The organism is Oceanobacter sp. 1_MG-2023, from assembly GCF_030689025.1.
Lineage (GTDB): Bacteria > Pseudomonadota > Gammaproteobacteria > Pseudomonadales > Oceanobacteraceae > Oceanobacter.
This window is the reverse complement of record NZ_JAUYWA010000023.1, coordinates 1-54,914: the sequence shown is the minus strand read 5'-3', so window position 1 is coordinate 54,914 and position 54,914 is coordinate 1. Positions and strand designations below refer to the sequence as shown.

The 54,914-nt window shown below is 56.2% G+C and carries 66 protein-coding genes (1 of these 66 running past the window's edge); 41 read left to right on the top strand and 25 right to left on the bottom strand.

The annotated features are described in order from the left end of the window. Positions 1–105, bottom strand: partial view of a peptidylprolyl isomerase gene (locus tag Q8W22_RS13740; RefSeq protein WP_303434374.1) — the beginning only. Its footprint begins 174 nt before the window's first position; only the first 105 of its 279 coding nucleotides appear in the window; its start codon is at positions 103–105; its stop codon lies beyond the left edge, outside the window. 179 nt (positions 106–284) lie between these two features. On the opposite strand from Q8W22_RS13740, the gene Q8W22_RS13735 reads away from it, so the two are divergent. Continuing rightward, on the top strand, positions 285–602 hold the full coding sequence (locus Q8W22_RS13735; RefSeq protein WP_305413118.1) for a DUF3301 domain-containing protein: 318 nt from the start codon (positions 285–287) through the stop codon (positions 600–602). A 36-nt stretch (positions 603–638) separates the two neighbouring features. On the opposite strand, the gene Q8W22_RS13730 is transcribed toward Q8W22_RS13735, so the two are convergent. Together Q8W22_RS13730 and Q8W22_RS13725 are read right to left on the bottom strand one after the other, a co-directional pair. After that, positions 639–1,364 (bottom strand): GMP synthase, encoded by a 726-nt coding sequence (locus Q8W22_RS13730; protein WP_305452722.1) that lies wholly within the window; start codon positions 1,362–1,364, stop codon positions 639–641. Continuing rightward, entirely contained in the window at positions 1,361–1,615 is a 255-nt protein-coding gene (locus Q8W22_RS13725) for a DUF3820 family protein (protein WP_303434380.1), read from the bottom strand. The genes Q8W22_RS13730 and Q8W22_RS13725 overlap by 4 nt, the downstream gene beginning before the upstream one ends. 380 nt (positions 1,616–1,995) lie before the next feature. Between Q8W22_RS13725 and Q8W22_RS13720 the strand changes: the two genes are divergently transcribed. Beyond that, positions 1,996–4,653 (top strand): bifunctional diguanylate cyclase/phosphodiesterase, encoded by a 2,658-nt coding sequence (locus Q8W22_RS13720; protein ID WP_305452720.1) that lies wholly within the window; start codon positions 1,996–1,998, stop codon positions 4,651–4,653. Between the two features lie 31 nt (positions 4,654–4,684). On the opposite strand, the gene Q8W22_RS13715 is transcribed toward Q8W22_RS13720, so the two are convergent. Continuing rightward, the gene (locus tag Q8W22_RS13715; protein ID WP_305452719.1) at positions 4,685–4,966 is read right to left on the bottom strand and encodes a pyrimidine/purine nucleoside phosphorylase; all 282 of its coding nucleotides are present in this window, start codon (positions 4,964–4,966) and stop codon (positions 4,685–4,687) included. A 288-nt stretch (positions 4,967–5,254) separates the two neighbouring features. Here Q8W22_RS13715 and Q8W22_RS13710 point away from each other — a divergent pair, with 288 nt between their 5' ends. Next, a complete protein-coding gene (locus tag Q8W22_RS13710; protein ID WP_303434385.1) occupies positions 5,255–7,102 on the top strand; it encodes a DEAD/DEAH box helicase in 1,848 nt (615 codons plus the stop codon). A gap of 118 nt (positions 7,103–7,220) precedes the next feature. Here the strand turns inward: Q8W22_RS13710 and Q8W22_RS13705 are convergent, their stop codons facing one another. Further along, the gene (locus tag Q8W22_RS13705) at positions 7,221–8,627 is read right to left on the bottom strand and encodes an SLC13 family permease (RefSeq protein ID WP_303434387.1); all 1,407 of its coding nucleotides are present in this window, start codon (positions 8,625–8,627) and stop codon (positions 7,221–7,223) included. Positions 8,628–8,754: 127 nt separating this feature from the next. On the opposite strand from Q8W22_RS13705, the gene Q8W22_RS13700 reads away from it, so the two are divergent. Together Q8W22_RS13700 and Q8W22_RS13695 are read left to right on the top strand one after the other, a co-directional pair. Continuing rightward, positions 8,755–9,612: a helix-turn-helix domain-containing protein gene (locus tag Q8W22_RS13700; RefSeq protein ID WP_305452716.1), complete on the top strand. Its 858-nt coding sequence runs from the start codon at positions 8,755–8,757 to the stop codon at positions 9,610–9,612. Positions 9,613–9,812: 200 nt separating this feature from the next. Then, positions 9,813–10,823 carry an adenosine deaminase gene (locus Q8W22_RS13695; protein WP_303434389.1) on the top strand — a complete coding sequence of 337 codons (1,011 nt, stop codon included), beginning with the start codon at positions 9,813–9,815 and terminating at the stop codon, positions 10,821–10,823. Between the two features lie 24 nt (positions 10,824–10,847). Here Q8W22_RS13695 and Q8W22_RS13690 read toward each other — a convergent pair whose 3' ends face one another. Both Q8W22_RS13690 and Q8W22_RS13685 read right to left on the bottom strand, forming a co-directional pair. Then, the gene (locus Q8W22_RS13690; protein WP_303434390.1) at positions 10,848–11,327 is read right to left on the bottom strand and encodes a NifB/NifX family molybdenum-iron cluster-binding protein; all 480 of its coding nucleotides are present in this window, start codon (positions 11,325–11,327) and stop codon (positions 10,848–10,850) included. Between the two features lie 219 nt (positions 11,328–11,546). Beyond that, a complete protein-coding gene (locus Q8W22_RS13685; protein ID WP_303434391.1) occupies positions 11,547–12,110 on the bottom strand; it encodes a flavodoxin in 564 nt (187 codons plus the stop codon). A gap of 459 nt (positions 12,111–12,569) precedes the next feature. Between Q8W22_RS13685 and Q8W22_RS13680 the strand changes: the two genes are divergently transcribed. Next, entirely contained in the window at positions 12,570–12,971 is a 402-nt protein-coding gene (locus Q8W22_RS13680) for a GFA family protein (RefSeq protein ID WP_303434392.1), read from the top strand. 59 nt (positions 12,972–13,030) lie between these two features. Here the strand turns inward: Q8W22_RS13680 and rimO are convergent, their stop codons facing one another. Continuing rightward, on the bottom strand, positions 13,031–14,410 hold the full coding sequence (gene rimO, locus Q8W22_RS13675; protein ID WP_305452713.1) for a 30S ribosomal protein S12 methylthiotransferase RimO: 1,380 nt from the start codon (positions 14,408–14,410) through the stop codon (positions 13,031–13,033). On the opposite strand from rimO, the gene Q8W22_RS13670 reads away from it, so the two are divergent. Further along, the gene (locus tag Q8W22_RS13670; protein ID WP_305452712.1) at positions 14,409–16,088 is read left to right on the top strand and encodes a recombinase family protein; all 1,680 of its coding nucleotides are present in this window, start codon (positions 14,409–14,411) and stop codon (positions 16,086–16,088) included. The two genes, rimO and Q8W22_RS13670, sit on opposite strands and share 2 nt — an antisense overlap. A 529-nt stretch (positions 16,089–16,617) precedes the next feature. Here Q8W22_RS13670 and Q8W22_RS13665 read toward each other — a convergent pair. From Q8W22_RS13665 to Q8W22_RS13585, 17 genes are all read right to left on the bottom strand, one after another. Continuing rightward, positions 16,618–16,959 carry a hypothetical protein gene (locus Q8W22_RS13665; protein WP_305452711.1) on the bottom strand — a complete coding sequence of 114 codons (342 nt, stop codon included), beginning with the start codon at positions 16,957–16,959 and terminating at the stop codon, positions 16,618–16,620. A gap of 49 nt (positions 16,960–17,008) precedes the next feature. Then, positions 17,009–17,230 carry a hypothetical protein gene (locus Q8W22_RS13660; protein WP_305452709.1) on the bottom strand — a complete coding sequence of 74 codons (222 nt, stop codon included), beginning with the start codon at positions 17,228–17,230 and terminating at the stop codon, positions 17,009–17,011. Then, on the bottom strand, positions 17,227–17,751 hold the full coding sequence (locus tag Q8W22_RS13655; RefSeq protein WP_305452708.1) for a hypothetical protein: 525 nt from the start codon (positions 17,749–17,751) through the stop codon (positions 17,227–17,229). The genes Q8W22_RS13660 and Q8W22_RS13655 overlap by 4 nt, the downstream gene beginning before the upstream one ends. Further along, positions 17,744–18,655: a DNA cytosine methyltransferase gene (locus Q8W22_RS13650; RefSeq protein ID WP_305452707.1), complete on the bottom strand. Its 912-nt coding sequence runs from the start codon at positions 18,653–18,655 to the stop codon at positions 17,744–17,746. The genes Q8W22_RS13655 and Q8W22_RS13650 overlap by 8 nt, the downstream gene beginning before the upstream one ends. Further along, entirely contained in the window at positions 18,652–19,281 is a 630-nt protein-coding gene (locus tag Q8W22_RS13645; protein ID WP_305452705.1) for a hypothetical protein, read from the bottom strand. Before Q8W22_RS13645 ends, Q8W22_RS13650 begins: the two co-directional genes overlap by 4 nt. Positions 19,282–19,365: 84 nt before the next feature. Beyond that, positions 19,366–20,190: a hypothetical protein gene (locus Q8W22_RS13640; protein WP_305452703.1), complete on the bottom strand. Its 825-nt coding sequence runs from the start codon at positions 20,188–20,190 to the stop codon at positions 19,366–19,368. An 88-nt stretch (positions 20,191–20,278) separates the two neighbouring features. Then, positions 20,279–20,818 carry a Lar family restriction alleviation protein gene (locus Q8W22_RS13635; protein WP_305452702.1) on the bottom strand — a complete coding sequence of 180 codons (540 nt, stop codon included), beginning with the start codon at positions 20,816–20,818 and terminating at the stop codon, positions 20,279–20,281. After that, on the bottom strand, positions 20,815–21,246 hold the full coding sequence (locus tag Q8W22_RS13630; RefSeq protein ID WP_305452701.1) for a hypothetical protein: 432 nt from the start codon (positions 21,244–21,246) through the stop codon (positions 20,815–20,817). Before Q8W22_RS13630 ends, Q8W22_RS13635 begins: the two co-directional genes overlap by 4 nt. Further along, entirely contained in the window at positions 21,243–21,386 is a 144-nt protein-coding gene (locus Q8W22_RS13625; RefSeq protein WP_305452699.1) for a hypothetical protein, read from the bottom strand. The genes Q8W22_RS13630 and Q8W22_RS13625 overlap by 4 nt, the downstream gene beginning before the upstream one ends. Next, positions 21,383–21,598, bottom strand: a complete 216-nt coding sequence (locus Q8W22_RS13620; protein ID WP_305452698.1) for a hypothetical protein — start codon at positions 21,596–21,598, stop codon at positions 21,383–21,385. Before Q8W22_RS13620 ends, Q8W22_RS13625 begins: the two co-directional genes overlap by 4 nt. A gap of 78 nt (positions 21,599–21,676) precedes the next feature. After that, a complete protein-coding gene (locus Q8W22_RS13615) occupies positions 21,677–22,519 on the bottom strand; it encodes a YfdQ family protein (RefSeq protein ID WP_305452696.1) in 843 nt (280 codons plus the stop codon). A gap of 34 nt (positions 22,520–22,553) precedes the next feature. Next, positions 22,554–22,919, bottom strand: a complete 366-nt coding sequence (locus tag Q8W22_RS13610; RefSeq protein ID WP_305452695.1) for a hypothetical protein — start codon at positions 22,917–22,919, stop codon at positions 22,554–22,556. A gap of 309 nt (positions 22,920–23,228) precedes the next feature. Beyond that, entirely contained in the window at positions 23,229–23,498 is a 270-nt protein-coding gene (locus tag Q8W22_RS13605) for a hypothetical protein (RefSeq protein ID WP_305452694.1), read from the bottom strand. After that, positions 23,495–23,788: a hypothetical protein gene (locus Q8W22_RS13600; RefSeq protein WP_305452693.1), complete on the bottom strand. Its 294-nt coding sequence runs from the start codon at positions 23,786–23,788 to the stop codon at positions 23,495–23,497. Before Q8W22_RS13600 ends, Q8W22_RS13605 begins: the two co-directional genes overlap by 4 nt. Beyond that, positions 23,785–23,994, bottom strand: coding sequence for a hypothetical protein (locus tag Q8W22_RS13595; protein WP_305452692.1), 210 nt, complete (start codon positions 23,992–23,994; stop codon positions 23,785–23,787). The genes Q8W22_RS13600 and Q8W22_RS13595 overlap by 4 nt, the downstream gene beginning before the upstream one ends. A 241-nt stretch (positions 23,995–24,235) precedes the next feature. Beyond that, on the bottom strand, positions 24,236–24,544 hold the full coding sequence (locus Q8W22_RS13590; RefSeq protein ID WP_305452691.1) for a hypothetical protein: 309 nt from the start codon (positions 24,542–24,544) through the stop codon (positions 24,236–24,238). A gap of 19 nt (positions 24,545–24,563) precedes the next feature. After that, positions 24,564–25,316, bottom strand: a complete 753-nt coding sequence (locus Q8W22_RS13585; RefSeq protein ID WP_305452689.1) for a LexA family transcriptional regulator — start codon at positions 25,314–25,316, stop codon at positions 24,564–24,566. On the opposite strand from Q8W22_RS13585, the gene Q8W22_RS13580 reads away from it, so the two are divergent. From Q8W22_RS13580 to Q8W22_RS13420, 34 genes are all read left to right on the top strand, one after another. Further along, positions 25,305–25,526, top strand: a complete 222-nt coding sequence (locus Q8W22_RS13580; protein WP_305452688.1) for a helix-turn-helix transcriptional regulator — start codon at positions 25,305–25,307, stop codon at positions 25,524–25,526. The two genes, Q8W22_RS13585 and Q8W22_RS13580, sit on opposite strands and share 12 nt — an antisense overlap. A 39-nt stretch (positions 25,527–25,565) precedes the next feature. Next, complete coding sequence (locus Q8W22_RS13575; protein WP_305452687.1) at positions 25,566–26,024, top strand: phage regulatory CII family protein; 459 nt, start codon at positions 25,566–25,568, stop codon at positions 26,022–26,024. Next, positions 26,017–27,081: a PriCT-2 domain-containing protein gene (locus Q8W22_RS13570; RefSeq protein WP_305452686.1), complete on the top strand. Its 1,065-nt coding sequence runs from the start codon at positions 26,017–26,019 to the stop codon at positions 27,079–27,081. The genes Q8W22_RS13575 and Q8W22_RS13570 overlap by 8 nt, the downstream gene beginning before the upstream one ends. Further along, entirely contained in the window at positions 27,081–28,757 is a 1,677-nt protein-coding gene (locus Q8W22_RS13565; RefSeq protein ID WP_305452685.1) for a DUF5906 domain-containing protein, read from the top strand. Before Q8W22_RS13570 ends, Q8W22_RS13565 begins: the two co-directional genes overlap by 1 nt. A 305-nt stretch (positions 28,758–29,062) precedes the next feature. After that, the gene (locus Q8W22_RS13560; RefSeq protein ID WP_305452683.1) at positions 29,063–29,419 is read left to right on the top strand and encodes a hypothetical protein; all 357 of its coding nucleotides are present in this window, start codon (positions 29,063–29,065) and stop codon (positions 29,417–29,419) included. A 306-nt stretch (positions 29,420–29,725) separates the two neighbouring features. Further along, complete coding sequence (locus Q8W22_RS13555) at positions 29,726–30,052, top strand: M15 family metallopeptidase (RefSeq protein ID WP_305452682.1); 327 nt, start codon at positions 29,726–29,728, stop codon at positions 30,050–30,052. Beyond that, the gene (locus Q8W22_RS13550; RefSeq protein ID WP_305452681.1) at positions 30,052–30,423 is read left to right on the top strand and encodes a hypothetical protein; all 372 of its coding nucleotides are present in this window, start codon (positions 30,052–30,054) and stop codon (positions 30,421–30,423) included. The genes Q8W22_RS13555 and Q8W22_RS13550 overlap by 1 nt, the downstream gene beginning before the upstream one ends. Then, complete coding sequence (locus Q8W22_RS13545) at positions 30,423–30,671, top strand: HP1 family phage holin (protein WP_305452679.1); 249 nt, start codon at positions 30,423–30,425, stop codon at positions 30,669–30,671. Before Q8W22_RS13550 ends, Q8W22_RS13545 begins: the two co-directional genes overlap by 1 nt. Continuing rightward, positions 30,661–31,035: an HNH endonuclease gene (locus Q8W22_RS16720; protein ID WP_370694179.1), complete on the top strand. Its 375-nt coding sequence runs from the start codon at positions 30,661–30,663 to the stop codon at positions 31,033–31,035. The genes Q8W22_RS13545 and Q8W22_RS16720 overlap by 11 nt, the downstream gene beginning before the upstream one ends. Positions 31,036–31,171: 136 nt before the next feature. Then, positions 31,172–31,639, top strand: a complete 468-nt coding sequence (locus Q8W22_RS13540; RefSeq protein WP_305452678.1) for a P27 family phage terminase small subunit — start codon at positions 31,172–31,174, stop codon at positions 31,637–31,639. 107 nt (positions 31,640–31,746) lie between these two features. Beyond that, positions 31,747–33,372 carry a terminase large subunit gene (locus Q8W22_RS13535; protein WP_305452677.1) on the top strand — a complete coding sequence of 542 codons (1,626 nt, stop codon included), beginning with the start codon at positions 31,747–31,749 and terminating at the stop codon, positions 33,370–33,372. Next, the gene (locus Q8W22_RS13530) at positions 33,369–33,539 is read left to right on the top strand and encodes a hypothetical protein (RefSeq protein ID WP_305452676.1); all 171 of its coding nucleotides are present in this window, start codon (positions 33,369–33,371) and stop codon (positions 33,537–33,539) included. The genes Q8W22_RS13535 and Q8W22_RS13530 overlap by 4 nt, the downstream gene beginning before the upstream one ends. Next, a complete protein-coding gene (locus Q8W22_RS13525) occupies positions 33,536–34,822 on the top strand; it encodes a phage portal protein (protein WP_305452675.1) in 1,287 nt (428 codons plus the stop codon). The genes Q8W22_RS13530 and Q8W22_RS13525 overlap by 4 nt, the downstream gene beginning before the upstream one ends. After that, on the top strand, positions 34,812–35,720 hold the full coding sequence (locus tag Q8W22_RS13520; RefSeq protein ID WP_305452674.1) for a S49 family peptidase: 909 nt from the start codon (positions 34,812–34,814) through the stop codon (positions 35,718–35,720). Before Q8W22_RS13525 ends, Q8W22_RS13520 begins: the two co-directional genes overlap by 11 nt. A gap of 82 nt (positions 35,721–35,802) precedes the next feature. Beyond that, positions 35,803–37,089: a phage major capsid protein gene (locus Q8W22_RS13515; RefSeq protein ID WP_305452672.1), complete on the top strand. Its 1,287-nt coding sequence runs from the start codon at positions 35,803–35,805 to the stop codon at positions 37,087–37,089. Positions 37,090–37,147: 58 nt separating this feature from the next. Continuing rightward, a complete protein-coding gene (locus Q8W22_RS13510) occupies positions 37,148–37,576 on the top strand; it encodes a hypothetical protein (RefSeq protein WP_305452671.1) in 429 nt (142 codons plus the stop codon). Between the two features lie 11 nt (positions 37,577–37,587). After that, entirely contained in the window at positions 37,588–38,157 is a 570-nt protein-coding gene (locus Q8W22_RS13505) for a phage head-tail connector protein (protein ID WP_305452670.1), read from the top strand. After that, positions 38,157–38,717: a hypothetical protein gene (locus Q8W22_RS13500; RefSeq protein ID WP_305452668.1), complete on the top strand. Its 561-nt coding sequence runs from the start codon at positions 38,157–38,159 to the stop codon at positions 38,715–38,717. The genes Q8W22_RS13505 and Q8W22_RS13500 overlap by 1 nt, the downstream gene beginning before the upstream one ends. A 4-nt stretch (positions 38,718–38,721) precedes the next feature. Continuing rightward, positions 38,722–39,006 (top strand): hypothetical protein, encoded by a 285-nt coding sequence (locus Q8W22_RS13495; RefSeq protein WP_305452667.1) that lies wholly within the window; start codon positions 38,722–38,724, stop codon positions 39,004–39,006. Then, positions 39,006–39,719, top strand: a complete 714-nt coding sequence (locus Q8W22_RS13490) for a hypothetical protein (protein ID WP_305452666.1) — start codon at positions 39,006–39,008, stop codon at positions 39,717–39,719. The genes Q8W22_RS13495 and Q8W22_RS13490 overlap by 1 nt, the downstream gene beginning before the upstream one ends. After that, positions 39,716–40,159: a hypothetical protein gene (locus tag Q8W22_RS13485; RefSeq protein ID WP_305452665.1), complete on the top strand. Its 444-nt coding sequence runs from the start codon at positions 39,716–39,718 to the stop codon at positions 40,157–40,159. Before Q8W22_RS13490 ends, Q8W22_RS13485 begins: the two co-directional genes overlap by 4 nt. 26 nt (positions 40,160–40,185) lie before the next feature. Further along, positions 40,186–40,770 (top strand): hypothetical protein, encoded by a 585-nt coding sequence (locus tag Q8W22_RS13480; protein WP_305452664.1) that lies wholly within the window; start codon positions 40,186–40,188, stop codon positions 40,768–40,770. 4 nt (positions 40,771–40,774) lie between these two features. Beyond that, positions 40,775–41,209: a hypothetical protein gene (locus Q8W22_RS13475; protein WP_305452663.1), complete on the top strand. Its 435-nt coding sequence runs from the start codon at positions 40,775–40,777 to the stop codon at positions 41,207–41,209. A gap of 25 nt (positions 41,210–41,234) precedes the next feature. Next, entirely contained in the window at positions 41,235–41,984 is a 750-nt protein-coding gene (locus Q8W22_RS13470; RefSeq protein ID WP_305452662.1) for a hypothetical protein, read from the top strand. 81 nt (positions 41,985–42,065) lie between these two features. After that, complete coding sequence (locus tag Q8W22_RS13465) at positions 42,066–45,371, top strand: tape measure protein (protein ID WP_305452661.1); 3,306 nt, start codon at positions 42,066–42,068, stop codon at positions 45,369–45,371. Beyond that, positions 45,368–45,754, top strand: coding sequence for a hypothetical protein (locus tag Q8W22_RS13460; protein WP_305452660.1), 387 nt, complete (start codon positions 45,368–45,370; stop codon positions 45,752–45,754). Before Q8W22_RS13465 ends, Q8W22_RS13460 begins: the two co-directional genes overlap by 4 nt. Continuing rightward, positions 45,754–49,287, top strand: a complete 3,534-nt coding sequence (locus Q8W22_RS13455) for a hypothetical protein (protein ID WP_305452659.1) — start codon at positions 45,754–45,756, stop codon at positions 49,285–49,287. Before Q8W22_RS13460 ends, Q8W22_RS13455 begins: the two co-directional genes overlap by 1 nt. Further along, positions 49,287–50,261, top strand: coding sequence for a hypothetical protein (locus Q8W22_RS13450; protein ID WP_305452658.1), 975 nt, complete (start codon positions 49,287–49,289; stop codon positions 50,259–50,261). The genes Q8W22_RS13455 and Q8W22_RS13450 overlap by 1 nt, the downstream gene beginning before the upstream one ends. After that, entirely contained in the window at positions 50,258–50,992 is a 735-nt protein-coding gene (locus Q8W22_RS13445) for a hypothetical protein (RefSeq protein WP_305452657.1), read from the top strand. Before Q8W22_RS13450 ends, Q8W22_RS13445 begins: the two co-directional genes overlap by 4 nt. After that, positions 50,989–52,755, top strand: coding sequence for a hypothetical protein (locus Q8W22_RS13440; protein ID WP_305452656.1), 1,767 nt, complete (start codon positions 50,989–50,991; stop codon positions 52,753–52,755). The genes Q8W22_RS13445 and Q8W22_RS13440 overlap by 4 nt, the downstream gene beginning before the upstream one ends. Then, entirely contained in the window at positions 52,752–52,979 is a 228-nt protein-coding gene (locus Q8W22_RS13435) for a hypothetical protein (RefSeq protein WP_305452655.1), read from the top strand. Before Q8W22_RS13440 ends, Q8W22_RS13435 begins: the two co-directional genes overlap by 4 nt. A gap of 60 nt (positions 52,980–53,039) precedes the next feature. Further along, on the top strand, positions 53,040–53,237 hold the full coding sequence (locus tag Q8W22_RS13430; protein WP_305452654.1) for a hypothetical protein: 198 nt from the start codon (positions 53,040–53,042) through the stop codon (positions 53,235–53,237). A gap of 357 nt (positions 53,238–53,594) precedes the next feature. After that, positions 53,595–54,149 carry a PspA/IM30 family protein gene (locus tag Q8W22_RS13425; RefSeq protein WP_305413134.1) on the top strand — a complete coding sequence of 185 codons (555 nt, stop codon included), beginning with the start codon at positions 53,595–53,597 and terminating at the stop codon, positions 54,147–54,149. 39 nt (positions 54,150–54,188) lie between these two features. Continuing rightward, positions 54,189–54,875 (top strand): DUF3524 domain-containing protein, encoded by a 687-nt coding sequence (locus tag Q8W22_RS13420; protein WP_305452653.1) that lies wholly within the window; start codon positions 54,189–54,191, stop codon positions 54,873–54,875. Positions 54,876–54,914: the final 39 nt, after the last annotated feature.

Here is a 54,914-nt window from a genome sequence, read left to right as displayed (position 1 = left end):
TTGCGCCAGGCGTGAGAAGTCAGCGCCTTTATCCAGTTGGGCCTTGAGTTTGTCGGCTTCTTCGCGGGTTTTTACCAGAATATGGCGGGCGCAGGCGCGAGGCATGGGTAACTCCAAAAATAACAGGACGATGACAGGGTGGTGTTGGCAGCCGCATAGAATAGCAGAAATCAGCTCGGACGGTGGGGATGGCTGGGATTTGAATACGATTGAATCGCTGGCACTTGCCGGGCACACTGGCGGCCGGTGGTAGGTACGACCTGAAACAAACGAGGTGTCTGACGGTGGGAATAACTCTGGATGGGCTGGTGGTTCTGCTTTTGCTGGCAATGATCTGGTGGGGCTGGGCGGTGCAGCAAAAAGTACGCTTGCTGGCGCATAAACATGTCCGCCAGCGTTGCAAGGCCGACGGCGTGCAGTGGCTGGATGATACCCTGGTGCTGGAGAGTATGAAGCCTGTTGTCGATCGCAATCGCTTGCTGGTTTGGCAGCGCTGTTATGGTTTTGAATTCAGTTCAACCGGGGAGCACCGCTACACCGGTAAGGTGCATATGCGAGGCCTGACGTTGCAATCGATCGAGATGACGGCTTACCGAACCTGACGGGTTGACTGGTGTTGATAAGCCGGATAGCCCGGGTCAGGGACGGGTTGTTTGGTTGGTTAGAAAATCCAGCATCCATTGACCAACCAGGCGAGTGTCGGTGGGCTGTGTCAGCGTGGCCATGCCTGATTGAAAGCGGGATTCGCCGATGCACCGCTGGCGGCGGGGTAACAGGCGGCGTGTGTACTCTGCGGTAAATTCCGGGTGCCCTTGAAAAGCCAGTACCCGGTTGTCGATATAGAAGGCTGCGTTCGGGCAGAAGTGACAGCAGGCCAGTCGGGTGGCGCGAGCTGGCAGTTGTTCAACCTGATCACGGTGGCTGTAGATCAGCCGGAACTGTTCTGCCGAGTGGCAACTCCATTCCGGTTGCGTCATGACTTGGCTGCTACGAACACCAATCCCCCAGCCACGGTCGCTGCGGGCCGCAATGCCTCCAAGAGTATGAGCCAATAGCTGGTGGCCAAAACAGATGCCGATCAGGGGCTTGTGTGCGGCATACGCCTGCTGCACCCAGAGTGTCAGGGGAGTCAGCCAGTCAACCTCATCGTAGACGCCGGTTTTGGAACCGGTAATCAGAAAGGCGTCACACTCATCCAGCGTTGCGGGCAATTCTCCCCGGGTAACGCGGTAATAACGGAATTCCCAGTCTTGTGCGCTGTCGATAGCGCGAAAAAACCGTTCGAACATACGCCCGTAGGAATGGTAGTCGGCTACCAGGTCGGGGTACAGCTCATCCGTTTCGAGCAGGCCAAGCCGTATCAATGTCGTATTTCCTGTTGCGTGTTGGGTGTGGGCTGGACCGACTGCCGCAAAGGGGTCAGTAAGTCTTCCAGGCCGTTGATCCGGATTTCCAGTGCCAAAGCCATCAATCTGCCCAGTTCACCGTCGGGTAAGCCTTTGTTAACGAACCAGAGTAAATATTCTTCCGGTAAGTCCATCAGGACCCGGCCCTGATATTTGCCAAATGGCATGGTATTGGAAATCAGCCGAATCAGATCGGTTTTGTCGAACATGGTGCATCTTCTCGCTAGGTGGCGGGCGATCTTGTTATGTGGGCGCTGTGTCAGGCCGTATAAACAGTGCCTGGTGGCGTGGCTGTTATGTCGCTGTTACATAAATTAGCAAAGATAGCAGGGGTCTGGTAACCGTAATTGGCTGGTCGAGGCTGTTTTTTGATAGAACTCTTTATGCTGTTTAAGTAGGCGCATGTGGTTAATTTTGTTATATAACTGAATGCTGATCAGTCGTACAGTATATATTTTCAGTGGCTGAAAGACTGTTCTGTCAGGCGAACAGGTGAGTTCCTGATGGTCAGTGTACTGGCAATCAAATCACCAGATAGTATTTTTATGGATGGCAGCTCGCTCACTGAATTGCCAGCAGGAGAATAACAGTGGTCAGATCTTTATCCGAATCCGCTCCAGCCGATTTGAACAAGGCGGGGGAGGAATACACCCGCCAGCGTCATCGTAATCGTCGTTTGTGCCAGACTGCCGAGCGTTGCGCCCGTGCGTTTGTTGCCAGCAAGGGAGACACGGTTCAGGGTGATCTGGAAAGCATGTTGTTTCTGGTGGCCGATGCCATTGAGGCTGCGGATGCCCTGTTGCTGGTGTTAATGCCGGGCGGTGGCCAGAATGGCCGTATCGAGGCGGTGGCAAGCCAGCAAGGTCCAGAGCCGGTACGTGAGCGGCTGGCCGGGTTTTCGCTGGATGCCCTGATGTCGTTAGCCACAGAGCTGCCGGATATCTATCACTGTCAGGAGGTGCTGGCAGGTCAGCCGATGTCAGACTGGCAATACCTGTTGGGCGGCAAGCCGGGTCTGGTGTTGCCACTGATTAATCAGGGCAAGCTCAAAGCCGTGATGGCATTTGCGTTCGAGCTGGATGACCTGGTGCTGTCGAGGGAAGGCCGGTCGGCCTTGTTGACGCTGGCACATATGGCGGTGGTTTTTACGGATGTCGGGGTGCTGGATGCGGCGCTGCAATGCCAGTTGCAGCGAGTGGCAGAAAAAGAGCAGTTGTCCGGCACCGGGAGTTGGGATTTTTACCCGGCGACCAAGCTGTTGCGGGTCTCGCCGCAGCTCAAACAGATTTTTGGATTACAGGAAAACGATGCCATTCATTTACCGTATCTGGCGCGCTGTCTGCACCCGGACGACCGGCAACGGGTTCTGGATCAGATTACCTCCAGCCTGGCTTTGGGGGAGGGTTACCAATTGGAATGCCGGCTGCTGCTGCCGGATGGTCGTCAGCGTCGTGTGCTGGTGCGATCCAATGTAGAGCGTCAGGTCAACGGTGAATTATGGCGTCATGGATTGATTCAGGAGGTTGGCTTGACTCGCCAGCTGGAGAATCAGTTGCCGCTGTATCACCATGTGATCGAACAAATGACCGAAGGGGTGATGGTGCTGTCCAGTGTCGGGCTGGTCGAATTTGTGAATCCGGCATTTTGTCGCATGACCGGCTACAGCGCCGAAACACTGGCCGGGCAGCACGTGAAAAACCATCATGTATCCCGCCATCCTCCCGCTTTTTATCGTCATGTCCTGATCCGCAGCTGTCGCTCTGGTAGCTGGGTTGGTGAGGTTCGTAGCCAGCATGTGTCGGGTGATCCGGTGACTTATCAGGTGCGGGTGACAGCCATACGTCAGGAGGGAGCATCGGTGCGTTATCTGGCGGTGTTGCTGCAAGGGGTTGTGACCGACCCGGCACCGGCGATGCCAGCGATCCGGCAGGGAAGTTGTGATGCACTCACCGGTCTGCCTGATCGTAATCTGGCGTTGCAACGGATCGATGCGGCGATCGCAGTACTGATCGGGCAGCACCCGCAGAGTCTTCAGGTTGGTGTTGTGGTCATCAATATCGACGACTTCAAGCCGGTGAACGACAGCCTTGGCCATGGGTACGGTGATAAATTACTGAAAGCGTTTGGCCAGCGTTTGGTACGTTGTGGCCTGGAACACGGCAATCTGGCCCGGCTGGGCAGTGATGAGTTTTGTGTACTGATCCCGAACCTGTCTTGTGCCGATGATGCCACGGACGTGATTCAGCGTATCCGTCAGTTGAAGCAGCAATGCTACGACCTGGATGCCGGCTTTGAAGTTTATGTCAGTGTTTGCCTGGGGGTAGCCTTGTACCCACAACACGGCGACACCGCCTTGCAGCTATTGAACAATGCCGATACCGCCTTGCATGCTGCCAAGCGCAGTGGGCGTGATTCGGTGTGTTATTACCATAATGATATGACGCTGAGGGCTGCTGCCCGGCTGGAGCGGATCAACCAGTTGCGGGTGGCGTTGCAGGATGGCCAGGCGTTGCGACTGTTTTATCAACCCCAGGTGAACGCCACAACAGGGGCTCTGGTGGGGCTGGAGGCGCTGATTCGCTGGCAACACCCGCAAGACGGCCTGTTGTTACCCGACCGGTTTTTGAGTCATGCCCATGATGCCGGGCTGATGCTGGAGGTTGACCGCTTTAGCCTGCAACAGGCCGCGCTGCAGATCTGGCAATGGCGGGATCAGGGACTGGCGGTGGTACCGGTGGCGGTTAATGTGTCGCAGCAAAGTTTTGTGGCGGGTAATTTGCTGGAGCACCTGCAATCCCTGGTTAAGCGATTTGACTTACAAGCCGGTGACATCGAAATAGAATTGACGGAAGAAGCCTTGTTGGAGCCAACGCCACAGGTGTTGGCGTTGATTGCAGCCATCAACAGGTTGGGTATTGGCCTGGTGATTGATGATTTTGGCACCGGCTATTCATCGCTGGGTTACTTGCACCGGTTTCCCTTGCAGAAACTGAAGATCGATCGCAGTCTGGTCGCCGGGGTAGACAACGCTGGGGATAATCGGGTGATTGCCCGAACGATTGTTAGAATGGCACAAGAACTGAGTTTTGGGCTGGTGGCGGAAGGGGTTGAAAATGTCTATCAGGCGGATTTCCTGAGTCGCTCCGGCTGTGTGGTGCATCAGGGGTTCTGGTATGACCAGGCGCTGGATCCTGAAAGTATCGAAAGGATGTTGGTTGCGTTACCAACCGGGCCGCCATCTGAATAAATCGAACGGGCGACCCGGCAGGCCGACAGTGTTACTCGTAGGTGCAGAAGTAAGCGGTGTCGACCGCGATACGAACCTGGAATTTCTGGTTGGCCGCAATCGCAAAGGATTCACCCTGGGCAAAAGTCTGCCATTCTGATTCACTTGGCAACAGGGTTTCGATGGCGCCGGAAACGACAGTCATGACTTCGTTCTGGCTGGTGCCAAATTCGTATTCGCCCGGCAGCATGACGCCAACGGTGGCTGGCAGGGTGCTTGTTTGCAAGCCAATTGAGGCGACCTTGCCATCAAAATACTGGTTCACTTTCAGCATCAGGTTTACTCCGCAAATAAATGAGCCGGGAGTATAGCGAGTTGCCGCCGAAAGCAGAATAGCGTGTAAATCTTGTTACACAGGCAAGAAAGAGCAGGAAATTATTTTTTCTATCCTGTATAGTCCGCCACCCTTTCGACAAACAAACATGTCGGGCCAGGCCGAATGCAGATAGTTGATACCAGAGACCACCATCACTACCGATTGGTGCAGGAATCAGCTCACAGTTCAGACATTGTTCTGAAAGACACGGCCAACGCCCTGCCTCTGTACTGCTATAGGTAATATATGACCGATACGACACCCGCTGGTTTCGCCAGCCTGGGCCTGCCTTTTACTATCCTGCGTACCCTGGAAGAACTGGGCTACGAAGCACCATCACCGATTCAAGCCGCTGGTATTCCGCCTTTACTGGCTGGTCAAGACGTACTGGGTATGGCTCAGACCGGTACCGGTAAAACCGCCGCTTTTGCATTGCCATTGCTGGCACGTACCCAAGCCGACCATAAAACACCACAGGTACTGGTGCTGGCACCTACCCGTGAGCTGGCTCAGCAAGTCTCTGAAGCCATCAAGACTTACAGCCGCCATGTTGATGGCGTGAACGTCACCGCTATTTATGGTGGTACCGATTACGGTATGCAGTTGCGTGACCTGAAACGTGGCCCTCAGTGGGTTGTTGGTACGCCGGGTCGTGTAATGGACCACCTGCGTCGTGGCAGTCTGAACCTGGCCGATATCAAGGCTGTGGTACTGGACGAAGCCGATGAAATGCTGCGTATGGGCTTTATCGACGACGTTAACTGGATTCTGGAACACACACCACGCACCCGTCAGGTTGCCTTGTTCTCTGCGACTATGCCGAAAGAGATTCAGCGGGTTGCCGAAACGCACCTGAAAGATCCGGTACAGGTCAAGATCCAGAACAAAACCACCACCAACTCGAATATTTCCCAGCGTTACTGGTTTGTGAATGGCGCCCACAAGAACGATGCCTTGTTGCGCATCGCCGAAGTGGAAGACTTTGATGCCATGATGGTGTTTGTACGCACCAAACAGGCGACTGAAGAAGTGGCTGAATTCATGCAGCAACACGGTTTCCGTTGTGCACCGCTGAACGGCGATATTCCACAGCAATTGCGTGAAAAAGCGGTTGAGAAGCTGAAAGCTGGCCGTCTGGATATGATTGTCGCGACGGATGTTGCCGCACGTGGTCTCGACGTTGAGCGTATTTCTCACGTAATCAACTACGATATTCCGCAAGACACGGAATCTTACGTTCACCGTATTGGCCGTACTGGCCGTGCCGGACGTGAAGGTGCCGCCATTGCTTTTGTTCGTGGTCGTGAAAAACGCATGTTGCGTGATATCGAACGTGCGACCCGTCAGCAAATTGAAGAAATGCAGCTGCCAACCGCAAAAGATGTTAATGCCAAACGTAAGTCACGTTTCCAGGAACGTATTATGGCGGCCATTAACCCAGAGAAAAATACCTTCTATCGTGAAATGGTTGAATCCCTGCAACAGGAACACGAAGTCGACCCATTGGATCTGGCTGCCGCACTGGCAAAACTGACGCAAGGCGACAAGCCGTTATTCCTGGACGAAAACGAAGACCTGCGTGCCCGTCGTGATACCCGCGAGCCGCGTGATCGTAACGACCGCAATGAACGCTCTCCGCGTCAACAGCGCGAACCCCGTAAAGCCGCACCCGATGTTCGTGCCAAGCCATTAAAAGGCAAGCCGGACGTGGATATGCAGCGCTTTTGGGTGGGTGTTGGTTACGACCATGGCCTCAAGCCTGGTAACCTGGTCGGTGCCATCGCCAACGAAGCGGATCTGGAAAGTGCCTTTATTGGTCATATCGAGATCTTCGAACAGTATTCTGTTGTTGATCTGCCCGATGGCATGCCAGAACCGGCCATGGCCGTTTTGCGCAAGGCACGGGTTTGTGGTCAGGCACTGGGGATTCGTCCTTACCGTTCTGAGCTGGCTCTGGCACCGTCTGGTGCAGCGCCGCGTCGTGGTCGTAACGACAATCGTCGTGGTGATGCACCGCGTCGTGACAGCCGTCGTCCGGAAGGTGCTGCCCGTAACAGCCGTCCACCACGCAAGAGCAACAGCAGCCAGGGTTAATCAGCCCTGGGTTGATAGCGCCATATTGACTGCTATTGGCTGATCATAAAAAACCGGATGCCGCGAGGCCTCCGGTTTTTTTGCGTTACGGGGGGGAGTGTGTTGCTGGCAGCAGAGTCTATAACGGTTCAAACATGCCCAGAAAATCCCACCAGAAATAATCCAGCGGTATCAATATCAGCAGACTAGCCAGTGACAGCGGCAGCTGTACCTTGAGAATGCGACCGACCGACTCCCCGGTCATACCAACGGTCAGCAATAATGGCCCCGACTGATAGGGGAACATAATGCTGGAATAGCCCAATACCTGAGTCATCAATACCGTCTCCAGCGCAAAGCCGGACGAATCCGCCAGATGCTGAGCCATCGGTGCCAGCATGGCCGGAGTACCGGCCTGTGTGGTTGGCAGGGTAGACAGAAACGCCGTGGCAGCCAGGGATAAATAGTTACGGAAATGCTCGCCGGGGACCATGGGCATGGCGTATTCCAGTTGTTGCCCAAGCCACTGTCCCAGGCCGCTGCTGTTGATCAGCGCCCCGATGCCAAGTATCCCGGCAATAAATACCAGCATGGTAACGTTCATATTGAATTTCTCGGCATCCACCAGGCCGATGCGAGGCAGCAGCAGAATAATGGCCGCGGCCAACCCAACCCAGGCAGGATTCACACCGTGCCAGCTATCGGTCAGCCAGAAGCCCAGCGCAATGGTGATAATCGCCAGCATATGCCGCTGTGCTCCGGTCAACGGCGCTTGGTCTGACGGGGATGTGCGGGCAGAATGGCCTTGCGCCAAAATCAGATTCGATTCCCGTGCTGGATACGCCCAGAGAATAATCGCGATCAACAGGGCGGATTTGGCCACTCCCAGCACCGGAAAGTGCAACAGCAGAAAATCGGTAAAACCAAACTGGATACCGTACAGCGAATCGGCCGCGCCACTCAGTACCATATTGGGGATATTGGCCGGAAGAATGGAAACGGTCGGGATATGAGAGCCAATAGCCACCGCGATCAGAATGCCGGAGCGCCCAGGGCTGCCGGGCTGAAAGCCAAGCCGACTGGCCAGTGCCATGACAATCGGCAGCATCATGACCAGTCGCCCCATTGAGGACGGCATTAAAAAGCCAAGCAGCAGGCTCATTATAACCAGGCCAATAATCAGTCGTTGATAACTGCCAGCCAGCAAGGTTTGCAGAACACGGGCGAGACGATCCCCCAGGCCGGTATTCTTGATGCCCATTCCGATAACGGTACCAGCAAAAATCAGCCACAGCGCGGTGGAGGCAAAGCCCGAGAACACATCAATCGGAGTGGCCAGATCACACAGAATCACCACCAGAAAAAAAATCAGCGCTGTCAGAAATTCTGGAATCACACTGGTCGACCAGAGCGGAATAATCAGCAGCACCAGCGCCAGAGTCTGATTCTGGGTACTGTCAAGCGAGTCCAGCGGGGAGAGCAGTACAAAGGTTGCCAGCCCTGCCATAACCAGTAAAAACAAATATTTGGGATGTTTGAGTAACACCGGATGTTGCTCCATTTATTGCGTCTATTACATCTGTCGGTACGGATACCGGTACCGAGAGTAGGTGTTGCGAATACAGCGACTATTGTGTCACGCTTTGTTTGTGTAAAAAGACGACAGAACGCCAATGAATATCGAAATTACGCCAGGATTGGCCCATCATCAGCTGGCTGAGTCATCGCCCCCTGATACGCGGTGTCTGGTGGAAGGGTTTGGCCGACAAATGAGCAGCTGCCTCGACCCACAGCGGCCGGTGCTGTATCTGGATGAAGACCTGCCATCCGGCTCGTTACGATTGCCGCATGAACATGTGCGGGGGCAGCTGGCCTGGGCCGCCACCGGCGTCTTGCGGGTTAATACCGACGCCGGTAGCTGGCTGGTACCACCGAGTCATGCGGTCTGGATTACGGGTGGCTTGCGCCATGAAATTCTGGTGGTCAGCCCGGCTTCCATCCGGTATTTGTTTGTCGACCCTTCGGTGTGTGAGCGTTTGCCGGATGTCTGTCAGGTGATGTCGGTGACGCCGCTGTTACGTGAACTGATTCTGAGGCTTCTGACGTTTGACTTGTCGGTACCGGCACAAGGCAAGCCGGCCCGCCTGATTCAGGTGTTGCTGGACGAACTGGCTGGTCTGGAAACGTCACCGTTACACCTGCCTGTTGGCCAGGACAGACGTCTGCTGGCAGTGATGAACATCCTGATCAACAACCCGGCTGACAGTCGTTCATTACCGCAATTGGCCGCCGTTGCCGGGGCCAGTCCCCGTACTCTGGAACGCTTGTTTCGCAGTGAAGCGGGGCTGAGTTTTCGCCAGTGGCGGGCACGCTTGCGACTGATGGAAGCGGTGCAACGACTGGGTAAAGGTGAGAGTAGTGCAGCCATTGCACTGTCGTTGGGTTATGCCAGCAGCAGCGCATTTGTGGCTGCTTTCCGGCGTTATTTTGGGCAGCCGCCCCAACGTTTTACCCATCAGGGCGGTGCCTGAGCATTCTGCCTGTATAACGATGGTGGTGCTGGTCAAAGTGCTGACCGACTGGTCAACAAACTGGACGATCCTGTCTTTCTGACAGATTCCTCGACTGACCGACTGGTTCTGTTACGCCGGGCACGAGACAATAACCGGCTTGATGGTCGCGTCTTTTTAGGCGATTGTTTTTTTGTAATTGAGGCAACCGACAGAGCAACATGACTGATTTCAATCAATGGCTGTGCGCCATGCCAAAAGCAGAACTCCATTTGCACATCGACGGTAGCCTGCAGGCCAGCCGCCTGCTGCAGTTAGCCGCCAAAAACGGAGTGGCGATTCCTTACGACAGCGTGGCGTCGGTCGAGGCTGCTTATAACTTTCAGGATCTGCAAAGCTTTCTGGATTTGTATTACCTCGGCGCTTCGGTTCTGCGTGATGAGGAAGACTTTTACCACCTGATGAAGGACTACCTGGATAAGTGCCGTGAGCAGCATATTGTTCATACCGAGATCATGGTAGAGCCTCAGACCTACCTGCCTTATGGCGTGGCGGTTGAAACCGTATTAAACGGTTTTCGGGCAGCGATTCAGGATGCCAAGGCAGAGTGGGGCCAGTCGGCACTGATGATTCTGAGCCTGCTGCGCCATCTGAGTGAAGAGGAAGGCCTGGCCATGCTGGAAAGCGTAAAGCCGTATCGCGATGATTTTGTCGCCATCGGCCTGGCCAGTGCCGAGCAAGGCAATCCACCGGAAAAATTTGCCCGCCTGTATCAGGCCGCCAAAGATCAAGGCTATCAGCTGATTGCCCATGCCGGAGAAGAAGGGCCGCCGGAATATATCTGGGGAGCGCTGGATATACTGAAAGTGGATCGTGTGGATCATGGTGTGCGCAGTGTGGAAGACGCTGCCCTGGTACAGCGCTTGGTTGACGAGCAGGTGCCGCTGACAGTATGCCCATTATCTAACGTGCGTTTGAGGGTGTTCGACACCATGGCTGACCACAATATTCTGGCCATGCTGGAGCAGGGCCTGTGTGTGACGGTAAATTCGGATGATCCCACGTATTTTGGTGGCTTTATCAATGAAAATTTCACCGCACTGGCCGACGACCTGGGTATGACCAAGGCGCAAGCCGTGCAGCTGGCGGCGAACAGCTTCCGGGCCAGCTTCCTGAGTGAAACCGACAAGCAGGCATTTGAGCAGCAGTTGCAGCAGTACGCCGCTGGCTAATGCAGCAACAAGGCGGGCGGTGGTTTAGCCGTCCCAGCCTTCGTCATCCATATCATCAAAGCGGCTATCGGTTTTGTTCTGGGATTTGTCTTTGATGATCTTGGCCAGCCAGAACTCTGGCGTGCCGTTTAACTGCTGCTGGATATCGGCAATCAGATCTTCCACATCCGGTCCACCACTGACCTTGATCGGGTTGATTCCCAGCGCGATCAGTTGTCGGGAGGCTGACCCGCCAATCGAACCACAGTAAACAACGTCGGCTCCGACCAACCAGGACAGCTTGGGCTTCAATTTGTCTTCGTTACCATCTTTCTTTTCGTAGCCAAAGGATTGGCTGGCCAGCAGTTCGGCCGAGTCCGCGTTTACCGCAAACAGATAAAACGCCTGGGCCGAGCCAAAGTGTTGATCAACCATATCGCCATCCATCGAGGCGAAGGCAACCAGTATGGATTGGGGGTCCGCTGGTACGTCGGCGACACAGGCGACACTTGTCAATTCGTTCATACTCTCTCCGCTGCTGAAGGCTCAATCATACTGGGGCTCTGCTGACAGAAGCTGCAAGCAGCAGGCCATAAGGCGGAGCGGCAGAGGAATATTTATTCTAATAAAATCAAAAGGTTATTATTTAAAGAACGAGCATTGAGACGGTGATGTATGGCAGCGGACAGGTTTTTGTCGGCTTTGCGACAAAAGCCTGTCCGCCAGGCAGCTCACGAAAACGACTCAGGCAAGAGCGGTGTTGTGCTCCAGAGCGGCCTGGAGTTCCGGTTTGATCTGGCTGATCCAGCCTCGCATGCGTTGTTCGGTTTCCAGCCCCTGATTTTTATTGTCGAGGGCGAGGCCGACAAAGCGGTTATCGATGACGGCTCTGGAATGCGAATAAAGGTAGCCATCGGTACTCCAGCTACCAATGATGTTGGCACCCAGGCCCTTGAACAGGCTGTATAACTCAAACATGGCATCGCAATAACGATCGCCGTATTTGACCTGGTTACCCAACCCATAAATCGCGACCGTTTTACCGCTGAAATCGGCCCCTTCCAGTTGTGGCAAAAAATCCAGCCAGCTGCCACTGCGGATATTGGTGGCGGTGCCAGGCAATTGCCCTTCAGCATAAGTCGCTGTGCCGATAATCAGGGCTGGATATTGCAGCAGGTCGTCGAGGCTGGCCCGGTTGATGTTCAACGGCTTGGCCGCGAGTTCATCGCCCAGTAATTTGGCCATTTTTTTCCCGATCAGGCGGGTTGTACCGGTGTCCGTACCAAAAAAGATGCCTACTTGATTCATAGCTGAATGCCTCTGCTGGATGCGTGGATGACATGGCACCTGCAAGATAAAAACCAGAACAAGGATAACCACCGATTGTGCCTGCAGGGCTGGCAGGCTGTGGCCTGGCGCTGTCGCGACCGGCATGCTGGTGAACTCGGAGCAGGCCAGTCATGTACGCTAGCCGACCCGAATATGTATTGAATATAACAATGTCGCAGTTCAGTAACCCGGGCATGTATCCATGGGCACGGGTGGCAGGTGTGCGGGTGGCAGGTGTGCGGATGGCAGGGGCAGGTTGCGTTATTTCAACAAAGGAAGGTTTATAAACAGAAAACGTCTGGTTGTTACTCCAGAGTTCAAACACAAAGTGTATCCTTGCTGAGGGATCAAAGGGGATACCATTACCGAAGCCTGCCCAGCGGCAGGCGTTAACTGTTTTCCCTGCTAACCATAACCATAACCATGGAAGGAGTGCTGATGACGAATTATTCGGGTTCGTGCCTGTGTGGCGCTGTGAGTTTTACCATAACCGGTGAGTTTGATCGTTTTTATTTGTGTCATTGCCAGCACTGCCAAAAAGACACAGGGTCGGCTTATGCGGCCAATCTGTTTTCTTATACCGCTGAATTGGTCTGGCAGTCGGGAGCCGAGGCTGTGACCTCTTTTACGCTTCCCGGCACTCGCCATAACAAGAGTTTTTGTCAGCGTTGTGGTTCCGCATTACCCTGCACTCAGAGCGCAGGTTTGCTTGTTGTTCCAGCAGGGTGTCTGGACACGGACATCACCATGTTACCAACCGCGCATCTCTTTTTATCCAGCAAAGCGACCTGGGAAGAGGGCTTGGAGGAGGTGGCGAAGTTCGATGGGCTGCCCGATTGAACTAACGAGCCGCCGTGAGGGCGCAGCGGCTCGTTGTTATGACGCTGGGAACCAGGCTCTCAGTCATCGATCCGGCTTTGTGGTGCTTCCATAACGGGTGAGCCCCACAAGTCGTATTCATCGGCGTGTTCGATTTCCACGTCGATGATATCGCCGGGTTCGCACTCATGGAATTCGTTCAGGTACACCATGCCGTCGATATTGGGGGCGTCGCCCATGGTGCGGCCAACGGCCCCTTCGTCGTCGATCTCATCAATAATAACCGGCATTCGCTGACCAATCTTGCGGGCCAGCTTGCGGGTGCTGATAACTTGCTGGGTTTGCATAAAACGGTCGAAGCGTTGTTGCTGGATTTCGGGGTCAACGTGGTCGGGCAGGTCGTTGGCTTTGGCACCGTCGACCGGGCTGTATTTGAAGCAACCGACGCGGTCGAGTTCGGCTTCTTCGAGCCAGTCGAGCAGCAGCTGGAAGTCTTCTTCAGTTTCACCGGGAAAACCCACCACAAAGGTGGAGCGGATCACCAGTTCAGGGACAATCGAACGCCATTTTTTGATCCGTTCCAGGGTGTTCTCAGCGTGAGCCGGCCGTTTCATCAGTTTCAGAATACGTGGGCTGGCGTGCTGGAACGGAATATCCAGGTACGGCAGGATTTTGCCTTCGGCCATCAGCGGCAGTACGTCATCAACGCTGGGGTAGGGGTAAACATAGTGCAGGCGTACCCAGGCACCGAGATTGCCGAGTTCGTTACACAGATCGAACAGTCGGGTTTTAACCGGTTTGCCGTTCCAGAAATCGGTGCGGTATTTACGGTCAACGCCATAAGCGGAGGTGTCTTGTGAGATCACCAGGATTTCACGGGTACCGGCTTCGACCAGGCGTTTGGCTTCGTCCAGTACGTCTCCAATCGGGCGGGAGACGTGTTTGCCGCGCATGTCGGGAATAATGCAGAAAGTACAGCTGTGGTTGCAGCCTTCGGATATTTTCAGGTACGAGTAGTGACGCGGGGTCAGCTTGACGCCTTGCGGTGGCAGCAGGTCGGTAAAGGGGTCGTGTTCCTTGCTGACCGGTGGCACCCACTCGTGGACGGCGGTCATGACTTCTTCGTAGGCCTGGGGGCCGGTGATGGCGAGAATATTCGGGTTTTGTTCGCGGATGGTCTCGGCGTCTTTGCCCTTGCCCATACAGCCAGTCACGATCACCTTGCCGTTTTCGGCCATGGCTTCGCGGATGGCTTCCAGTGATTCCTGTTTGGCGTCGTCGATAAAACCGCAGGTATTGACTACCACCACGTCGGCATCGTCGTAGCTGTTGACCACATCGTAGTTATCTATGCGCAGTTGCGTCAGAATGCGTTCGGAGTCGACCAGCGCCTTCGGGCACCCCAAGGATACCAGCCCTATACGCCCTGATGATTTTTTGAGATGATTATTCTCTTTCATGATGATCTCGGTTCGTAAAATGGTGCGAGTATACAGCTACATCCGATTTTCAACACCTGAACAGGCAGACGGTTCAAGCCTGGCGCGTCAGGCCGAATATGCCAGCCAGTATGCGGAAAAAAATGGCTACACTCTCGATCAGTCCCTATCGCTACGAGACGAAGGCCTGTCTGCCTATCATCAGCGACACATCAGCCAAGGCGCGCTCGGGGTTTTTCTCCGGGCTGTTGATGATGGGCTGGTGCCATCAGGATCAATCCTGATCATCGAAGCGCTCGATCGGCTCAGTCGTGCAGAGCCGATCATCGCCCAAGCGCTGCTCAGTCAAATCATCAATGCGGGTATCACTGTCGTCACGGCATCAGATGGCAAAGCCTACAGCCGGGAAAGTTTAAAGGCTAACCCGATGGATCTGGTCTATTCCTTGCTTGTGATGATCCGGGCGCACGAAGAATCCGACACAAAGTCGAAGCGAGTGCTGGCAGCCTTGCGACTCCAGTGCCAAGCCTGGCAGGCCGGTACATACCGGGGCCACATCCGCAACGGCAAGCCACCGACCTGGTTGGTCGAAACTGGATCGGTGGAATGGCCTCTCTATGAGCTGAACACAGCGCGGGCCGAAGCGCTGCGCCATGCGATTGATCTGTATCGGCAGGGATATGGTGGGTCGGCGATAGCGGGTCGACTCAATAAAGCGGGCATCAGCTACACCGGGCGGCCGATCGTAGGCAGTCACCTGTACAAAATAATCCGGCGGCCCGACCTGTACGGTGCGAAGTTGATCGAAGTGGATGGCGAGCAATTCGAGCTGTCTGACTACTATCCGGCTATCATGAGCCGGGATGAATGGGATTCACTCCAGCAAAAGCGTCGAACCCGAAAAAAAGCACCATCCAGCGAAATCCCCGGAATCATTACGGGTATTGGGCTGTGTCGCTGTGGGTATTGCGGCAGCACAATGAATGGCATCAATTTTACCGGCAAGGCCAAGGCTGCTGGTCGAATGCAAGAGGGCTGGCGTCGACTGATCTGCGCTCGTAGCTCAAACACGAACGATTGCCCGGTTGGATCGTCGGTCATGTTGGGGCCGGTCGAGAGGGCAGTCATCAATTATTGCCGGGACCAAATGGATTTGGGCGCATTGCTTGAGCGATCCGATGTGCAGTCAGATCTGCGTACAAAAATGATCCGTCTCGATGAAAAACTGGCAGACGTAACGACCAGCATCGAAAAACTGACCGATGCCCTGCTGGTAACCGATGAGCCGCCCCTGTCGGTCATGCGCAAACTGAGAGAGCTGGAGAAAACCCAGGCCAACCTGGAGCAGGAACGGGCGCAAATCAGCAGCGAACTGACTGGGTTCAGCTCGTCTGCCGGTGCCGATCTGCTCACTGAGTGGCAGGCCCTGTCGGCAGGGCTGGGTGACCAGCTGGACTATGACTCCCGCATGACGCTGCGGGATCTCGTGCAGCGGACGTTTATTGGCATCGATGTCTATATCAAAGGGATCGATGCCATACCCGCGGGGGCCGCTGCCAGAGTTGCTGCGTTACTGATCAAGCGGCTTGCGCCCGTCCGGGACCCAATAGACCTGGTGCTAAAATTCCGGAGCGGAGCGGTGCGGGTGATGCGCGTAAGCGCGAAAACCGGCGAGTGGGTGGCCCAGCTCGACGTATAAAAAACCCGGCTCAAGGGCCGGGGTTGCTCTGTTTATTCGGTAGTGTTGAGTCGTGCAATTTTATCGCTAATTTGTCAGCGCCTACGCGCTGCAGCAGATACATGATTGGGTGCGCGATGCAGTTGTGTACGCCCCAGTTTTTATAAATCTTGGTCATGTCGCCTCTCGTTTGGTGCTGTGCCCGTTGGCTTGTCGCCAGCGAGCCACATATTGGTCGTACATTTCAGGGCGGTCGGCCAGAAGGTCATCCCATACTGATAGCGCCATGGGTATGGTTTCCTCGTTGCAGCCACCCCAGGTATCTTCGTAGCGGCTTCCAATATTTTCTTGCGTTGGGTCAAAGCCGCATTCCCAGCATTCGACCCACACTTCGCAACAATCTTCAGCGCACTGCTCTGACCTACATCTAAAATTAGTTTGATTTCCGCAATGAGGGCATGGGGTAACCTGACCTGTTTTGGTCAAATGAAAATCTCTAGTGCTCATAAGTTCTCCACCGCCGCCAGGCTCAAGGGCCGGGTTGCTCTGTTCATTCGGCTCGCTCCCGATCCTCGAACGAATGTCCTCCGGGTGGAAGCCCTTTGTAGCCTTGAACAACTTCGTAACGTTGGAGCTTCTGGCCTTCCATCTTCACTCGGAATCCAGATCGGCTGCCATCGCATAGGTGGTTAATTACTAGAAAACCGTTTTCTTCTCTGTCTACTTGTTTGTATATGTAGCGCTTTTTCCTATTAACTCCGGTGAAATGGTAAATTTTCAGCACGTCCAGCGGGTAGATTGGCACTCCATTTTTGTCACAAGGACGCTGCGCGTCAGAGTACACCGCCAAATTCTTGTCTAGTGCCTCGTCGCTATTTCTGTTGTGGCTCATAATCGTTAACCCCAGCCCAGCTTTTTAATAATTTTATGTAACAACCCATTCATGCTGCCGACTTCGCTGCGATGGCCGCATGATTAGCCGATTTTTCCCCCAGTAGGCGATCCACCGCGGCCAGGTACTGGTCACCGGCAACATGGAACAGTTGGGTGCTCAGCTCAGGGCCAGCATCAACAACGCGGCCAGCCTCGTCGATCAGCGCCAGCCGGGTGCCGGGCGGCAGAATAAATCCCTGGTCGTTGGCGGTTATCTCGTTTTTTTTCATGCTGCCTCCATCGCGCCGTCTTGCGCTGCAATGCGATCCATCCGCACGACGGCGGATAGTGTCGCGATTGTGTTGTCGTCCGCGCCGTTGCGCCGGAACTCGTTCACGATCCATTCTCGTTTGCTCGCCAGATCATCGCGGTGATCTGGCACCATAAACCATCCGCTGGTGATCAGTTTTCGTTGGTCAAACCGCTCGATCCATTGCAGTTCTCGGCGATTTATCGCGCGCTGCATGTCCTTTCTGGCGATCTCGTGCGTATGCCAAAACAGCTCGGTTTCAACGCGGATCTCGTCGCCCTCATCGATAAACGCCAGCAACATGCCAGCCCAGGTATTCCGACGGCTCAAGATCAATTTCGCCAGAGCATCCGAAATATGAAACGACAGGTTGCCGCACAGGGCGCCTGGGTTGTCGCACCAGTCGCCATGGTAAAAAAACGTCGTCCGCCGGATCTGGCGGTATTGCAGCTCCGTCATCTTGTGTGGGTTGTAGCGTTTTTTTCTCGGTTTTTTACTCACAGCGCCTCCTGATTGCAGATCCGTTGTAGTTTTTGAAATATCGGACAATCTCAGTGCCAGCCCATCGTGCCATGGGCACGGCCACGCCATTCCCGATTTGTCGATACGCGGCCGTTTGCCCGACAGGGAATGTGAAACTGTCCGGCACACCCTGCAGGCGGGCGTATTCGCGCACGGTGTATGGTCTGGCACCACCCGGATATCGGCTGTCGGCCACCAGGCGGGTTGATCGGTCCTTGCCGTAGTGGGCCAGGCAGAGTGGGGCGTTGTCGTTGGTCTCTGGATTGCTAATGATCGGGCGATCACGGTAAACGCCAGCCAGCCGATTGGTGATGGCTGTGGTGATTTTTACCTCTGGGTCAGGCTCCAGAATGTCTGACAGCCTAATCGTTCTGGTTCCTGACGGTGGTTGGATCGCGAACGGTTTCAGAGTGCCGATGATGATCAGCCGGTCGCGGTTCTGTGGCAGCCAGTGGTTGGCGTTAATCGGGCAAAACAGCTGGACGTGATAGCCAGCCAGTTTTGTCATGGCCTCCATCACAATCGGGAACGCCCTCATGCCTGGTACGTTTTCGACTATGTAGGCCTCTGGGCGTTTGATTGCCATGTGGCGCAGCGCGTGCAAATAGAGTTCGTCGCCCGTTCTCGTGCCCTGGATATCCGCCATCCTGCTATACCGGGTGCATGGGTAGGTAAACGCCATCACGTCGGTATCTGCCTGCGGGGCAACCAGCTCCTGCGCCAGATCCGCCTGGTTTATATGGTGGCCGATGTTGTGCCGGTATGTTTTTACCGCCTGGTCATCTAGCTCGTAGGCTGATACCACATCGATTCCGGCCTGCATCAATCCGATGTCCATCAACCCGGCACCGCTGAAATAGCTGGTACAGGTTATTGAGCTCACAGCAGTGCCTCCTGCTTGTGCATAGTCGATTTCTCGTATGCCTCCATTGCCACTGCCTCCCGTGATTTCTCTCGGCGGCGCAGGTTCGCCATGATGCGTTTGCGCACCACGTCGATTCCGCCGCTGAATTCCCACTGGCTGCACATGATGTCGGCCAGCATTTGCAGCAGCCGGTTGCCGGTGATCGGCAGCGGTAGGTTGTGGTGATGGGGCAGCATATGGCTGATTTGATGCTGTAGGCCCTCCAGCGCGTCACGCACCTCTTGGATCTGGCGACAGATGCTGATCATCTGCGCCTCACTCGCCACGGCGCCGTCGATCAGGGTGTCCACATCCTGGTCGACCTGATCCGCTGAGATACCGGTGTGCACCAGGCCACTACTAATGGCTTGGCCACAAACGACCCCGGCCAGGCTTTTGATGGTTTCTCCCTGGACGAATTCTTTTTCGGCCGTCGTCTGGCTGACGTGCCAGGCCTCGTTGGTATCGAGCCTCTGAATGGTGTACATCAACTCGCCGGTGGCGTAGTCGCGGACGGCGCTGATATGATCCGGGGTTCGGATCACGCGATAGACATGGCGCTCGCGATCCTCGATGGCGCTCCAGGGCTGGAATTTTGGTTTCATTGGGCCGTTTCCTCTTTTTGATCTTGTTTGCCCGACACTTGCCAGCATCCCGCTGGCTTGGCAATCAGGACTGAAATATTCTGGTTAATCAGCGCTTTCTAATGCCTTCCTGGCCGCCTCATCAACGCACCACTGCATGTCAGCGATGTATTTATCTGCCGATTCGCCCGAATATTTATCGTTAACGCGGTCGCAAAAAACCGAAAAATCACCAGAAAAGCATCCGGCATGGCATTTAATTTTTTCACCGATAATTACGGCGTAGATTGTGCGGCAGTAAATCCCGCAATTTTTGCGGTATGCAGAAATGGAAGTTAGCTGTTTTTCAAAATCAAAAATCAATGAGCCGCCAACGCTGAGGCTATCCGGCAACTTGGTGATGTCGGTGCCGAGCAGATAGAGATCTCCGCCAACGCTGAGGTTATCCGGCAGCTTGGTGACGCCTGTGTCGCTCAGATAGAGACCGCCGCCAACGCTGAGGTTATCCGGCAACTCGGTGATGCCGGTGTCGCTCAGATAGAGACCGCCGCCAACGCTGAGGTTATCCGGCAGTTTGGTGATGCCAGTGTCTCTCATATGGAGAGAGCCGCCAACGCTGAGGTTATCCGGCAACTCGGTGATGCCGGTGTCGCTCAGATGGAGAGTGCCGCCAACGCTGAGGTTATCCGGCAGCTCGGTGATGCCGGTGTCGCTCAGATGGAGAGAGCCGCCAACGCTGAGGTTATCCGGCAACTCGGTGATGCCTGTGTCGCTCAGATCGAGATAGCCGCCAACGCTGAGGTTGTCCGGCAGTTTGGTGATGCCGGTGTCGCTCAGATCGAGAAAGCCGCTAACGCTGAGGTTATCATCAACAACCTCAAAGTTGGCCCCGGAACCTCTCTGTCTCAGGAAGTTAATAAGATCGTTCAATTTTTATCTCCTGGTTTTCAGTACTGTTTGCCGTTGAATCCGATGTCCATCAACCCGGCACCGCTGAAATAGCTGGTACAGGTTGGTTTCATTGGCCCGTCTCTTGTTTTGAGGATTCAAGAAGCTCCAGCACGACAGTGCGGTACTGTCCCAGGCTTTGAAACGAGCAGGCCATTTTGTCGGAATCGATGAAGCTGCGGACTGACATGATTTGACGCCAAAGCGCGTCTCGTTCTTTCTTCGCCTTGGCCAGATCTTCCGGGTCGCCAGTGTTGACGTTGGCGTCAATTGCCCGTGTATTCCATGCGTCTATGGCACGCTGTGGCAATTCGTTGATTTTTCTGTATTTTTCACTGTCACAACACCTGGCCGATCCTTTGGCGCCACAGTCAATGTTTTCGCAAATAACAACCGCCACTGATGCAGAATCTGAGCTTCTGCCCTTGTGTAGTTTTGCAGTGCCACCGCAAAACGGGCAATTTAACAAATTTTTCATAGTCTGATTCTCGGGGCTTTTTTCTTCACAGGGCTGGTCGTTGTCTGTCCAATACTGTTTGCCGTTGCGCAGATACCAGCTCCGGCTGATGCCGGTGCGGGTATCGATGCTGGCTCCAAATCCGCCAATCATGCCGCTCGCTCCAGATCGGCCGCGATATCGTCGAGCATTTTGATGCCCGTGATTCGGGCCAACTCATGCAACGCCGCGCGTTTTTCGGACAGCTGGTCGATGGTGGGGCGGTTCAGCCGCTCCTCGATCTCCTTGATCAACTCGAGTACTGTCACTGGCTGGTCAGGCTCCGGTTTGCTGGGTGTAGGCGGTGCCGTGCGGTGGGTTTTGACGGCCGCGGTCGGCTCTGGTAGTTCGGCCGCGGTCGGTTGGTCGTATCCTGCCGGCAGCTGATAGCGATATCGGCCAGACTTGACGACTTGGCCGCCTTTCAGAAGCTCTTCCATCAGGGTTTTGACGGTTTCGGCGTCTTCGCCCATCAGGTCAGCGAGCTGGCCCGCGCTTTGTGGGCCAAGCGCTTTCAGTGTTGAGATGATTCCGGTTTTCATGCGGCTTTTTCCTTTTTGGGGGTGGCAGATACTGTGCGAGCGGGGCCAACAAATTCGGCATGGCGCTCGTTGGTTTTTGGGTTTACGTACAGCAGCACCGCGCTGCCGTTGGGCAGGAGGTGGCGGGCAAAATTAATCATGCGGCTTTCTCCTGTTCTGCCAGCCGCAATCGGCTGGCGTTGGCTGCCCGCAACGCCTTGATGGCCCGGGGTCTTTTTTCATCGAGCTTGAGCATCGATCGAATGATTTTGTGGCTGTCGTCAAATGCTCGGTCGGTGATGTCCAGCTGTTTGATGGTGCCGCCGTTGGCCTGGTACTCGGCGATCTGGCGTTGTATCTCGTCATGAGTCATTGCGCGTCTCCTGTGATCTGGTGCCCGGCATTGCGCCGGGCGGGGAGTAACAATCCGGGATTCCGGATCAGGGGAGGGTTAGCACGGTGGGCGGCCGAAGTAGAAACGGCTGACTGTTACGCCGTTTTCCGGGTCTTGGATTTTGCTCAGTGTGTCTTTCACGGCTTCCTCAATGCATTTTTGGGGACGCAGCAGGTCGTACCACATGGCCAGTTTCCCGTGGGAGATCCGGTAGCGGAATCGGGCCTTGCGGGTATAGCTGTCGCTGCCCTGGAACGGCTGCATGGCGATGGTGATTTCTTGCGGAATATCGAGCTGGCCAGACGCGCCCGCACGGCCATCGATCACTTCGTTGTAGGTCAGCTGGATCTGGCCGTTGTCCAGCCGTTGGCTCTGGCGGAATTCGCAGGTCGTGTTGGCTTTGATGGTGAGGGCAACTTCCAGCATCTCAGCAGCAGACGGCACGGTGATTTCGTCCGCGTTGTCTTCGATAAACAGCGCGAATTCTTCCTGGGTCATTTTTTCGCCGTTGTTCTTCATCCATACCGACCACTCATCGGTCTTCTGGCATTCGAATGTCGCGGTGTGGTTGCCGTGGCGCGGTTGATCGATGCTGCGGTGGTAGTCGATCACGGCGACGAAGTGGGCGTTTTCTTCGTCAACGAAAATGGCGGTGTGCTCGTCAGAAAAATCGTTGACGTAATCGATGAATGCCTGGGCAGTGTGCAACTGAACAGAGCCGCACAGCTGGCGCGGGGTTTCACGGAATTCGTCCAGTTCTGCCAGAGTCTGAAAATTCAGGTTCAGGTGATCCGGGCTGATCAGCACTGGCAGGCCGTCGATTTCCAGAACTTGCACTTGGTCTTTGCCCAGCTTGACCAGATCCAGCGGGTTTTTCAGTTCAATCGTTGTGGCTGTCATTTCGGTTCCTTTATTGGTAGTGGGGTAGTGGTGGTTAAATGGCCTTGATGACCGGCTGATCGTCAGCCAGCGAGCGCGTTTCGGTGTTGTCCGAAACGTCACGGAGTTTCAGCTCGCCTTGGTTGGGGTCGGTACGGCTGAGGTTGCCCTCAGGGGTGCCGAAGAACAGGGTTTTCCCGCGCTCTGGTTTGGGCGCGTTGATGCTCACCTGGTCTTCAAGAAAGTACTGACCGCTGTTGCCATCCGGCCGTACTTTGATTTTCAGTGTCAGTTCGCCCACTTTGTTGGTGTCGCGGCAGGCCTGTACCAGCTCGGCCATCAGCTCGCTGGCCTCGTTCTGGGTGGCGCCGTTGCGGAGCTGAGCAATGGTGGCGTTAAATAAATCGGGTCGTGTTGCCATGGGTTACCTCGTTTTTCGTTTGTTGGTAGTGGTGCCCGGCATTGCGCCGGGCGGGAACTGTCCGGCGATACCGGATAGTCGGTTGCGGCTGGGTTTCCGGTTACTGCTGCGCCGGTTCGCGTGGTTTTACGCCGGGTGCTGTGGCGTGCTGCTCGCAAATCTCGCGAGCGTGCTCGGCGTTATCCGTAACGTCGAGCAGGGTTCCTCGGTTATGAGCGACAAATCGCCACTCATTGCGGACGCGGGAGGCTGAAACGACATACTGGCCATCCTCTGTCCGCTGGACGTATTTGTTCGTTCGCTGCCATTTCATGCTGCGCGTTTCCGGTTGGCTAACAGCCGTTCGCAATAACGGTAGCCGCGTTCAGTAACCATCAGCGTGAGCGTTTCGCGGGTACCGGTGCCGGTTTCCACCGACTGATATAACGGCAGAATCAAATTCTGGGCGCGGCCTGTCGGCCGCCAGATTTTGTCTCTTCCCTGGTTGATCGCCAGGTCGTCCGCCAACAGCATTTTTAGCTTATGGGGGGTTACTCCCAGTTTTCGCGCGGTGGCCGACAGGCTGGTGTATCCGGTCATAACTCAGGTCCTTGATTGATAAAGTCGGTCAGCCGTTTCACCGCGTTTTTCAACGCGGTATAGGTGATTTCGCTGAATGGCCCCGTGTGCTCTGGGGTGGAGGATGAATTGATGCTCATCATGAATAGCGTGTCGTTGAAATGGATATTCTCCGGACAGGTGTGCAGTGTAAAAATCCCGGATTTGATCGTGATTTCGCGGGGTTTTTGTGCTGCCCTCAGCGTTACGACGTGGTTGTCGATATCGAAATCCAGAGTCGCATTGATTCTCGTTGATAACGTTGTGTTCATGCTGCATCACCTCCAAATGGGCCGTCGTCATCCATTGAATACAGGTCAATGACGGTAGCGGGCTGGCGGGGCGGGCGGGTTTGCTGCAGCCGAACCACCCGACCGGATACCACCGGGATCAGGCCGTTCTCTTTCAGGCGCTGGTGTGTGTGTGTGTTGTTGTCGGCGTCGAACAGACGCAGCGTTGGGTGGGCTAGAATAATCATTTTCGGCCTCATGCATTGCTAATGCATTAATAATGCATAAGTGCTTTGCCTGTTTCAAGGCTTAAATGCATTTTTTTTAGCGCAGTAGTGCTGCATGGGTGTGGATAGGCAGTGTAGAGGGTGGATCGGTGCGGTCTGGTGGGGGTGCGACGGGCCATTCCGAGCGGATGCTCGCAATGGCCGTATTATAACTGCGTGGCGCTAGGGCGCTGGAGAGTGGTTTTCTGAGTGGGGCTTGGGGTTATGACGATTGTTTTTCGATGAGTCGTTTTTCGATTCTCATCGCGGTGTTGTTGAGTGATCGGATATTTTTGTGCATCGCGGTGGCGGTTTCTTCTTGCTGTTTGATGCTGTCAAGAGTTTGCATGGCCAGTGCTACAAATCCGGCAACAATCATGCTGGCTATGGTCGTGGTTATGATAATTATTGTTTGTAATTCAATGGGTTGTGATTTCGATAACTTGAATGCCAGGATAATCCAGAACGCGATTTGCAGCAGGTTCGCCGCTCTCAGGATCTGGATCAGAAGGTGCTCAAACTGTTTGATCATCTGTCTATTCCTTGTTTGTTTATTGGCTCCAAGCGCCGATGACTTTTCCGAGTATCTGGAACGGCTCGCTCAGCGTGGGCGGGAACCCCAGGTTCAACGGCATCAGGTATTCGGTGGCGCCCTCTTTGTAGTAGATCCTGAATGTTGCTGTGCTGCTGTTGCTGAGCAGTGCAACGATCGGGTCGCCTGATTTGATCGCATTTGTTTGGTTCGGGTCAATAAAAATCAGTGTTCCTGGGCTGTAGCTGCGACCCTGGGGTGCCTGCATCGCCAGCCCCTGTACCGTGACGGCAACTGTTCCTGGCCCATGGGGCACCGGGCAAATGATGTCCCGTCTCGACATGATGCTGGCGGGGATTTGATCGCCCAGGATCGCCCAGTCTACAACTGGCACTTTCAGGCCCTCGATGGCGCTGAGTGCTGTGTTGGTGGTTTGGTATTTTGTAGGTTGTTCGCTGACGACAGAGGGGGCTGCGCCGGTCAGTTCGGCGGTGCTAACTCTCAGGGCTGCTGCAATTTTTTCCAGATTTTTAATGCCTGTGCTCCGGATCGCGCCCTTAACGATCCGGTTGATGGTGGTCTGATGCACGCCACTTTCTTCAGACAGGCGAGTTTCTGACCATTCTCTGGCCCTGAGTAATCGTTTGATGTTGTCGCTAATCGTGTTTTGAGTCATTTGCGCATTATCTGCCAAAAAAGGCGTTGCACTCCAATGCATATTGGCATTATTATGCAATGCATATCCGCGTAGGGGGTTTTTATGTTTTATCATGTTCATGTATCCAAAATGATTGAGGCGCTGATTGCTGCTGATGTCAGCGAGCGCGAGATCGCTGATTTTTGTGGCTCAGCTCAGACCACAATCAATCGGATTCGAAACCAGCGCGTCGATCCGCGCTATTCGGTGTGCGAAAAAATCGCAGATCTTTATCGTCGGCGCTGTATAGAGGCTGACTCTAGTTTGGCTGATGAGGCTGCGTAATCAAATTTTCGTGGCAGATAAATAAATGTGAGGTACAAAATGGATGATCGGATCGAGGTTTCTCTAGTTCAGGCCATTGCCCGTTCCAACTGGACTCAGGCAGCGCTGGCTGCAAAGTATGGCTGGAATGCGCAATCGTTCCGCAATGCGCTAAACCCGGACCAGCCGGGATCGTATGTCAATATCCGGCACCTGGTCGGCACCTATCGATCCACTCGTGACGCTGCCATTTTGGATGCGGTGGGTGATGAGCTGGAGTGCCTGATGCTCCCGCGCCTGTCGTTTGATGGCCTGGCCAGTGATGAGGCTGTGCTCGACAACGCTCTGGAGCTGTTCGATACCACGGGCAAAATGATCCGTGAGGTGAGAGATGCGATTGACGATGGGCGAGTGGATGACGACGAATGGCGTCGGTTGGAGGCTGCATCGAATGAGTTGCAGCGGGCACTGGCTGCGGTGCTGTACCGCTGTGATCAGCTGAGGGGTGACCATGCGTGATCTGACAATGGCAGAAATAGATGAGGCGCTGTCGTTTGTGTCGCCAGATACCGCCCGCGATGAGTGGATCCAGATTGGCATGGCGCTGAAAGCCGAACTGGCCGATGCGGGGTTCGAGTTGTTCGACCGCTGGAGTCAAGGATCAGACAAGTACAAGCCAAAGGACTGCAAAAGCGCCTGGCGCAGCATCAAGGCCAGTGGTGGTGTCGGGCTGGGCACGCTCATCAAGGCGGCTCAAAGTGCCGGATGGCAACTCAAGCCAGACGACCGCAACGACGCCGATCGTCAGCGATACGCTGCCGAAATGGCAGAGCGTCGGCGGGTGGCTCAACAGCAGCTGGCCGAAGAGGCCGCCTGGCGCCGCCGAATGGCCGACCTGGTGGCCATTGGCTGCCAGAAGCTGTGCCAGTGGCTGAGCGAAAACCAAAACCCAGAGCAGGTCAGTCCGTATCTGCAGCGCAAGCGGGTCGGCTACCACTGCGGGTATATCGTGGCGTTGCCGGTGTTGCTGGTTGTGGATGATTTTGATGAGGGATCTTGGATCGTGACCGGAGAACACATCAAATCATTTTTTGTTGAGTTCAACCGCATGGATGCCGATCGCAAGGAACGCCGCAGTGTGCGCAAATTGAGCCCGGGGGATTTTGTACTGCCGCTGGTCGGCCCAGATGGGGCCATCCGATCGGTACAGATGATTTACAAATCCGGTACAAAGTCGTTCCCGCGCCATGGAGAGAAAAGCGGTTGTTTGGCTCTGTTGCCCGGAGAGGGCAGCGTGTGGTGTTTTGCTGAGGGCTATGCCACGGCCGCGAGCGTCCATGAGGCGACCGGGCGGACGGTGTTTGCCTGCATCGACGCGGGCAATCTGGTTACAGTGGTAAATGCCGTGGCTGCCAGCAATCCCGCTCAACCGCTGTTGATATGTGCCGATGACGACGAAACGACCGATGGCAAGAACCCAGGCGCTGAATTTGCTGCTCGTGCTGCTGCGGGTAAAAACGCGGTGGTGGTGTCTCCGGATTGGTCGGTGATGCCTGGTCAGCAGGAGGCCGCGTAATGGCAGATAAAATTCGAGCGTATTCCGATTTTAATGACCTGCACTGCGGTGCCGGGTTGGACGCGGTAAAACATCAAATTGAGTCGGCAGTAGGGCGGTTGATGGCGTCGAATGATCCGGACGATTTTGTGCCATCTCCCGCGCCCTCTGAACCTGAAGAGGTTCCGGCGGTGACGGAATCCGAGCCGTTCACCATCAAGGATCTCATGGCTCGGTTCGCCCTAATCTACCCAGATGGCAATATCTGGGACGCTCACAAACAGACCAAAATCAAGGTTGCTGCATTCAAGCGCCTGGTCGGTAAAAAACTGGGTCAGGAATGGCTGGACGCGGAAGGCAAGCGCCAGATCGCGGATGAGGACATTCAGAGCGCGGTGCGTGCCGCCCGTAAACGAGGGGTTCCGGGGATTGATCGGGCGTTGGAGCGGTTTGTTTATCTGGAGCCGTCGCGGACGGTGTGGGATTCGGAATTGCGCCAGGTCATTGGGATGGATGATCTCAAATGCATGATCCCGGTGGCGTTCGACCACTGGAACACGGCGCCAGAGCGGAAGGTGGTGCTCAAGAAAAATCTGGTGTTTGACCCAACGCAACGATCAGACCCGGATACCCATATCAATATGTTCCGGGGGCTGCCGCTGGAGCCGGTGCAAAATGATGATGCGTGCCGGGGCATTCGGGCGTTGTTGTGGTCGCTCTGTAATCAGGATGATCATGTCTGGACATGGCTCACGCGCTGGCTGGCATACCCGCTGCAGCATGTCGGGGCCAAGTTGAGAACGGCGGTTTTGATGCACTCTGAGGTGCAGGGGTCGGGCAAGAGTCTTTTCTTTGATGGTGTGATGCGCCCGCTGTATGGGGAGTATTCCGCGACGCTGGGTCAGCACCAGATGGAGTCGGCATATACCGACTGGCAGAGCAATCTGCTGTATGGCCTGTTTGAGGAAATTTTCAGCCGGTCGAGCAAATACAATCAGATGGGCACCATCAAGCAGCTCATTACGGGCGAAACGACCCGGATCGAGAAGAAATTCGTCAGTGGCTGGGAAGAAGCGAACCACATGAACGCGGTGTTTCTGAGTAACGAGATCCAGCCGTTCCCGGTTGAGACCAGCGACCGGCGGTTTTTGGTGATCTGGCCAAAGAAGAAAATTGACCCGGATCTGAAGAACCTGGTCAGTTGGGAGATCAATAACGGTGGCCCGGCGGCGTTTTTGGGGTGGCTGTTGAGGATTGACCTGGCTGATTTTGATCAGTACTCGGAAGCGCCGATGACACCAGAGAAGCAGCGGTTGATCGATTTTGGTTTGCCGTCCTGGGAGTCGTTTTATCGTGAGTGGGCGGCGGGTAATCTGGATGCCCCATACCATACGTGTTTGTCTGATGACCTCTATAGGGTCTATGTGAAGTGGTGCCGGGAGGGGAATGAACGGTTGATGACGCGGGAAAAATTCAGTGCCGCACTGAGCGCCAGAGAGAAGCGCCGATCGTCGGTAAAATGGTATGATCCTCCCACGCCCACCGTCATCAATCGGCGCGAACGAAAGGGGACATTTTTCGTGCTGCACAAAAAACCGGATTCCAAGAGCCAGATCCAGTGGGTGACCGACTGTGTTTGGGAATTTCGAGAGCAATCCGGGCTGAATGCCGAAGATATGCACAGCAATGGTGCATAAAACGCCCGTTAGGCCTAGGGGGCCTAGGGTAGGCCTAGGGGTAGGCCTAGGGTCTAAGTTATTGATTCCAAAAGAAAAGCCTATAGGCCTAGGGGTTTTGCGCCCGCGCCCGCGCGCGCGTATATTTTTAAGGTTTTTCGTTCTGTTATTTTTTTTTCTCACGCACGAGGAAATACCCCTAGGCCCCCTAGGCCCCTAGGCTTTTACTTAATTATCAATGACTTACCAATGTACTACCCCTAGGCCTAACCCTAGGCCTCCCTAGGCCTGTTATTTATTGTTATTTTTTTTGTGTTGGAGTGCGTATGACTAAATTTGATGACATGGTCAGCCGGTTGGATCGCTGGGCTGCAGCAGTTGAGGATTCCGCATCAGGATCCCGCGGGTATGCGCGGGTGGATTGGTCTGGTTCAATTGGTGGTGGTGTTGGGTCGTCGGGGTCGGTGGATCTCTGGACGGCAGAGACGCTGGATACCGATCAGGCGGTGGCTGAGTTGCCTGCCGGGCCAAAGGCAGCGGTGCAGGAGTTCTGGCTCCACAGGGACGCCAGCATCGAACAAAAGTGCCGGGCGTGTCGTATGACGCGCCGTACTCTGTATCGCAACCGTGAGCGGGCGCTCAGGCTGTTGGTGCAGAGGCTGGCGTTCTCTATGGCCGCATAATGGCTGCATGGCAAGTTTTAAAAAAACCATTGCAAATGTGGCACGAAGTTGTACTATTGCCAATATCTTGAAATACAAGCGCATCCAGAAACCCGCCCAGGCAACCCCTTGGCGGGTTTTTTCGTTTCTGCATCCTCTCGACAGGGACAGTCAGTTTGCCATGCATTGCCCGCACCTTGCGGGCCTTTTTATTTTTGGGGGTAGCTCGTGGTTGGATTCCGTTTTGGTGATCGATCAACAGCAAATCTGAGTAGCTGTGCGCCGCCTCTGCAGCGCGTTGTGCAACGAGCTCTTCGGTTTGGTGTCATGGATTTCTCGGTAATCGAGGGCCATCGATCCATCGCGCGACAGCAGGAGCTGTATCGAGACGGCAAGAGCCAGATCGATGGCATCATCCAACGCGGGCGTCACAACCTGATACCGGCTGAGGCGGTTGATCTGCTGCCATACCCAGCGACATTGAATGGCGTCAACGTGTGGGCAGATCGCCAGCGATTCTGTGTGCTGGCTGGCCTGATGTACGCAGCAGCGGCAGAAGAGGGGTTGTCTATTCGCTGGGGTGGTGACTGGGACGGTGACGGCAATAATGCCGATAGCTCGTTCCATGATTTGCCCCACTTTGAGCTGTTGTGATGTTTGACTGGTTTGGTGCTGCAAAATCGATAGAGGCCGTCGCAACGGAATGGATCGAGACGGACACCGAAAAGGCAGAAGCGCGGGCCGTGATGGTCAAGGCGCTCGACCCCAACGGCAAAATGCGTCGGGATATTGCTCGCACGGTCAGCCGGTTGTTTCAGCTGTATGTTGTGCTGATGGTCGTGCTCGTGATTGCTCAGGCTCTGGATGTCTCAACCACGGTGATGGTCGATGGTGTCGAGGTTCGATCTGTCGATATCGCGGTCGAGTCCCTGGCGGATTTGTTCATGCCGATCGTAGGCCTATTCGGCACGATTACCACGGCATCATTCGGCGTCAATGCAGTCAACTCGTTCAAGGGCAACTGATGGGTCACCATGATTTTCTGGAGCGCGTCATTGCGACGATGTCGTACATATTTGGTGGGCTGTTGACTGTGGTTGGACTCAATGCCCAGGAGTGGTATTGGATCGTCGGTGCGGTTTGCACGGTGGTTACCACGATCGCGCTGTGGCGATTCAAGCAGCTCAACTACGAGCTGAGGCTCCGTGAGGTTCGGCTGGCTGAGCGACTGGCTCAGGCTGAGCTGGCCAGCAGGAATTTTGATGCCGAGTAAAGCGCCGTCGTTCTGTCGTCATCCTGGTTGCAATGTCCTGACGTCATCAGGCTATTGTGATGAGCACTCTACGGATCGTCGGGCGGCACAGTTGCAGTCACAAAAAAAACACAATGCCCGGCGGGCTGATTCGGATCAGATGTATAAGACGTCCCGCTGGAAAAAGTTGAGCGTCGCATACCGACGCCAACACCCGCTTTGTTGCGATTGCGAGAGCCGTGGAACCATCCGGCCCGCTGATCTGGTTGACCACATCAAGCCCGCGAAAAAATTCCCGGAGCTATTTTGGGACTGGCGCAATCTGCGTGCGCTCTGTCAGGAGTGTCACAACAGGATCGGCGAGCGAGTGACGGCGGAAAAATAATTTCTATCGTTCGTGGTTGATGGGGAGGGCGGGTCAAATCTTCAGCACCTCAAAAGCCCGCGAACGAAGGGGGAATCGTTTGTGTGAGATTCCTTAATTTTAAGGGGGGGGGTTAGCGCCTTCCGAGTGAGGTGATATGGCTGAACGGCCTGCAAACGTCATCCCGCTGGAGACCAAAAAAATAGCCGCATCAGCGCCTTCTGGTCCCCAGCAGGGTGATCAGACTGATGTTTTTCAGGGCATTGTCCCTGGTCTGCCAGAAAAGCCGGAAAATTTGACGCCAGAGCAGTCCGATTTTTGGGATGAGTTTGGTCAGAAGCTGGTCGACTCCGGGATTATTTCTGAGGTCGACCTGTCAGCATTCCACCGTTACGTTGTGAGCTACTGTCAGTGGCGTCAGTGGAACGACCTATGCCAGGAAAACTTCGGCCTTGGATCGATCCAGGTCTACAGCACAGGGGCCAAATCGCTGAGCGTTCAGGCGGTTCTGCGTAAGCAGGCGGCTGATGAACTCCGCAAACTCGAACACCAGTTCGGTCTGACGCCGCGTGCTCGGCAGGCCATCAAAATTGAAAACCCCGGCCAGTACGATCTTGATCTATGAGTGCCGCTATTGCAGCCGTACCCCGGATTGACCTGGCACGGATTTACTTGGACCGAGCGTACCAGTACGCCGCCGATGTTCGAGATGGCCAGATCCCGGTTTGCCGCATGACCCGACTAGCAATCGACCGATGGTACCGAGATCTGGAAACAGCCGAACGCCGCGGGCTGAGGTTTGACGAAAACGCCGCGGGTCGTTTTTTCCGGTTCTCCGGCTACTGCCGCCAATACGAAGGCGATTGGGCTGGCAAGCCGATTGATTTTGAACCATGGCAATGTTTTGGCCTGGCCCAAATCTTTGGATGGCTCCGAACGGATGGCACCCGTCGATTCCGGATCGCCTACGAAAAAGTGGCCCGAAAAAACGGCAAAACCACCAAAGCCGCCGTCGTCGCCAATTACGGCCTCCTGGCAGACGGAGAAGGTGGCCCCCGGATTTACTCCGCAGCCACCAAGCGAGAGCAGGCCGCAGAACTGTATGACGCCGCCGTCGCCATGCTGGAGCAAAGTCCCAGTTTATTCCGCCTGGTGCGCCGCTACTCCAACCGAGTGCTGGCACCAAAAAGCAGGGGCAGGTTGCAGGCACTATCGAAAGACCACAAATCCATGGACGGCCTCAATGTGCACTACGGCCTGATCGACGAACTGCATGCACATCCGACATCAGCAGTATGGGACGTCATCAAATCGGCACGAGGGGCCAGATCCCAGCCACTGATCTACTCGATCACCACCGAAGGATTTCTGACCGATGGTGTCGACGCCGACCTGCACGAATACGCCAGCAAAGTTCTGACAGGCGCCGTAGACGACGACGAATTCTTCGCCTACATATTCCAGGCCGAACCGCCAGAAACCAACACGGACTGGTGGCAAAACGAAACCGAATGGATGAAAGCCAATCCCAACTACGGGATCAGCGTCAACCCAGACGACATGCGCCAACAGTGCCGAATGGCAAAAGAAATCCCCAGTGAACGGATCGAATTTTTCACAAAAAAACTGAATGTCCGAGTCCGTGGCGAAGCAAAATGGATGAACCTTGAACGGTTCAAGCTCTGCGAAGCCGACTACGACCACCAAGCCATCTGGGCCGACAAGCTGGACCCAAAACTGAAAGGAAAAGCCGCCTGGGGCGGTGTAGACCTCTCATCCGTCGAAGACATGACCGCGCTCGCCTTCGACCTCGAATGCAACGGAAAAACGCGGCAATACGTCCGGGCCTACCTGCCAGAAGACGCCCTCAAGCGCCGCCTGCAGCGTGGAGACAAAACCCTGGAGCGATTCGTACAAGAAGGCTCCCTGATCGTCACTCCCGGCGCCACCGTCGACTACGACTGGATCAAACGAGACATAAAACTGGCCAGCGAACGGCTGCAAATCCAAGGCATCGCCTTTGACCGCTGGAACTCCAACCAGCTCGTCAACGACCTGCTGAACGACGGAATTCCAATGATCGAATTTGGCCAAGGCTTCGGCAGCATGAGCGCCCCCATGAAAGAATTCATGGTCCAGGTGCTCAACCAAAAACTGGAGTGGGCCAGCCACCTCGTCTACTGGGCCGCCAGCAACGTCGTATCAGAAACAAACCCAGCTGGCGACATCAAGCCAGACAAGTCGAAAGTCAAAGAAAAAATCGACCCCGCCGTGGCCAGCATCATGGCCCTCGGAGTCATGATCAAAATGCCGCCCAAAAAGCGGCCAAAATCCATCTACGCAGACGGCGAGCTATGACCAAATACCTGCCCAGCAAAGTCGACAGCATCCTGCTGATCGCTCTCGCCCAAATCGGCGGAGGCCTGCACATGCAATACGGCCCCGGAGTCGCACTACAAATCACCGGTGGCCTATTACTCATGCTCGGACTGATCATGGCCCGTGGTGGGAGTGCGCCACAATGATATTCGACAGCCTCGGATCAGGGCTAGCCAACATCACCGCCGCTCGCCACACCGAGCCAGACGACCTCTACCCAGCCACCGGCGGCGGCCTTTTCGGCCTCACAATCCGTCGACCGATCGCCGGCGTCCCCATAAACCGAGACTCAGCCCTCACATACTCCGCCGTCTGGGCCTGCTGCGAACTGATCACCAAACACCTCGCCATGATGCCCTGGCGCGTCATGAAGCGCACAGGAAAAGCCCGGTCTATCGCCACCGACCACCCGGCAGACGCCATACTCTACCGAATCGCAAACGACGAAACCAACAGCTATGAATTCCGAAAATCGCTGGTTCTCAGCGCCCTGCTGCAAGGAAATGGACTCTCAGAGATCGAACGGAACCGATTCGGAGAACCCGTCAGCTTCTGGGGGATCGACTGGGATCGGGTCAACCCCGACCGAGACAACCGCGGCCGCCTGATCTACGACATCGCAGAAACCGGGCAACCAAACACCGTCCTGAAACCATCAGACGTAATCCACCTGCGCGGTGGCCCAAGTGTCGACGGAATCTCAGGCCTCAGCGTCATCCAATACGCAAAAGAATGCTTCAGCCATGGTCTGGCCATGGAACAATTCGGGTCCGGCTTCTTCGGCAACGGCGCCATGCCCGGCGGCGTCATCGAATGGAAAGACGAAGCCGTCCAGCCGGAGGGGTGGGGATCAACATCCGCCCGCAACATGAAAAAAACCTGGCTAAACAGTCACCGAGGCGCAAAAAACCACGGCGGAGTAGAAATTCTCGAACCCGGACAAACCTACAAAGCCATCGCCATATCGCCAGAAAATGCCCAGTTTCTCGAATCCAGACAATTCGGCATCGCCGAAGTTTGCCGATGGTTCGGCGTACCTCCGCACAAAGTCGCCGAACTCAGCCGCAGCACCAACAACAACATCGAAAGCCAAAACATCGAATACGTCACCGACACACTCAGCCCCTGGGCCGTCCGGCTCGAACAAGAAGTCGATTTCAAGCTGTTCGGGCGTGACACCAGCCACTACAACCGCATCAACCTCGGCGGCCTGCTGCGCGGCGACATGGCTGCCCGTCAAGCCTTTTACCAGTCCATGATGGATCGCGGCGTATACAGCATCGACGAAGTACGTGCGCTCGAAGACCTCAACCCACTCGACAACGACCTGGGCAAACTGCGCATGGTCCAAATGAACATGGCCACCGTCGAACAAGCCAACGCCACCGGCAACACATCAACCCCAACAGGAGCCACCCATGCTGGATAAAACCCTGATCTGGTCACTCAGCTCACTGGCAGATACCCAGTTGGCAGGATTGCCGGGCAACCTCAAATTCGAAACCAGCCTGATCGACCCCGATCGCGCATCGCTGCCATCCACATTCTCAGGCCCCGTCATCGATGCCGAACGAGCGGGGCTACCAGTACAATCCCGCGACAACATCGCCATCATCAACCTGCGTGGCATCATGCTCAAATCCTACTCATGGGCATCCAACTACGTCGCCAGCTCACTGCATGTACGCCTGGCAGTCAAAGCCGCCCGGCTAGACCCCAGCATCGACCACATACTCATGATCGCCGACACCCCCGGTGGTGACGTCCGCGGCATGCACGAACTGGGCGACGAAATCACACTCGCTGCGAGTACCAAAACCGTCATCGTCCAAATAGACGGCATCCTCGCCAGTGCCGGGTATCATGTAGCCGCCGGAGCCAGCGCCATCTACGCCAGCCACAAAATGCACACCATCGGCTCCATCGGTGTTCGCACCGCGTTATGGGACAGCAGCAAATGGTACGAAGACGCTGGCATCAAAGTGATCAAAATCGACACCGGTGAACACAAAAGCACCGGCATGGAAGGCACCCCCATCACCGACGCCCAAGTCGCGGAAGTGCAGCGGGTCATCGACCAACTCTATGCCGAATTCATTAGCGTCATCCAGCGCGGACGCAACCTCAGCGAAACCGACGTAAAACCCATCGCCGATGGCCGCACCTGGTTCGCCGAAGACGCGCTGAACCTGGGTCTGATCGACGGCATTCAGCCGCTCGAAACAACCCTGAACAACCTATCAAAACGAACCGGCCATCCCCCTGGCATGACCAGCCAGCAAGCCGACGAACTGTTTGCCGAATTCGACGGTTTCCAAACCAACTAACCACCAACCACCGCCACACCAACAGCAGCACTGCCCAAGCGGGCCGGTGTAGCTATCCACACCCAAAAAAGAGAGACAAACCATGCTCAAAGCCAAACTGAAGCAAAAACTGGCCCGCGCCAAACAAATCCGCACCGACGCTGAAGCCGCCAGCCGTGAACTGACCGAAGCCGAAGCCACCGAACTCACCAACTTGGCCAATGACTGCAAAACCATCAAGGCCCAAATTGACCAGCAAGACGAATTCGAAGCCCTCGAAGCCAGCATCAACGCCGGCACCGGCCGTCGCACAGGCCACAACCCCGTGGCAAGTCTCTCCGCCACTGTCAAAGACCCCGAACTCGAGGCCATGGGCGGATTCCAAGACGAAGGCGAATTCTTCAGCGCCGTCTATCGGGCATCAACAGGCACTATCGACCAACGCCTGACAGCCACCGCCACCAACGTCGTCGGTGCAGACGGTGGAGACGAAGGCTTCAGCCTGCCACCCGCCATGCGTAACCAAATTTTCACCCTGCTGGATGAAGACCACGGCGACCTCGTCAGCCAAGTCGCCGGAGAGACAACCAGCGCCCGCAGCGTCTCATACCTCAAAGATGTCACCACCCCTTGGCAGGCAGCCGGCATCCAAACCCACTGGGATCAAGGCAGCGAGACCTTCAGCCCCACAAAATTCAACGGCCTGACAGCCGGCGAACTCAGCCTCACCGGCCTGAGTGTCTTCGTCACCGTCGAAGAAGACCTGCTCGACGACGCCCCGCGGCTTGGGCAACGCCTTATGAAAATGGCACCCATGGCCATGCGCTGGGCGATCAACGAAGCCATTCGGTATGGCGATGGCGTCGGCAAGCCAAAAGGCTACATGAAATCCAATGCCCTCATCACCGTCGCCAAAGAATCCGGGCAAGCCGCTAAAAGTTTGGCCTCCGAAAACATCGTCAATATGTACATCCGCATGCTGCCATCCAGCATCAACCGCGCTCACTGGGAATGTAACTCAGAACTGCTGCCCCAACTGATGAAACTCAAGGATGACGACGGCAATCTGCTCTGGACTCCGCTCAACTCAGGCTACAAAGAAACACCCAACGGCCTCTTGCTGGGTCGCCCCGTCAAATTCAACGAACATCCAGAGGCCGCCGGCACCGTTGGCGACATCCAATTTATCGACCCCAAAGGCTACTACCTGCCACGTCGTACCGGCGCGGCCAAATACGCCGAATCCATCCACCTCTACTTTGACCAAGGCCTGAAATGTTTCCGCTGGCGTCTGCGCCTGGGCGGCACCACATTCCTGACCGCCCCAGTCACGCCCGCCAAAGGCAGCCTGACCAAATCGCACTTCGTCACCCTCGCAACCCGCGCCTAATCGCCCGCGACTCGGGTGTGACCACACACCCGAACAACCCAAACATCAGGAGCCATCCATGAGCAACCCAAACCTCAAGCCATCCACCCGCGCCACCGTTGTCGCCGCGCTGGCCAGTGCCTCACGATCCGTCGGAGCCGCCACCACATCAGCGGTTGATATGAGCCAGTACGAAAACGTCCAAGCCATCATCAGTGTCGGCGCCTTCGGCACCGATGCCACCGCCACTCTGAAATGGCAGCAAGCCACCGACACCGACTTCAGCGACGCCAAAGACATCACAGCCCGATCCGCCATCGACCTGGCAGAAGAGCTCCCCGGCGTCATCAACCTGAAAGCCACCGAACTCGACGTCAACGGCGGTTTTCGCTACGTCCGAGCCGTCCTGACCATCGGCACCGCCGCCGTCCATGCCGGAGGCGTTATCCTGGCCCATGACGCCAAAAACCAACCGACCGACGCCATGACCGGCACTGTCATCGACTAACAGGAACCATCATGCACCCGGAAACCGCACTGGATATCCGCGTCACCCGTGTCACGGCTCCCAGTGCGGAGCCGCTGACGCTGGAACAGGTCAAAATCGATCGAGTCATAGACTACGACGACCACGACAGCCTCCTGACCGATGCCATCAAAGCCGCCCGCGAGGTTGCCGAACAAATCACAGGCCGCGCACTCATGCCGCAACAATGGCAACAGCTGCACCCCAGCGCCACCGCAGAACTCAGCCTGATGGTCTGGCCCGCCGTCAGCATCGAGAGCATTAGCATCGACGGAGAAACCATCGACCACGCCACCCTGATCGACAACGACCAGCTGGAATTTTTCGACGGGGACGACCCCATCATCAGCTACCCCGGATTCAAGGGTCGGCGCGTCATCGTCCGATACACCGCCGGATACCAAAGCGCCGAAACCGTTCCAGCATCCATCAAAAAGTGGATGCTCCTGCACATCGGCAGCCAATACGAACACAGAGAGTCAGAGATGATTGGCACCATGACCACCCGATTACGATTTACCGACAGCCTCCTCGCCGGTCACATCATTCGGAGATACTGGTAATGCGAGCCGGTCGCCTAAAAACCAGCGCCCAGCTGATCAGCGCCAGCGGCACCAACCACGGCCGCCGCATGATCGGCATCACAGAAGAGGCCAGCACATCCGACTGGCAGCCAGGGCTGATCCAGCCCCAGAATATCGTTGTGCGCGCTCGCTGGAGTGCCAACATAGAGCCGGGCGGCCTATTCAAAACCCTGGACGGGCGGTGGCTGCTCATTGGCCCGATCACCGACCCAACCGGAAAACGCCAAGACCTCATCATCAGCACCCAACTACTGAGCGGTCAGCGGGCCGTCATCGACCCCGACGGTGCCGGTGCCAGTGCAGGAACCGAAGCGCACTGCGCCATCATTGGCTACCGCGCCGGAACCGAAGGCGAAAACAACTACCTCAGTGATGCACCCCTGAGAAAACAAGCCGAATTTTGCAACGCAGAATACACCCCAGAGGTCGGGACAGAATTCAGCGTCAACAACACCCGATACCGAATCGACCAGATCGACAGTGATCAATCCACCGACATCATCACCCGTTGCTGGATTACCACACAACAACAGGACTGACCCCATGAGCGAAATAGCCAGCCAATACCGCGTCACCATCCTCGCAACCGGCGTTAAAACACTCGGCCTCTCCCCCAAATACAGCCATCATCAAATCGCGGTAGAAGGGGCGACCGGAGACGTTACCGTCAAATTTCGGCCAGTGGGGTTTGACGACTATCAATCCGTAACAGACAACGTCCTGGAGCAAAACAGCAGCGCCGTTTTCGTACTGGGTAGCGTCGAAAGCGTTGAACTGACCCCGACAGACACCGGCGTCAGCTACTCCCTGACCGTGAGCAGCTTCTGATGCGACTGGCCCCCAGATTGACTCCGCGCCTCACTCCTCGAGTAAACCAGCGCCTGGGCAGTGCTGGTGATGGTGGGGCAGTGTCGCGGTATTTTACAATGCTGGATGCTAGTGCAGCACAATACTACGTGCTTGATGAACCAATAATCTTGGTCGGCGATTTTGCAATTGAACTTAAAGCCATCCCCAATGGAAGTAGCCTTGCTTTTTTTGGGAGTGCAGATAGCTTTTTAAGATACAGTTCATCTAGTGATATCTACCAGTGCATGATCAATTCAAACTACAAAAGTAATCTTGCCTATTCAGACTCACCGAATATATTTAATCGTATTGTTTTATCCCGGAACGGTGCTAATGTCTCGGTGCATGAAAACGGTGAACTACTAGCAACATATGATTTCGTAACTGATAATTTCACCTTAGAAAATGTAGGCGGTAGAGGCATATCCGGTAATTACTTCAACGGTATTATAGCGGACGTAAAGATCTGGGAAGGCACTGACGATACCTCAACAACGCCAACATACGGATGGGCGATAGACTCCGACGGAACTACCGGGACTGAGCTGCCAGAATATGGAGCAATAACCCTGACTCGAACAAACCTAACATCGGCTGACACTGAACTATTCACCCTGGATGAATCAACAGACCCGGCCGAGTGGGTATCGGAGGATGGCTTAACAGTCATTCCAGTGGGGTACGATTTATGAGCATCAAACGCTGCATGATCCGTATTGAGTCTACTGGGCCAATTGGCGAGTGGTTCGCATCTCTGCCAGACCGACTTCCGGGAAATCAGATGGATGGTGTCAATACATTACTGCCAATACCGCCGACCGATTCCGTGCTGGCTGAACTCGATTCCGCCGACATCATCACACTTCCCGACGCCGCCGACACTATGGCGCTAATCCATCTGGTCGGCGGAACACTGGCAGACGACGACTTCAATAGCGTGCTGATCGGCACGCGCACACAGTGGCGGCAATTATATTTCACAGCGCATTGGCGACTATGGTGCGCTCCGTATCTGTACGATAGCGACAGCGACGAACAATACCAGACCGACCTGGCCGAAGTGGGGCTGGCCAACACCACCACCCGCGCCGACGCCCGCGAAGCCATCAAAACCATAGTCACCGCGTCATAACCGCGTCATAACAAAGAGCACCCACAATGTCACGGTCACGAGTACAACTATCCGGGATGGATGCCACCCTGGCGATGATCGACCAGCTCGGCAGGCAAGGGGATGCCCTCGCACGCCAAGCCAGCACCGAAGCGGCACAATCATTGCGCAGCACTTGGCTGTCTCAACAAATCAGCAGCGCCACCGGCATCAGCCAGTACGTCGTCCAGAGCCACACCAGCACCCAAAAAGCCACCGTAAAATACCCCAATGCGCGGGTGAACTTCAGCGGGGCAGGGGTGCTCGTCTCAGAATATCGATACCAACAACGACTCGTCAGCGCTCGCAACAACCGGGCACAAATCATCGTCAACTGGATCGGTGGCAGCAAAGTCGCCGCGGGATTTATCAACCCCAAAGGGGCCGGGCGGCAACCGCTCAGCACTCGCAACAGCAAAACAACCAGAACCGGCAGAACCTACACCTACCGAGACGGCATCCTGACGGATGCTATGGGGCCATCCATCGCCACCGCGTATCTCGCACTGCCAAAAACCAAAGTGACCGACGAGGCTCAAGTCCGGCTGGCCGAACGTGTAACCAGCCTGCTCAACACCCTCATCAACGAGTAACGCCATGACCAACACCACCGCCATGAGAGCCGAAATCACCCGACGGCTGGCCCAGCTGAGCGCAGAAAACGGCTACACCTGCAACATCAACGCCGTGCTCAACCCAGTCGATATGCGAGATAAAAGCAAACACCCTGCCAGCGGCAATTTTTGCGTACTTTGGACAGAGCCCGGCCAGCTGATTAAACAAGTTGGCAGCAACATCCAATGGGAACAAACCTTCGGTCTCGACATGACAGTACCCTGGACAGCCACCGCCGAATCCGACCTCGACACAATCCGGCTGGAGCTGGCCAGCGCCCTGGGTGCCCGTTTACCCAACGTCCAGCAACAAAAACTCACCGGGCTAGTTACCCACTACCCACAATCCGGCAATGCCCAGGCCGTCGTATCGGCCGAACTCACCCTGACCTACACAGAAACAATCACAGCGCTATAACACCCAACCAAACAATGGAGTCACTATGTCTCGCAATGTCTACACCTACATCGGTGCCGGGCAGGTCTACCTGCGCCGCCTTGATATCGCCCATGGCCTGCTGCCCATCGGCGACGTCAGCGAACTCGAACTGTCTATCGAAACCGACGAAATCACCCTCACACAACACACACAGCCCGGCGGCGGTAACCTCGACAAGGTCGAGCGTATCAGCTCCATGGGAGTCAGTCTGACCCTGGCAGAACTCAAACCAGAGAACGTTGCCATGGCGCTGTACGGCGATGCCACCGTCGTCGCCGCCGCCGAAGTTGTCGACGAATCCCACACCGTCGCCGCCACCGGTGCCCTGATCCAGCTCAACGACCAGCCCGACACCACCGTCAGCTACGTCGTCAAAAATGCGGCCGGTGATGCCACCTTCGTCGAAAATACCGACTACACCGCCAAGCCGCTCGGCATCATCCCGATCGCGGGCGGTGGCATCAGTGCCGCCGACGAAATCAAAATCACCTACACCAAACTGGCCGTCAACGCCATCGAAATCCTCAGCAACTCCGGCTATGAGTACGAACTCGTATTCGAAGGGCTGAACGAAGCCAACGGCGGAGTAGCCCAGCCGTTGACCCTCTATCGCAATAAATTCAGCCCAACCACCGGCCTGGGCCTGATCACTGACGAGTTCGGCACCATGACGATTGAAGGTGAAGCGCTCGTAGACACCAGCAAAACCGGAGCTGGTATCAGCCGCTACGGCAAAATCTGGATTCCATCCTAACCACCCGCGCGGGAACCGCTCGATCATTTTCCCGGCGTCGGAAAAATGGTGCCGGTTCCCGCCCCTCTGAAGAGACCTCTCATGGCTAACCCGATCGTATCCCTGCTGCTGCAAGTAAAAAACCTGATATCCCCAGGCGCAGACGAAGCGGGCGAAAGCCTCAGCGAGCTGGAGAAAAAAACCCGGGAGCTAGAATCAGAGCTGGCAAAATTTGAAGGCGCACAAGCGGCCATCAAAATGCTCGACGGCGCCAAAGATGCCGCAAAAGAAGCAGAGGGCGCGTTCGACATTGCCGCCAGTGAAGTTATTCGACTAAAAGCCGCCTTCAAGGCCGACAAAACCCCCGAACTGGCCCTCGCGCTGGAAAAAGCCAAAATCGCCGCCGCTGCCGCGAAAAAAGAGTGGGCTGCCAGCCGAACAACCGTATCCCGGCTGTCTGAAACCATCGACCGGGCAGGGATAGACACCGACAACCTCACCGACTCAGAAGCAGAACTAGCCAGACAGTCAGACGACCTACGTCGCGAACTGGATCGCGCCAACGACGAGCTGGACCAAAACGCAGACAGCGCCAGACGAGCGGGGAGTGAGACCGACGACCTCGCCGATCAAGTTGCCCAGGCCCGCAACGCCTTTCTCGGATTCCTGGGTCTCGACCTGGGCGTCGACATGCTGCGCGACCTTAGCTACCTGGCCGACGGCTACTCAAACCTCACCAGCCGCATCAAACTCGCGGTCGGAGAAGGTGACGCCTTCCACCAGGGGCTAAGCGACGTCCGCACCACCGCCAACAACACCGGCACCGCGCTGGAATCCGTCGCGGGCTTATATACAAAACTCTACCGCGCCACCCGAGACCTGGGCACCAGCCAGGAAGACGTGGCCCGGCTGACCGATACCATCAGCAAATCCTTCATCGTATCCGGGGCCTCAGCGCAAGAAGCCGACGCATCCATCACCCAGCTGTCACAAGCCTTGGCCGCCGGCGTGCTGCGCGGCGATGAATTTAATAGCGTCATGGAACAGTCACCCAGGCTGTCACAGGCACTATCCGCCAGCCTCGGCGTCACCACCGGCGAACTGAGGGCCATGGCAGAACAGGGCCAACTGACCACCGACACCGTCGTCAAAGCACTGAAAGAACAAGCCGCCGCTATCGACGACGAATTTAGCCAGATGCCCGCCACCGTCGGTGCTTCGGTCGAAAAATTGAAAAATGAGTGGCAAATATTCATCGGCGAACTGAACGAAACCAGCGGTGCCAGCGAACTGGCCGTCGATGCCATCAACGGCGTCGCCGATAGTCTGGGTACCATCGGAGACGTGGCCAGCACTGCCGGCACCGCCGTCGCCGCTGCCATGCTCCTGAAAGTCGTCCCGGCCATGGCCGCCGCCACGACGGCGACAGGTCTCACAACGCTCGCCATGACCGCCCTGGGCAAAGCCATCCCCATCGCCGTCGTGGCCATGGCCATCACCCAAGCGATCGACCTCACCAGCGCCTATAAAAAACTCAAAACCGCCACCACTGATCTGGCCGATGTAAACCAACAGCTGGCCGAATCCCAACAGGCGCTGTCTGATCGATACGCCGAAATCAGCCAGCAAACCGGCGTGCAAGTTAAAAACATGCGCGACCTCGAAGCTGCCCTGGCCGCGGGCACCATCAGAATTGATGAGCAAACCGCCAGCTACGTCAGCGCGGCCGAAGCGGCCCGGCTATTCCAGCAACGTCAGAGCGAGGTCACGGCCGCCGCACAAGACGCCGCTCAAAAAATGGCCTACACACAGGCCGACCTGAGCAAGGCCTATCAAGCCGTCAACGAGCAGCTGCAAACAGCCATCGATGACAACAGCCAGCTCGCCAGCGTCATGTCGGGCGCGGTAGTCACCGCTCTGAAACAGGGGGAAACCGGCATTGCCGCCCTGGCGATCGCGCTACAAAATGCGGAACAGCAAGGAACGCTAACAACCGATCAAATCAATGACGGCCTATCTGCCGCCCTAAAAGAACTGGCAGCCACCGATCGGAGCCAATTTGGCGACCTGATCAAAACCGCGATGGAAAAAATAGAGGCCGGGGCAGAATCGGCGGGCGTCTCGGTTGAGCAGCTGCAAACCTTATTAGGCTCACTGCAAACCGCCGATCTGGAAAGTGCCTTCGAAACCCTGGGCATAACCAGTCAGGCATCGCTACAAAAAACCGCCGATGCAGCCAAAGCCGCGTTTGAAACCATCCGCGCATCCGGCACCGCCAGCGTCTCCGACATCGATGCCGCGTTTATGGTCTATGCCGAAAAAGCCATCACTGCCAACGACGGCATTGTCGATTCAGAGCTGGAAATCCAAGCCGCACGACTGGGAATGACCGACCTGCTCGACGACCTGACCAGCAAACAAACCAAAGCGGGCAATGCCGGTAAAACCTCGGGCAAGCACATCGCCGATGGGGCCAAATCCGCTAAAACCGCCACCGCCGAACTGGCCGACGAAGCCGCCGGCAGCGCCCGCGACGTACAAGGCCTGACCAACGACCTGGGCGCGTGGTTCCGCGGAGTGCGTTCAGAGATGCAAGCGCTCAGCGCCGAAGCGGGCGTCATGTTCGACAACAAAATGGGCATCAACAGCGGCCCGATTCTGACAGAAATGGAAGCCATCGAAGCCTCCATGGAAAGCGCTCGCGAGCAAATGGGCCGCATCGCACTAGACAGCCTCCAAGTATTCGATCCCACCGGCCTCAATAGCTGGAAAAACTCAGTCATCACCGCAAAAAACGAAACGATACTCGCCTACGGCCAACAAAAGTTGAAATTCCAGGACTACATGACCGCGCTGGAAGACGGCGAAAACGTCAATCAGCGGCTTATCAACAGCGCTCGCACCGCCAGCAACAACATGAGCCTGCTGGGCTCTCAAAATCTATCAACACTCCGCGCCGCGCTGGCCAGTGCACAATCCCAGCTGGATCAAATGAGCGACTCCGCAACCAGCACCCTCACATCACTGCGCGAACAGCTCTACAGCCTGCAAGGCGACACCGAGGCCTATCAAGAATCCCAATACCTCACCCAAAAAGCCGAACTGCAAGCCGCGCTGGAAGAAGCCCAGGCCGCCAACAACACCGACGCCATTGCCGCTTATAAAGACTCGCTCAAAACGCTGGAAAAAATCCGTGCTGAGCAAAAATCCCAGACCGCCGCCGACACCGCCACCACTGCCAGCAGTACAACCAGCAGCAGCGCCGATACCACCACCGCCAGTACCAGCGCCTCCATAGAGACCGTCACCATAGAGTTGGGCAGTCGATCCGTAGAGGTGCTGGCCAGCGATAAAGACGATTTGCTCGAAATGATTGAAGACGCCTACGAGAGAGGGGCCAGTCTATGATGCTCGACACCATCAGCCTGCCAGAGAATCTGTACTGGTCGGGCGAAACCACGTTTAAACCCTGGGCCAGCTCGCAAGAGCGCGCCGTCTCCGGAGCACTGATCATCGATGTGCAGGCCCTCAGCTACGGCCAGCCCATCGTATTGACCGGAGCCTGGATTCATCGGGCAGACCTGGCCGTGCTGCAAGCGCTGGAATCCAGCCCCCTGACAAAACGCACCCTGACACTGAATGACAGCACCGTCCACACCGTCCTGATCGATCTGGCCAGCGGCGGAATCAGCGCCACACCGTTGGCCCCAGAAACCACCCCGACCGCCAGCACCCTGTACGAGCTAACCATCCACTTGATCACCGTAGAACCTGATCCGGAGTCCGAATAATGGCCATCACCGATGCCGATTTAAAACTGATGCGTGCCGAACGCAATACCGACAACGCCGACGGCGGTGGCATGATGACCGGCACGCCGCTGTCCGACGGCGATATCAACAACCTCTGGGATGATATCGACAGCACCGAACTCGCCCGCGGCGGGGTGTCGATCCGCCGATTTTTCCCCAAAGTCGAAACCGCCAACACCGACAAACTGCTCGGCAGCCGCGTCGCCATCATCGAAGATGCCGCCGCCGATAACGTCAGCACGCTGCTGTATAAAACCGGAGACCACTACGCCGAACGGGCGCAAATCCAAGCCGAGATTGAACGTTACGTCGTGATCGGCATCCAGTCCCCCCTGCGGCCAGTCGGCACCCAGCGCGAGGGTCAAAACGCCCTGGTGCTCTACGCCGACCGGGCCGACCAAGCGCCGGAAGTTGGTGCCGTGATTGTGCTGGAGGATATCGACACCGAAGACCAGCAATTTGTCAAAATCACCGATGTCGACGCAGCGTCAACGGTGTACACCTACGTATCCGATGGCGAGTTTAACGACTACAGCGCCTGGCAGTTTGTCGTCAGCATCAGCCAGCCACTGGAGCGTGATTTTGAAGGGCTGGACCCATCGCCCACCGCCTCACATCCAACCCGAATCCTCACCACACAAGCCAGCGGCGCTGCAAAATACTACGGCATCACCCAACTGGCAGAAGATGCCACCACCGGCGATACCGCCGTTGTGGTGGACACCATCCAAGCCCCGCTGGTACCCGTCGTCTCCAGCGAAGTAGCGCTGATCGATCAAGTGCCAGGGGTCGCCACCCAAATCGTTCAAGCGGTCGGCAGCCAGCAGGCATTCAACCACGGCAACCTGTCCGGCTCCGTTGTCCGCACCCTCATGACGGGCTGGAAACCCGGCAGCCTGACACTCACCATCGGCGGCAGCACCTATCACGATGTGGGTACCGACCTGCAACTGATCAGCGGGACAGAGCGGCTGTCCTCCGCCTCCGTACTACCAGCCACCGGCCAGATCACGCTCTCACTGAATACGACCAGTAGCGTCAGCGGTACCTACACCCCAGCCGTCGCCGTCGATTTAACGCCATACACCGCCGCGGTAGACATCAGCGTCGCCAATCGCCAGCTGACCTACACCGACCAGCTCTCACCCATCCCGGCCCGCGGCAGCCTGCGCATCGACTACCTGTACCTCGGGGGCTGGTATCAACTGTCCGATGACGGCTCAGGTGCTATCAGTGGTGACGCGGGCGAGACGGGCACTATCAACTACGATACCGGCAGCGTTGCGTTTGTACTCTCTGGGGAGCCTGACGACGGGTCAGCCATCATATTCACCTGGGGATCAGTGGCCGACCTGACCCTGATCACCGGCACCCCAACCACCAAACTCAAAGTCGATCTGCCCGGGCAGCGTGAGGTTGGCAGCACCGCAATCAGTTGGGATCGCAGCGGCAGCAGCTACAGTCTGACCGAACTGAGCAACGGCACCTGGACAGGCGCTGGCAGCGCTGAGATAACCAGCACCGAACTGACGTTCAGCCCATCAAGCCTGCCCGATGGGCCAGTGACGGTGGCATACACTCAAGTCGCCGGGGACGAGACAGCCAGCAACCAGGTTTTGCCGGAGCAAACCGGGGGCAGCCTGAGCCTGATGGCCGAACCGGGCGTCCTGCCGCAGACCGTGCATTTTCAGGCGGTTTTTACCATCCCGAGACTATACAACTACGAGGGCGCAGACCAAGAGCTCCGATCAGTCGTCACGCTGACATTTAACGGTCGGGCCGATGGCTATGTATACACCACCGCAGAGGGCGAAACCCGCCAGGTCGGATCGATCAATACCAGCACCGGGGTGATCACGATCGATATCAGCGGTCTCACGCGCATGGGCACCTACGACGTGAGAATTAATTCCTGGAACTGGACCAGCACGCCCCAGCTCTACAGCTACCGCTGCGAGAGTCAAACGTCCGTTCTGTACTACCGCATGACCGACACGACCCCCGGCCCGGTCAGCGTGGTTTATGCGCTCAATCAGATCACGGTGGACGTTAACCTCGGCCTGGCCCCGCTACTGATCGGCGCTCAGGTATTTACGGTTGATGGGGTGCAAGTTGTTGATCGCGGCGATGGTTACCTGTACCGCAATTGGTCAGCAACCACCGCGGCAGGTCTCCAGTGCGGCCAAATCAATCACGCCGACGGCAGCATCGAACTGGATTACAGCCAGCTTCAGCCCTCAATCAGCACCCTGGCTACCACCCTGCAATCCGGGGCATCTGGGCGCTCCAGTGGCCTCGTCTCAGAGCTGGTATTCCGCACCCCGGCATCTCCGCTGCGGGCCAGTGGCGTCCAGATACTGGCCCGCCGTGCCTCCGATACCGCCCTGATGCGAGCCGACAGCGATGGCCAGGGCGACATTGCCGGATCATTCGACGCCAGCGACCAACTGACAGAACTGACCTCAGAACTCACGGGCGCAGTAGAGGGCGTATTGCCCATCACTACCGACCCCGGCACCGCCACCGGCACGGTAGAGCTATCCAGCGGCATCATCCGGCTCTCATTCACCCAGCCCGTGTTGCTCAGTACCCTGACATACAACGCCGTGGCCTATACCACCATCCCTGTTGATCCCGATCTGCTCGGCCTCGATCCGGTCAAACTGCCCACAAGCGGCAAGGTGCCCATTTTTCAAGCCGGTTATCTTGCCCTCGTTCACAACACGCAAACCATCGAAATCAACACGCCCACCGCTGCACAAACCATTGACTGTGGCCGAACGGATCTGGCCCTGGTGCGCATACTCGATGCCGCCGGTACGGCACTGGCCACCGACCAATACAGCGTCAACAACGAGACCGGCATCGTCACACTGGCCGACCCGTTCAGCGCTGAAGACGCCGACAGCAACAGCCTCACACTGCCGCTGACCGTTAGCCACCGCGTGCAAGACCTCTGCGCCGTGGGCGTGGCCCGGGTGGATGGCCAGCTGCAGTTTTTAACCCAACTCACCCACGACTACGCCGCCGGCAGTCAGGTATCCGCGGTGGTCGAGTTGGGGGATCTGCAAGCACGGGTAGAGGGATTATTCTGCCAAAAAATCGACGTATCGGGCGTGTTCGACGACGACCTGGCCGGTGACACCTCCGTCGCTCAGTACGATGATCTCAACTACCCGCTACAAGTCGACAACACCAGTGCCGTACAGGAGCGCTGGAAAATCCTCTGGCGATCGGCCAGCACATTCGATGTCATCGGCGAACAACGCGGCATCGTACTGTCCGGCGTCGCCAAAGACTTGGACTGCGCCCCCATAAACCCATTCACCAACACCCCGTATTTTACCCTGTTGGCCGATGGCCACGGCACCGGATGGGTAACAGGCAACACCATCCGATTTAACACCGTCGCCGCGGCCGAACCGGTCGAGGCCATCCGCACCACATTACCCAGTCACCAACGCCTGACCAATCAATCCGTCTATATCGAGTTTATGGGAGACGCTGACTAATGGCCGCAGAACCAAGAATCTACCGCTGGGATGACGTCGGCGCACCGGTGGCCAGTAATGTACAAGACGCATTTTATGAAATCGCCAAAGCGGTGTTGGTCGACGGCTACGGCAGCATGCCCGCCGCTGGCTGGTCGGTGGTCTATGATGAGTGGTCAACCGATGGCATCATCACCTTCACCAATGCCACCCAATCCGGCGTGCTGGGGGCCGTTAGAGGTGATTCATCCTCAAATCCATGCGCCTTGTTTATTGCCGACGCCATGGTGGATGCAATAACCGCGGTCAATGCGCGGTCGGGCTATCATGCAGTGACGGATCTATTGTCGCTACCGAGCGCGGCAGATCGAACCGGCATCCTATATAGTGGTAAACAAAATTATTGGGCCGTGATCGCAAACGAAAACGTTGCAGTGTTTCTGTTCGCGAATAACTCTGCATATATAACCGCCAGCCCGACCAATGTTATCTGGCTTTATAACGATGTGTTCGTGTGTGGTGCTGCCAGATCGTTGCGGGGGTTAGGTTCTATTGGCGCGCCCAGTTCAGGCAATTTTTTTATGGCTGGCGGCTGGGTTGGAGGTTACTCAAATAATGGATTGCATGGGAGCCAAGGGGTGATTCTGGCTGATCAGTCAGGCTCGATCACCAGCGATGACCGATATGGATTCAATTGGCCATTTTCAGATTCTGGAGGAGCATTTGGCAATAATAATGTTGACTCGATCGTTGAGCTGGAATTAAGACCGGTAGAGATTTGGGCCGGTGCAACGACGTCGGTAGCTGATGCATATCAGCAGTGTCGGCTGCCAATGCTACTATCCAGTCCCGGCCTCAATTATCAAGTTACCGACCGGATTAGTACTCAGCCGCTGACCGAACTGGTCAGCGTCAGCGGTAAAAATTGTTATCTTGCAGTTCTTCCCGCTAATGAACGAATGCTGGTCAGTATGGCTCTGGAAGACTGGATATGATCGTCGTTTCAAACAGCTTGCCAACAGTCCAGCTGGCGGCCCCTCCGCTGATAGTATCCCTCGTGCATAATCTGCCTGCCGATGTGTCAGATTATTTTGTACTGCATTGGCTAAACAGGTCATTCGTTGAGCGGCAATTGGTCGTCCGGGGCAGTGAGTTACTGTTTTCTCTCGATGGTATCACCCAGGGTCGGGTCTATAAGCTGGTTGCCTACGGTGTTGACAACGGTCTGGTGGATGGTGTCTGGTGGCACGACAACTACGTCTACGACCCAGGTCAGGCGACCATCAGTTTCACCAGCGGTGGTAATCAAGGCGGCAGCGGTGAAACCAAGACCTTCACCGGTTCCGTCCGGATCGAATCCGTCGGTGTCGCTCGTCAGGTCGTGGCCGTGGCGCTGGATGCAGATCCGGTCTACCTGCTCGCCAGCACGACATCCGACCTCAGTGGCAGCTACACCCTGGAATGGCAGGGCTACAGTGGCCAGATGCTCGTGACCGCACTGGATGATTACGGTGTCGATTTTGAAACCGGCAAAACCCTGGGTGAAGGCGATCGGGTACACCCGCCAGCGCCTAACGGCTACGTGTACGTATCCGGCAATCTCGGCACGCTGGGCCCCGAACCGCTATGGCCAACACAAGAGGGTGCCAGCGTCACCAGTGGCAACGTCCAGCTCGTTGCCGTGCCGTTCTGGCGTCCTAAATCGGCCGGGCCATTTTCCGTATGAGCTATGTGCCCGCGCTTGTCAGCCAGATAATCTGCCGCTATACCAGCACCAGTACCGCGCAGCGCGTCGCCAACGGTGCCTCTGTAGCGGGTTATCTGCCACCTACTCGGCAGAATGGTGCTGATATTGCCGCTCATACCGCCAGCGGTCGGGGTGCCCTGATCCGTCAGCAGTATCAACAGCCTCCCTGGCACCACCTGGGCTATCGTACCGGAGTCAACAGCGCCGAATCGCGCCAGCAATTGCACGCGCTCGGATGGGGCGTGCCAGAGTTCGTGCAGCTGGGGAGTGACATAGCCATTGCCTCTGCCAGCCTGGTGCTGACTGGCGACCACACGCTGATCGCACATACCCAAATCCGCTACGTTTACCATCATCTCAGCACCCCGATATTGACTGTCGACCCCTATACCGTCCGACCCGACGCCGATGCCCTGCGGGACAGCGAGCTGTTCACTAGCCTGAGCACCGTCATCGAGTTTGACGACAGCCTGCACATACCCAACTCCGTCATCAACTGGGGTGGTGCCGACCTCACCAAACGCGCGCCAATGCCGGTATTCAGCGGAGTAGCCCTGAGCCATCACCAGCCGCCAGAGCACCGACGGCCAATCGGTGCACCGTGGGACACAATCAGCGAGTATGCCAGCGCCACCGAAACCCCATACTGGCTCGGCGTACTCACACCGGGCCCCGCGCCAGACGCCACCGCAGCAGAGACACACATCATCATGAACACAGTCCAATGCTACACACTGCCAGACCAAACCCCGCTGGCACTGGCTGATATCAGCATCGACGCCGATCTCGATACCGTCTGCTGGAAGCTCAGTTGCCAAGCGCTGAACACTGCCAGCGCCGCATTACTCACGCCCGATGCGACCGGTCGCAAAGAGCTGGCGATCATCATCAACGGCCATCGGTGGGAATTTTTCATCGCCAAAACGGCCCAGTCCAAAACCGTCAGCGACCAGCTCAACAAACGGTTTACCGTTACCGGCTACAGCCGTAGCCAATACCTCGCCGAACCCTATGCCCCGGCGCGCACCAAAAGTATTGGCACCACCACCGCCGTGCAGGCCGCTACCGCCGAACTGACCGGCACCGGCTTCACCCTCGACTGGAACGTCACCGATCTGCCTGACTGGACGCTACCAAACGCCGCGTTCAGTTACCAAAGCCTCGCGCCGATGGCCGTGATTAAACGCCTCGCCAGCGCCGCCGGTGGCATCGTCCAAACCGACCCAGCCACCGACAGTATTATTGTCCGCCCCCGATTCAGCGCCATGCCCTGGTATCTCTACGCCATCGCCGCCGACGCGACGATCCACGAGAGCCAGGTCACCAGCGAACAACACGCCGACGCCCCCGGCATACTCTATAACGCCGTATTCGTCAGCGGAGAAACCGACGGCGTCAGTACCACCATCACTCGCCAGGGCACCAATGGCGACAGCCCGGCTGCCGACGTCACTGACAGCTGGATCGCCGCCATCGAATGCAACACCAGCCGCGGAACCGCAGAACTCGCCATCAGCGGTGACCGCGTCACCCACACCCTCGAACTGCCCGTCCCAGAAATCGACGAACCGGGCGTCCTGCTGCCCGGCATGAACGTCGCCGTACAACACACCGACAGCAGCCGGGACTACCGTAGCTACGTCACCGCCGTCAACATCAGCGTACCGGGGCGACTCAATGCCAAGGTTCGCCAAACCGTCACGCTCGATCAACCCACCGGGTGGGAGGACTACACCGCATGAGCAACCCATGGACACGACTCAGCAAACTCATCGCCCCCGGTGCCAAAACCATCGTCACCGTCACCACCGTACACACCGACGGCACCAGCACCGTCACCCTGCGCAGCGGCGATACCTTACGAGTACAAGGGGATACCGTCGCTGCCAGCAGCAAGGCAATTATTCAGGCTGGGCGGATAATCGGAAAAGCGCCAGATCTATCGCACTACGAGATCGAGGTTTAAAAAATATTGACTGAATCACTGTATAAAAATACAGTCACATGGAGTGATAGGGAGATATTCATGAAACCAGAAAAAAAACGACCGACTGAATCACAAAAAATCAGTCAGGATGCTGGCCAGTCGTCTACATCATATCCGGCAGAGATTGAATGCCATCGCTGGATCGTTTCGGTTGTTGACGGGAGGGTACAGGCGCAGCCCCTCGATCCCGACGCTATCATCATCAGAAACCAAGATCTTCCCTGCTGGCTGCAGTAACGTCCGAGTTTATATTAAGCGGCCTTAGGGCAGCCAAGGCTTACAAAGCCTACTTTGCCGCTGCGGCCAGCCGTCCCTGAGCCGGTAGACGGGGTGACGGAAGGAGTTGTGTCGGAGTGGTCTGTCATGCGTCGTCTCTGTAAGCCGAAGGAAAAAGTAAGCCTGCGACACCGTTCGGGTAGAACAAGTATCGCGACGGGCTCTGATTCAAAAAAGTGCGTCAGTTTACCTGACTGCAGCGCTCTCGTCATGGCAGTCTGCAACCGCGCTGAGGCTCTGCTATTGTCCGCGGCGGCGGTTGTCAGAAATATGGTCAAGGGTGTGCAGGCGATGTGTTACGCAAAGAGGGAACAGGAAATGAGTGTAGTGGTGGATGCAGGACGCGGGGCCGGGCGAGGTGTGGTGGGCGGACTGTTGCTGTGGGTATCGCTGGTGCAGCCGTTATGGGCTGGCGAGTATTATATTTGCACGGACGCGGCGGGTAAAAAGCTGTTTTCGCAAATGCCTTGCCCGGATCATTACCCATCGGAACAAGCACAATCGTATGAAGTACCGGCGAATACCGGGGCGCTGTTGTCACCGGATGCTGCCAGTGCCGGGGATCGTCAGATCAGTGATGATAATCCGGGGCTTAAAAACCTGACTGCCAATAATCGGCGTCTGGTATTGCAGCGTCAGCTGGCCCAGGCTCAAAAAAGGTTGTCGCAGCTGTCACAGCAGCAAACGCAGGCGTTGGCGGCATTGCAGCAAACCCGCGATGGCATTGCTGGTACCAATGCTGTTAATCGTCGCCAGCAACTGGATGATCAGATTAACGCACAAAAAGAGCAATATGAGTCGCAACGACAGGCGTTAACCCAGCGTATTGAGGCGTATCAATCAGAGTTGAATCAATTGTCGAGCGAGCGTTGAGCGAATGTTGCACCAGACACAGTGGCCAGGTGAGTGAGTATGTCTGCAACCCCGAAAATACTGTTGTTGTCGGCGTATCGTTCGGACAGTCATGGTTACTGGGCCGACTGGTTACAGGAGGAGCTGGATGCCGACTGGCGGGTACTGGAACTGCCCGGACGCTATTTTCGCTGGCGTATCCGCGGCAATCCCTTGTCGTGGCTGGATGAACTGGCTCAGTTACTGACAGCGTGGCAACCCGATCGGATTTTAGCCACCAGCATGGTGGACCTGGCGACGCTCAAGGGGTTGTTTCCAGCGTTGGCCGGTGTGCCCTGCAGCTATTATTTCCATGAGAACCAGTTTGCGTACCCGGTGGCGAGTGGGCAGCACAGCTCCATTGATCCCTTGATGGTGCAGCTGTATGGCGCGTTGGCGGCGGATGAACTGCTGTTTAACTCCCGTTTTAATCAGCAGAGTTTTCTTGATGGTGTGGATGCGCTGTTGCAGCGTCTGCCGGATCATTTACCCGAAAATATTGCTATTCGGTTGGAGAAAAAATGCCGGTGGTTGCCAGTGCCTGTGGTGGTTCCGGAGCCAACTGAGAGTGCTCAAAACAATGTTATACCGTTATCTTATGCGGCGGAAGTAGGTGCCAATGCCGATGTCACGGCAGTCCCGCGGAGTACGCCATTGCTGCTTTGGAATCTGTTCTGGTCAACAAAACCGGACACATTAATTGGCTAATTTCTCATGCTCCGCCGGTGACAAGTCACCGTTCGAGGA

Excerpts from the sequence above, each read along its gene's own strand:
- Q8W22_RS13725 (WP_303434380.1), bottom strand. The coding sequence starts at position 1,615 with ATGTTCGACAAAACCGATCTGATTCGGCTGATTTCCAATACCATGCCA.
- Q8W22_RS13715 (WP_305452719.1), bottom strand. The coding sequence starts at position 4,966 with ATGCTGAAAGTGAACCAGTATTTTGATGGCAAGGTCGCCTCAATTGGC.
- Q8W22_RS13710 (WP_303434385.1), top strand. The coding sequence starts at position 5,255 with ATGACCGATACGACACCCGCTGGTTTCGCCAGCCTGGGCCTGCCTTTT.
- Q8W22_RS13700 (WP_305452716.1), top strand. The coding sequence starts at position 8,755 with ATGAATATCGAAATTACGCCAGGATTGGCCCATCATCAGCTGGCTGAG.
- Q8W22_RS13695 (WP_303434389.1), top strand. The coding sequence starts at position 9,813 with ATGACTGATTTCAATCAATGGCTGTGCGCCATGCCAAAAGCAGAACTC.
- Q8W22_RS13690 (WP_303434390.1), bottom strand. The coding sequence starts at position 11,327 with ATGAACGAATTGACAAGTGTCGCCTGTGTCGCCGACGTACCAGCGGAC.
- Q8W22_RS13685 (WP_303434391.1), bottom strand. The coding sequence starts at position 12,110 with ATGAATCAAGTAGGCATCTTTTTTGGTACGGACACCGGTACAACCCGC.
- Q8W22_RS13680 (WP_303434392.1), top strand. The coding sequence starts at position 12,570 with ATGACGAATTATTCGGGTTCGTGCCTGTGTGGCGCTGTGAGTTTTACC.
- Q8W22_RS13670 (WP_305452712.1), top strand. The coding sequence starts at position 14,409 with ATGATGATCTCGGTTCGTAAAATGGTGCGAGTATACAGCTACATCCGA.
- rimO (WP_305452713.1), bottom strand. The coding sequence starts at position 14,410 with ATGAAAGAGAATAATCATCTCAAAAAATCATCAGGGCGTATAGGGCTG.
- Q8W22_RS13665 (WP_305452711.1), bottom strand. The coding sequence starts at position 16,959 with ATGAGCCACAACAGAAATAGCGACGAGGCACTAGACAAGAATTTGGCG.
- Q8W22_RS13660 (WP_305452709.1), bottom strand. The coding sequence starts at position 17,230 with ATGAAAAAAAACGAGATAACCGCCAACGACCAGGGATTTATTCTGCCG.
- Q8W22_RS13645 (WP_305452705.1), bottom strand. The coding sequence starts at position 19,281 with ATGAAACCAAAATTCCAGCCCTGGAGCGCCATCGAGGATCGCGAGCGC.
- Q8W22_RS13635 (WP_305452702.1), bottom strand. The coding sequence starts at position 20,818 with ATGATTGGCGGATTTGGAGCCAGCATCGATACCCGCACCGGCATCAGC.
- Q8W22_RS13630 (WP_305452701.1), bottom strand. The coding sequence starts at position 21,246 with ATGAAAACCGGAATCATCTCAACACTGAAAGCGCTTGGCCCACAAAGC.
- Q8W22_RS13625 (WP_305452699.1), bottom strand. The coding sequence starts at position 21,386 with ATGATTAATTTTGCCCGCCACCTCCTGCCCAACGGCAGCGCGGTGCTG.
- Q8W22_RS13620 (WP_305452698.1), bottom strand. The coding sequence starts at position 21,598 with ATGACTCATGACGAGATACAACGCCAGATCGCCGAGTACCAGGCCAAC.
- Q8W22_RS13615 (WP_305452696.1), bottom strand. The coding sequence starts at position 22,519 with ATGACAGCCACAACGATTGAACTGAAAAACCCGCTGGATCTGGTCAAG.
- Q8W22_RS13610 (WP_305452695.1), bottom strand. The coding sequence starts at position 22,919 with ATGGCAACACGACCCGATTTATTTAACGCCACCATTGCTCAGCTCCGC.
- Q8W22_RS13605 (WP_305452694.1), bottom strand. The coding sequence starts at position 23,498 with ATGACCGGATACACCAGCCTGTCGGCCACCGCGCGAAAACTGGGAGTA.
- Q8W22_RS13600 (WP_305452693.1), bottom strand. The coding sequence starts at position 23,788 with ATGAACACAACGTTATCAACGAGAATCAATGCGACTCTGGATTTCGAT.
- Q8W22_RS13595 (WP_305452692.1), bottom strand. The coding sequence starts at position 23,994 with ATGATTATTCTAGCCCACCCAACGCTGCGTCTGTTCGACGCCGACAAC.
- Q8W22_RS13590 (WP_305452691.1), bottom strand. The coding sequence starts at position 24,544 with ATGATCAAACAGTTTGAGCACCTTCTGATCCAGATCCTGAGAGCGGCG.
- Q8W22_RS13580 (WP_305452688.1), top strand. The coding sequence starts at position 25,305 with ATGTTTTATCATGTTCATGTATCCAAAATGATTGAGGCGCTGATTGCT.
- Q8W22_RS13585 (WP_305452689.1), bottom strand. The coding sequence starts at position 25,316 with ATGATAAAACATAAAAACCCCCTACGCGGATATGCATTGCATAATAAT.
- Q8W22_RS13575 (WP_305452687.1), top strand. The coding sequence starts at position 25,566 with ATGGATGATCGGATCGAGGTTTCTCTAGTTCAGGCCATTGCCCGTTCC.
- Q8W22_RS13570 (WP_305452686.1), top strand. The coding sequence starts at position 26,017 with ATGCGTGATCTGACAATGGCAGAAATAGATGAGGCGCTGTCGTTTGTG.
- Q8W22_RS13565 (WP_305452685.1), top strand. The coding sequence starts at position 27,081 with ATGGCAGATAAAATTCGAGCGTATTCCGATTTTAATGACCTGCACTGC.
- Q8W22_RS13560 (WP_305452683.1), top strand. The coding sequence starts at position 29,063 with ATGACTAAATTTGATGACATGGTCAGCCGGTTGGATCGCTGGGCTGCA.
- Q8W22_RS13555 (WP_305452682.1), top strand. The coding sequence starts at position 29,726 with ATGGATTTCTCGGTAATCGAGGGCCATCGATCCATCGCGCGACAGCAG.
- Q8W22_RS13550 (WP_305452681.1), top strand. The coding sequence starts at position 30,052 with ATGTTTGACTGGTTTGGTGCTGCAAAATCGATAGAGGCCGTCGCAACG.
- Q8W22_RS13545 (WP_305452679.1), top strand. The coding sequence starts at position 30,423 with ATGGGTCACCATGATTTTCTGGAGCGCGTCATTGCGACGATGTCGTAC.
- Q8W22_RS16720 (WP_370694179.1), top strand. The coding sequence starts at position 30,661 with ATGCCGAGTAAAGCGCCGTCGTTCTGTCGTCATCCTGGTTGCAATGTC.
- Q8W22_RS13540 (WP_305452678.1), top strand. The coding sequence starts at position 31,172 with ATGGCTGAACGGCCTGCAAACGTCATCCCGCTGGAGACCAAAAAAATA.
- Q8W22_RS13535 (WP_305452677.1), top strand. The coding sequence starts at position 31,747 with ATGACCCGACTAGCAATCGACCGATGGTACCGAGATCTGGAAACAGCC.
- Q8W22_RS13530 (WP_305452676.1), top strand. The coding sequence starts at position 33,369 with ATGACCAAATACCTGCCCAGCAAAGTCGACAGCATCCTGCTGATCGCT.
- Q8W22_RS13525 (WP_305452675.1), top strand. The coding sequence starts at position 33,536 with ATGATATTCGACAGCCTCGGATCAGGGCTAGCCAACATCACCGCCGCT.
- Q8W22_RS13520 (WP_305452674.1), top strand. The coding sequence starts at position 34,812 with ATGCTGGATAAAACCCTGATCTGGTCACTCAGCTCACTGGCAGATACC.
- Q8W22_RS13515 (WP_305452672.1), top strand. The coding sequence starts at position 35,803 with ATGCTCAAAGCCAAACTGAAGCAAAAACTGGCCCGCGCCAAACAAATC.
- Q8W22_RS13510 (WP_305452671.1), top strand. The coding sequence starts at position 37,148 with ATGAGCAACCCAAACCTCAAGCCATCCACCCGCGCCACCGTTGTCGCC.
- Q8W22_RS13505 (WP_305452670.1), top strand. The coding sequence starts at position 37,588 with ATGCACCCGGAAACCGCACTGGATATCCGCGTCACCCGTGTCACGGCT.
- Q8W22_RS13500 (WP_305452668.1), top strand. The coding sequence starts at position 38,157 with ATGCGAGCCGGTCGCCTAAAAACCAGCGCCCAGCTGATCAGCGCCAGC.
- Q8W22_RS13495 (WP_305452667.1), top strand. The coding sequence starts at position 38,722 with ATGAGCGAAATAGCCAGCCAATACCGCGTCACCATCCTCGCAACCGGC.
- Q8W22_RS13490 (WP_305452666.1), top strand. The coding sequence starts at position 39,006 with ATGCGACTGGCCCCCAGATTGACTCCGCGCCTCACTCCTCGAGTAAAC.
- Q8W22_RS13485 (WP_305452665.1), top strand. The coding sequence starts at position 39,716 with ATGAGCATCAAACGCTGCATGATCCGTATTGAGTCTACTGGGCCAATT.
- Q8W22_RS13480 (WP_305452664.1), top strand. The coding sequence starts at position 40,186 with ATGTCACGGTCACGAGTACAACTATCCGGGATGGATGCCACCCTGGCG.
- Q8W22_RS13475 (WP_305452663.1), top strand. The coding sequence starts at position 40,775 with ATGACCAACACCACCGCCATGAGAGCCGAAATCACCCGACGGCTGGCC.
- Q8W22_RS13470 (WP_305452662.1), top strand. The coding sequence starts at position 41,235 with ATGTCTCGCAATGTCTACACCTACATCGGTGCCGGGCAGGTCTACCTG.
- Q8W22_RS13465 (WP_305452661.1), top strand. The coding sequence starts at position 42,066 with ATGGCTAACCCGATCGTATCCCTGCTGCTGCAAGTAAAAAACCTGATA.
- Q8W22_RS13460 (WP_305452660.1), top strand. The coding sequence starts at position 45,368 with ATGATGCTCGACACCATCAGCCTGCCAGAGAATCTGTACTGGTCGGGC.
- Q8W22_RS13455 (WP_305452659.1), top strand. The coding sequence starts at position 45,754 with ATGGCCATCACCGATGCCGATTTAAAACTGATGCGTGCCGAACGCAAT.
- Q8W22_RS13450 (WP_305452658.1), top strand. The coding sequence starts at position 49,287 with ATGGCCGCAGAACCAAGAATCTACCGCTGGGATGACGTCGGCGCACCG.
- Q8W22_RS13445 (WP_305452657.1), top strand. The coding sequence starts at position 50,258 with ATGATCGTCGTTTCAAACAGCTTGCCAACAGTCCAGCTGGCGGCCCCT.
- Q8W22_RS13440 (WP_305452656.1), top strand. The coding sequence starts at position 50,989 with ATGAGCTATGTGCCCGCGCTTGTCAGCCAGATAATCTGCCGCTATACC.
- Q8W22_RS13435 (WP_305452655.1), top strand. The coding sequence starts at position 52,752 with ATGAGCAACCCATGGACACGACTCAGCAAACTCATCGCCCCCGGTGCC.
- Q8W22_RS13430 (WP_305452654.1), top strand. The coding sequence starts at position 53,040 with ATGAAACCAGAAAAAAAACGACCGACTGAATCACAAAAAATCAGTCAG.
- Q8W22_RS13425 (WP_305413134.1), top strand. The coding sequence starts at position 53,595 with ATGAGTGTAGTGGTGGATGCAGGACGCGGGGCCGGGCGAGGTGTGGTG.
- Q8W22_RS13420 (WP_305452653.1), top strand. The coding sequence starts at position 54,189 with ATGTCTGCAACCCCGAAAATACTGTTGTTGTCGGCGTATCGTTCGGAC.